We start from the raw sequence: 51,101 nt of genomic DNA, 5'->3' as shown, positions 1-51,101 counted from the left end.
TGCGGTACCCGACACACATTACGAAGCGGCCGCATCCGGTATCCGGATGCGGCCGCTTGCGTTCGGGTTCTCGACGTTCGGGTTCAGCGAGCTCAGCTGTGGTACGGCTCCGCGCTGACCAGCGTCACCTTCATGGTGTTGCCGTTGGGGAGTGTGTACTCGCGGGTCTCGCCCACCTTGGCGTCGATCAGCGCCCCGCCCAGCGGCGAGTTCGGCGAGTAGGCCTCCAGGCCGGTGGCGCCGAGTCCCTCTTCGCGGGTCGCGATCAGGAAGGTCTCGGTATCGCCCTCGTCGCCGTCGTAGTAGACCGTGACGACCGAGCCCGGCAGTGCCACACCGGATTTGGTGGGGGCGACGCCGACCTTGGCGTTGTTCAGCAGTTCCTGCAGCTGGCGGATACGCGCCTCCTGCTGACCCTGCTCTTCACGCGCGGCGTGGTAGCCACCGTTCTCCTTGAGGTCGCCCTCTTCGCGGCGCTCGTTGATCTCGGCGGCAATGACCGGACGATTGGCAATGAGCGAGTCCAACTCGCCCTTGAGCCTGTCGTGCGACTCCTGGGTAAGCCAGGTCACATTCTCGGTCATCTCGATCACTCCCTAGTAGTTGTTCCCGGCGCACCGGGATTCCCTGAAACCAGCGCGAAACCTCCCGAAGGAGGGCATGCACCAGCCCGACGGCTGGAGCGATCCTGGGGGTGAACCCGATACCCGCAAACAGCACCGCTGGCCGCCAATGCAGCAAACACGGCTCCGAACCCCGGAACCGTGTATCAGCCCATTTTAGCATGTCTCACAAAAATGCAGGTCAGCCTAGTCAGGCGGGCTATTCGCCGTGCAGTGTCACTGATCGCTGGTGCGGGCTCACTGATCGCTGGTGCGCAGATACCCGGGAATCTGGTCGCTGCAACCATAAATATCGCCCGCCGAAGCGCGTGCCGACGACTTCACCGTAGTGCTCACCTGCACGCTGGTCGAGTCCGAGCCCGGCACGAGTATTTCGCGCCGGCCCACCTCGGCGCCGTCACGGTCCATCGCCCGTACGAAGCAGACCACGGCCTGCTGCGGGTCGTCGCGGGTGACCTTGATCCGCATGTCCAGGGTGGCGTCGTCGACGACCACGTAACCCAGCTGCTCGGTCTCGATCGCCTTCGGGCCATATTTCTGGAAGCCGAGATAGGCCACCGCGAAGCCGGCCGCCACCACGCCGACACCGAGCAAAACCATCAGCCACAGGCGACGCGCAGGTGGTTTTGTGCCATATCGATCGGCGTGTCGCGCTGCTGCGGCGGCCGAGGTCGCGGCGGAGTCGGGTGCGGGCTCGGTCATCGTTTTCGCGCTCCCGGGGGTGGTCGGAACAAACAGGGGGTCGGATGGAACTATAGGTAACGACATCTGACACCCGCGAGCGAGAGCGACGGTGAACGAGAAGTGAGTGGCCTTCGCCTCATGGCAGTGCACGCCCACCCCGACGACGAATCGAGCAAGGGCGCCGCGACGACCGCCAGGTACGCCGCGGAGGGCGTCGAGGTGCTCGTCGTGACGTTGACCGGCGGCGAGCGCGGCAGCATCCTGAACCCGGCCATGGACACCCCCGGTGTGCTGGACCGGATCAACGAGATCCGGCGCGAGGAGATGGCCGCGGCCGCGCACGCGCTCGGCGTGCGCCAGCACTGGCTGGGATTCGTCGACTCGGGCCTGCCCGAGGGCGACCCGCTGCCGCCGCTGCCGGAGGGCTGCTTCGCGCTGGTGCCGCTGGAGGAATCCACCGAGGCGCTGGTGCGCGTGATCCGCGAGTTCAAGCCGCAGGTGATCACCACCTACGACGAGAACGGTGGCTACCCGCACCCGGACCACATCCGCTGCCACGAGGTCTCGATGGCCGCGTACGAGGCGGCGGGCGATCCCACGAAGTTCCCCGGGGCGGGCGAGCCGTGGACACCGCTCAAGCTCTACTACGACCACGGCTTCAGCATGAAGCGACTGGAAGCCTTCGCCGAGGAGTACGAGCGCATCGGTGAACCGTTCCCGCTGCAGGAGTGGCTGGACCGGATGAAGCAGTACCAGGCGGCCCGCGGCGACATCATGGGCCGGGTCACCACCCAGATCGAATGCTCGAAGTACTTCCCCCAGCGTGACGACGCCCTGCGCGCCCACGCGACCCAGATCGATCCCAACGGCGCGTTCTTCGCGATCCCGTTGGAGATGCAGCAGCGGCTCTGGCCGACCGAGGAGTTCGAATTGGCCAAGACGCGCGTGTCCACCGCCATCCCGGAGACTGACCTGTTCGCCGGCATCGAGGACAACGACCGGTGATGCTGGTCTACCTCGCACAGCAACCGACGGGCCCCGAGTTCGGCAAGGCTTCCCCGCTCGGGCTGCTGGTCATCCTGATCCTGCTGGCAGGCACGGTGCTGCTGGTCCGCTCGATGAACAAGCACCTCAAGGGCCTGCCGGAAACGTTCGAACCCGAGCACCCGGAACCGGATCAGAAGGCCGACGACGGCACCGAGCCCGGTGTGATCGCCGTCGAGGAATCCGAACCGAAACAGAACTCCTAGCGCGCCGCGGCGAGGTCGGCGACGAGTTCGCCGACCAGGTCGCGCGCGGTGGCGGCGTGTTCGGCCACCGACCGCGACGCGCCGCCCGCACTCAACTCGATCATCGTGTTCATCAGGCCGAACAGTGCGACGAGTTGGCGTAGGGCGGCGCGACGTTCGGACACTGTCATCGGCGCGGTGGTTATCGGCAGGTTCACGACTATGGGATCGTCACCGTTGACGGGTTCGTTTCTGCCGATATCCAATCGACGCCGTGCGCGACCTACCAGTCGATCAGGTCGAGTTCGTGCAGGCGCCGGAACACCATCATCGAACCGGGTGCGACGTGCTCCATCGCGGCGTATTCACTCACGGTGAAGTAGCGGAATTCGGCGATTTCGCCGGTGGCGTGGGGTTCTCCGGTGAGCTCGGCACGGAAACAGGTCATGTGCAGGCCGGTGTTGCGGCGGTGCCCGAAAGCCTCGGCCTCGAAGACGCCGAACTCGGCGACCCCGGCCAGCCCGACGCCCAGTTCTTCCTCGATCTCGCGATGTAGCGCCTGTAAAGGGGTCTCGCCGGGGTCGATCTTGCCGCCCGCCATGTAGAAGACATCTTTGCCTTCGGGGCGCGTCTGAATCAGCCTGCGGTCGCGGACATGGGCGAGGGCGGCGGTGCGGATCATGGGGATCACTCTAAGGAGCGATCGGCCCCGTTCCATGCCGAACGTGCTCCGCGTCACGCTGGTGTCTGGGTCAGCTCACGGTGACGGTGCCTACGGCGGCGCGTCGACGGTCAGCGTTTCGGCTGCGGCCAGCGATTCGGTACGCGAGGTGTCTTTGAGGTCTACTCCCGAGCGACCCAGCGCGCGGGCTCCCGCGACCAGACCCGCCACCACGCGGGCGGCGTCGGCGTAGGTGAGGCCGTCGGGTGGGTGGATGTTGGAGACGCAGTTGCGTTCGGCGTCCGCGCGGCCGGGGCGTGGTAGGTGGGTCAGGTAGATGCCGAGGCTGTCGGCGACCGAGAGGCCCGGGCGCTCGCCGATCAGCACCAGAACGGTGCGCACGCCCATGGCTTCGGCGATGTGGTCACCCAGCGCCACTCTGGCCTGGGTGGCGATCACCGGTGGGGCCATGGTGTAGCGATCGCCGAGTTCGGTTGCCAGGGCGGCGAGGAGTTCGGGGGCGTGCTCGGACAGTGCCAAGGGGGACAGCCCGTCGGCGAGAACGACGCCGATGTCCGCGCCGGTAGCGGTGACGGGGGTGAGATCGTCGGGCACTCGGCCGAGATCGGGGCGGCGCAGGTACTCGGCGCGATCGGCCGCCCTGCTGGCTACGGTGACCGGAGTGCCGAGGCCGAGTGCGGCGATGTGTTCGGTGAACGTCGCGACATCGAGAGGAAGGTGCACGGCGTCACGGGCCGCGGCGTGTGCGGCGCGCAAGGTGAGGACGTCGGTCGTCGGCAACGCGTCGCCCGTGCGGCCGAGCCCGATTCTGGCTTGCGTACTGCCCCGAAGATCTCGCCAGAAGTCTTCGGCGACAGGCGATTGCGTCTCGTGCGCAGCGGCGATCGGTGGGGCCGGAACAGGTGGGGTCACAGGCGGTTCCGTTTCTGCGTCGATGGTCGTGAGCGGCTCGTCCGGCTGACGCGGTGCGCTCATCGAGTGGCTGTCAGGGCTCGCAGGGGTGAGGACAGCGGTTCCACCTGTCGCACACGGCCGTTCGCGTCGAGCATGCCGAGACCCGACAGCCAGGCCTCGAATTCCGGTGCGGGCCGCAGGTTCAGGACCTGGCGGGCATACAGGGCATCGTGGAACGACAGGCTCTGGTAGCCGAGCATCACGTCGTCGGCGCCGGGCACCGCGATGACGAAGGCACAACCCGCCGCACCCAACAGGGTGAGCAGGGTGTCCATGTCGTCCTGGTCGGCCTCGGCGTGGTTGGTGTAGCAGACATCCACGCCCATCGGCAGGCCGAGCAGCTTGCCGCAGAAGTGGTCTTCGAGTCCGGCCCGGATGATCTGCTTGCCGTCGTAGAGATATTCGGGTCCGATGAAGCCGACGACCGTATTCACCAGCAGCGGTCGCAGATCCCGGGCTACGGCGTAGGCGCGCGCTTCGAGGGTCTGCTGGTCCACCGGCCGATCACCCACGCCCAGATGGGCATTCGCGCTCAGTGCCGATCCCTGCCCGGTCTCGAGGTACATCACGTTGTCGCCCACGGTGCCGCGCCGCAGGGATCGTCCCGCTTCGTTCCCCTCCCGCAACAGCGAAATGTTCACGCCGAAGCCGGTATTCGCGCCCTCGGTGCCCGCGACGGACTGGAACACCAGATCCACCGGCGCGCCCGCCTCGATCAAACCGATGGTCGTGGTGACGTGGGAGAGCACGCACGACTGGGTCGGGATGTCGAAGCGCAGTCGCACGTCGTCGAGCAGATGCAGGAGATCCGAGGTGGCCTGCGGTGAATCCGTGGCGGGGTTGATGCCGATCACCGCGTCGCCACAGCCCAGCAGCAGCCCGTCCAAGGTGGCGGCGGCGATCCCGCGCGGATCGTCGGTGGGATGATTGGGCTGCAACCGCGTGCTCAACCGGCCGGGCAGGCCGATGGTGGTGCGGAATCCCGCGGTCACCTCGGCCGCCTTGGCCACCGCGATCAGATCCTGATTGCGCATGATCTTGCTGACCGCGGCCACCATCTCCGGCGTCAGCCCGGGCGATACCGCGGCCAGGGTGGCCGCGGAATCGCCGGCGGCGGCGACGGCGAGCAGCCAGTCGCGCAATCCGCCGACGGTCAGATGTGAGATCGGCGCGAACGCCGATCGGTCGTGACTGTCGATGATCAGCCGGGTGACCTCGTCGGTCTCGTACGGCACCAGTACGTCGCTCAGGAACGTGGTGAGTGGAACTTCGGCCAGCGCCCACTGCGCCGCGGCACGTTCGGCATCGGTGGCCGCCGCGCAACCGGCGAGCTCGTCGCCGCTGCGCAGGGGAGTGGCTTTCGCCATCAGGTCGATCAAACCGTCGAAGGTGTAGGTCGTGACGCCGATTGTGCTGCGGTACACGGTCATCGGGTCCCTTTCGAGAGATGTACTCGGCCGCCGGAGCCCGGCAGCGTGCGCGACGCTGCCGGGTGCCCGACGGTCTACTCGAGCTCGGATTCCGCCTTGGCGATGGCCGCGAACTCCTCGTCCGGGGATTTGGCGACCAGGTGTTTGCGACTGTAGAGCCCGAAGTAGGCCATGAAGGCGACGAACACACCGAGCGTCCACAGCGCGGCCTGCTGGTCGACCAGGAACGTGGCCGCCACCGATGCGGCCGCGATGACCAGCGCGAACGCCGTGGTAACGATGCCGCCCGGCGTGCGGTACGGGCGCGGCATGTTCGGTTCACGCACGCGGAGCACGATGTGGGACACCATCATCAGGACGTAGCTCAGCGCCGCGCCGAAGACGGCCATGTTCAGCAGCATCGCGCCCTTGCCGGTGAGCGAGAGGGCGAAGCCGATGATGCCGGGCACGATCAGCGCCAGCACCGGCGCCTTGCGGGAGTTGGTGATCGACAGGACGGTCGGCAGGTAGCCGGCGCGCGAGAGGGCGAAGGTCTGGCGGGAGTACGCGTAGATGATGGAGAAGAAGCTGGCGACCAGACCGGCCAGGCCGATGTAGTTGACCACCTTGGCCATCGAGCTGTCGCCCAGCGCCTCGACGAGCGGGTTGCCCGAGGCGGAGGCGCTCTGGGCGCCGAGCGCGCCGGTGACCAGGAACAGCACCACCGCGCCGGTGACGCACAGCAGCAGCATCGCGACGATGATGCCCTTGGGCACGTTCTTCTCCGGCTCGCTGGCTTCCTCGGCGGCCAGCGGCACGCCTTCGACGGCGAGGAAGAACCAGATCGCGAACGGGATGGCGGCCCAGATACCCAGGTAGCCGAACGGCAGGAACGACGACGACCCGGTCGCCGCGGGATCGGCCGCGATATCGGTCAGGTTCGCCGCGTCGAACTTGCCGACGGCCGCGAACGCGAAGATCACCAGGCCGACGAGCGCGATCCCGGTGATCACGAACATCGCCTTGAGCGCCTCACCCGCACCGGTCAGGTGGATGCCGATGAACAGCGCGTACACCGCCAGATACACCCACCAGCCGTCGGTGATCCCGAACAGGTTCAGCGACTCCACGTAGGCGCCGATGAAGGTGGCGATCGCGGCGGGCGCGATCGCGTATTCGATGAGAACGGCTGTGCCGGTGGCGAATCCGCCCCACGGGCCGAGCGCGCGCCGGGCGAAGGTGTAGCCGCCGCCCGCCGCGGGCAGTGCCGAGGACATCTCGGCCATGCCGAGCACCATCGCCAGATACATCGCGGCGATGACGACGGTGGCGATCAGCAGGCCACCGAATCCGCCCTCGGCGAGACCGAAGTTCCAGCCGGAGAAGTCGCCGGAGATCACGTAGCTCACGCCGAGGCCCGCGAGCAGTACCCAGCCCGCCGAGCCCTTGCGCAGGGTGCGTTTGGCGAGATAGTCGTCGACCGGTGCGCCCTCGCCGGTGGCGGGGCTGATTTCTGTACTCACGTGGAGCTCCTCATCAACAAGCAAAGCGCGTTCGGCGGCAACGGTGATCGTCGAGGGTTGAAGAATGGTTGACGACTGTTACGGCCGTGGATCCGTCAGGTCAGCGGTGCGTATCGAGCACCGCTGACCTGCGGAAACGAACTGATTACGGGTGTTTCAGATCACCCGGTTCGCGGCGGCGCCGATTCGAGCGCGGCCGCTTCCTCGTCGGTGAACAGGCGTGAGCGGATCAGGAACCGCACGCCCTCTGGAGCCTCGAGCGAGAATCCGCCGCCGCGGCCCGGCACCACGTCGACGGTGAGGTGGGTGTGTTTCCAGTACTCGAACTGGTCGGCGCTCATCCAGAACGGGGTGTCGCCCGGCAGGTACCCGAGCAGCACGTCCGAACCGCCCACCCGGAACTCGCCACGCGGGTAACACATCGGCGAGCTGCCATCGCAGCACCCACCGGACTGGTGGAACATGACCGGGCCGTGTTGCGCGGTCAGGTCCCGCAGCAGCGCCGCCGCCTTCTCGGTGAGGTCGACGCGCTGCACCATCAGAAGAAGCCGAGCTTCGTCGCCGAGTAGCTGACCAGGATGTTCTTGGTCTGCTGGTAGTGATCGAGCATCATCTTGTGGTTCTCGCGCCCGATGCCGGACTTCTTGTAGCCGCCGAACGCCGCGTGCGCGGGGTAGGCGTGGTAGCAGTTGGTCCAGACCCGGCCTGCCTTGATGCCGCGGCCGAGGCGGTAGGCGGTGTTCATATCGCGCGTCCACACGCCGGCGCCGAGACCGTAGAGGGTGTCGTTGGCGATCGAGAGCGCTTCCTCGGTGGAGTCGAAGGTGGTGACCGCGACGACGGGGCCGAAGATCTCCTCCTGGAACACGCGCATGTCGTTGCTGCCCTTGAAGATCGTCGGCTCGATGTAGAAGCCCTCGGACAGCCCGTCGACGCTGCGGACCGCGCCGCCGGTGAGCACCTCGGCGCCTTCCTTCTTGCCGATGTCGATGTAGGACAGGATCTTCTCGAACTGATCGTTGCTGGCCTGGGCGCCGATCATGGTCGCCTCGTCGAGCGGGTTGCCGCTGATGATCGCCTTGGTGCGTTCGACGCAGCGGGCCATGAACTCGTCGTAGATCGACGAGGCGATCAGCGCGCGCGACGGACAGGTGCACACCTCGCCCTGGTTGAGGGCGAACATGACGAATCCTTCGATCGCCTTGTCCAGGTAGTCGTCGTCGGCGGCCATCACATCGGGCAGGAAGATGTTGGGGCTCTTGCCGCCCAGCTCGAGGGTGACCGGAATGATGTTCTCGCTGGCGTACTGCATGATCAGCCGGCCGGTGGTGGTCTCTCCGGTGAACGCGACCTTCGCCACGCGCGGGCTCGAGGCCAGCGGCTTACCCGCTTCGACGCCGAAACCGTTGACCACGTTGAGAACTCCCGGCGGCAGCAGATCCGCGACGAGTTCGACGACCTTCATGATCGAGGCCGGGGTCTGCTCGGCGGGCTTGAGCACCACCGCGTTTCCGGCGGCCAGTGCGGGCGCCAGCTTCCAGGTGGCCATCAGGATCGGGAAGTTCCACGGAATGATCTGCGCGACAACGCCGAGCGGCTCGTGGAAGTGATAGGCGATGGTGTCCTTGTCGACCTCGCTGATGCCGCCTTCCTGCGCGCGCAGCACTCCGGCGAAGTAGCGGAAGTGGTCGACCGCCAGGGGAAGGTCGGCGGCCAGGGTTTCGCGGACCGGCTTGCCGTTGTCCCAGGTTTCGGCGACGGCGAGGGCCTCGAGGTTGGCCTCGATCCGGTCGGCGATCTTGTTGAGGATGTTGGCGCGCTCGGCGGCCGAGGTCTCACCCCAGGCCGGGGCCGCACGGTGGGCGGCATCGAGCGCCAATTCCACATCGGCGGCGCTCGAGCGGGCGATCTCGCAGAACGGCTGCCCGTCCACCGGCGAGGTGTTCTCGAAATAGCGGCCTTCGACCGGCGGAATCCACTTGCCGTCGATGAAATTGTCGTATCGCGGCGCGTAGCTGACGACGCTGCCCTCGGTGCCCGGCTTGGCGTAGATCATGTGCGGTGGCTCCTCGCTGATTCCGGTGAATCGTGACGCCCATCACTATCCCCGCTCAGGGTTGATGAAACGTTGAAGCCGGACCGATCAGGCGCGAAGGGCGCTGTGCAGGCGTGCGGTGGCGACGGCGCGGCGTGCGTCGCGGGTGGGAAGCAGGGCGAGGGCGTGTTCGTGGACGGCGATGTCGTCGGGGGCGGAATCGCCGTATGTCAGTGCGTGATTCGCGTCCGGGCTGTTGAGAACCGCGTTACGCATGGCGACTTCGAGGTAGTCGCGCCATTCGCTGATGCCCGGTGTCTCCGAATCGGGCAGCAGCGGGCCGTGATACAGGCGGACGGCCGTGTCCAGGTCGCCTCGCTCGATGGCGCGCAGCACGTCGACAGCGTCGCAGGACAGGGGAGTGGTGAAGCGGTAGACGCGACTGGCGATGTCGCCGCCGGTGGCGCGGCGCAGGTACGACATCTCCGATTTGAGAGTGCTCGCGCCGACCGCGCGATCACCGTAGACGGCGTAGTGCAGGCGTTCGTGGCTGTAGCCGTCGTCGTCGAGGGCGAGCAGGGTCAGGATCTCGAGATGGCGTGGCCGCAACCGGATCTGCTGACCGTCACGCATCAACCGGCCGGTGCCGAGGCAGGTCAGCCGCATTCCGGCGGGCGCGGGCACGGCGGCGTGCAACTTCGATTCGATGGCGCTGGTCATCGTGCGCACGGTGGCCATGGCCAGCGGATGTGAGCGTTTCCAGGTCGTCGACAGGTCGAGCACGCCGAGCAGGGTCCCGTCGGCGGCGCGGATCGGCGCGCAATAACAGACCCAGCCGTGCAGGGCCGCGACAAGATGCTCGGCCGAGAACACCGTGTGCGGTTGGTCGGTGCGCAACGCCAACGACAGGGCGTTGGTCCCCATGTGGGCCTCGTCCCATCGGCCACCCGGCGCGAAGTTCACCTGCTCGGCGCGCCTGCGCATCACGGGTCCGCCATATGTCCACAGAATCGTCCCCGAAGCATCGGTGACCGCCGCGACGTAGCCCGCGTCGTCGGCGACGCTGTGCAACTGCTCTTTCAGCTCGGTCACCGGCCCTCGCAACGGCGACTCCGCCCACCGTGGCCCGATATCGGTCTCACTGACCGGCGCGTGATCGCGCCCAGGATCCACGGTCCGCAACGACCGCGACCAGGACTGCGCCACCTCGGACCGCACCCCTGCCCCCGAAACCCCCACCCCGCCCGGCACCCACATCGCCCACTCCCGCTCCAGCGCAGCCCGCTGCGCGGAGAGCGTGAGCTGCACCATCTCGGTTCTTCCTACTAGACGAACTGGGCGAGGATTCCACATTTCATCATGCCCCAGCGCCACCCGCTGAGCAGCGGTTTCGTCAGGCCGAACTACCCGCTAAACCTGGAGACGCCCGACTCGGCGAGACGGCGACGTACCCTGTCTCCGTGGAGCCACCAGGTCGCCTTGGGCGAAGTGCCGCCGAACTGGTCGCCCGCCATCGAATGTTGCCGCGGGTGGATGGCGCGACGATGTGCCGGGACGCGGATGAGTTCTTCGGTTCGGAGGATCGGATCGGCGAAGACTCACCGGTCGAGCGGTGACCAGGTGAGCACATTCATACTGATCCCCGGAGCGGGGTGCGCGGCGGGTTACTGGGGGCCGGTGGCCGACGAGTTGCGCGGGCTCGGCCATGACGCGGTGCCCGTGTCGTTGCCGAGCGAGGACCACAGCGCCGGGTTGGCGGAATACGCCGACGCGGTGGTCGAGGCGATCGGCGCGCGCCGGGATGTTGTTGTGGTGGCGCACTCGTTCGGCGGGTTCACCGCACCGCTGGTGTGCGATCGAGTGCCTGTGGAGCGAATGGTGTTGGTATCGGCGATGATTCCGGCGCCTGGCGAGGCGCCAGGCGATTGGTGGGCCAACACCGGACACGCGACCTCGGGCGATGACGATGTGTTCTACAACCAGCTCACCCCCGAGCAGCGGGCCGAGGCGGAGAAATACGAGCGCGGCCAGTCCGATACGCCGATGACGTCCCCGTGGCCGCTGGCGTTTTGGCCCGAGGTGCCGACCCGGTTCATCTTGCTGCGCGACGACCGATTCCTCCCAGCCGATTTCATGCGCGAACTCGTAGCCTCCCGGCTGGGGATCGAGCCGGTCGAAATGGACGGCGGGCACATGGTCATGGTGTCCAGTCCCGCGGAACTGGCGCGTCTGCTGCTCTGATAGCGCAGCCGAGCTGCTCATCCGGGCCGGACGGCCCCGGCACCCAGGTCGAAGTGGATGCCGGCCTGCAGCATCGTGGTGGCGGGCAGGCCGATCATGGCGCGGAAGGATTCGCTGAAGTGGGAGGGGGTGGCGAAGCCGGCGTCGATGGCGGAGCGGGTGAGGTCGTGGCCGTTGACGGCGTTGGTGATCGCGGTGACCATGCGGTTCCAGCGTTGATAGCCGCGGAACGTGGTGCCGCAGTGCTGGGTGAACAGGTGCAGGAAATGGCCGGTGGACAGGCCGAGGTTCGCGGCGATCTGGTCGGCGCGCAGCGCGTTGGCGGGCTGGTCGCGGATCGCGGCGGCGAGCCTGGCGATGCGTGCGTCCGTGTCGAGGGTCGGGCCCGCGACGGCGCGGTTGTAGAGCAGATCCGGGTCGACGCCGGGTTGGCCACACAGCTCGACGAGTTCGCGCTCGCGGCGGTGGCTGAGACCGAAAGTACCTGCCGCGGACGTCATCTCGTCGGCGATCATGGTCGCGGGCGCACTCGACGGGTCGATGAACAACACCAGGATCCACCCCTGCGTGGCAACGACGCGGTGGGCGGTGCGGGCAGGCGCGAAGGAACTGCCCGTGCGAATCAGACCGCGGGTGGTGTGCACGATCAGCGGTCCGTCCAGGCCCACGGTGAGCATCGCGACCGGCGGCGAGTGCGTATCGGGCCGCAGATCCGGCCCGATGTACCCGATGTGGCCCGGCCGTGCCCACGCGGTCGGTATCCGCGCGGAACCGCGGATCTTCCAACGGGTATCGACGCTCACCCGTACCAGGGTATCGACGTGTCGCCGGGGACGCCGCGACCCGGGGATTCGGGTCGGCGTCGCTGTGGTGGTCATCGGCGATCGGCGGCCTCGGGGAGCCGGGGGACCGAGGCGACGAGTTGGCGGGTGTATTCGTGCTGGGGTGCGCGCAGGACGGAATCCGCTTCGCCGGATTCGACGACCCTGCCGTCTTTCATGACGAGGACGCGGTCGGCGAGGTGGTGCACGACGCCGAGGTCGTGGGAGATGAGCAGCAGGGCGGTGCCGAACTCGGATTGGAGTTCGGCGAGTAGGTCGAGGATCTGGGCTTGGACAGAGACGTCGAGGGCGGACAGCGGCTCGTCGGCGACCAGGAGGGCGGGGTTGGGGGCGAGGGCGCGGGCGATGGCTACGCGTTGGCGTTGGCCGCCGGAGAGGGTGCGGGGGTGGCGGGGGAGCAGGTCGCGGGCGAGGCCGACCGCGTCGAGGATCTCGCGGACGCGCCGGGTGCGGGCTTTGCCACGCAGATCGACGGTGTCGAGGCTTTCGCCGATGACGCGCTCCACGGTGTAGCGGGGGTCGAACGAGCTCAGTGGGTCCTGGGCGATCAGTTGCGCCGCGCCACGCAGCGGCCGTAATGCCTTGTCGGAGAGATCACTCCACGGTTCGCCGTCGACGACCACCCGTCCGGACGACGGTGTGATGAGCCGCAGCGCGAGGCGGGCCGTGGTGGTCTTGCCCGAACCCGATTCGCCGACGATGCCCAGGGTTTCGCCGCCGAACAGGTCGAAGTCGACATTGTCGACCACGGTGCGGGCGGCCGATCCGGAGCCGTAGGTCTTGCGCAGGTTGCGGACCGAGAGCACGACCCGGGTGTTGTCGACCGAGCGCGGTGGCAATGGCTCGCGCAACCCGGGTTCCTCTGTGTGCCCGCTGGTTCGGCTTGCCGTCGATGCGGCGCGAACCGGCTCCGATTCCGGCGTTGCGGTGGCAGTCGGGTTCTTGGGCCGTGGCGATTCGGTGGCGGCCGCGACCTTCGGCGGTGGCGAGGTGGGGCGGGGCAGCGGTAGCTCGGCGGGCTGGCCGGAAACCGCCAGCTTCGAACCGCGCGAGGCGGCGGAGGGTACGGCCGCCAGCAGCTTCTTCGTGTACGGATGCTCCGGACGGGTCAGCACGTCGTGTGTGCTGCCTTCCTCGACGACCTCCCCCTCCCGCATGACCAGCACCCGGTCGGCCACCTCGGCAACCACTGCCAAATCGTGGCTGATCAGGAGCAGTGCCGTGCCTTCGGCTTTGCGCGCACGGAGCAGCTCGAGGATCTGTTGCTGGACAGTCACATCGAGCGCTGTGGTCGGCTCGTCGGCGATGATGAGTCGTGGATCGCCTGCGAGCGCTGTCGCGATCAGCACGCGCTGGCGAAGTCCGCCGGACAGCTCGTGGGGATATTGGCGCAGCCGCAGTTCGGGTTCGGGGACACCGACGTCGGTGAGCAGTCGCACGGTGCGGGCGGTGAGTGCCTGCCCGCGCAGATCGGTCAGCGCGCGTTGCGCTTCGGCGAGTTGGCTACCGATCGAGTACAGCGGATCGAGGGAGACCAACGCATCCTGGAGTACGAATCCGATGCTGCTGCCACGGATTCGCCGCCACTGCCGATCGCGATGATTGCGCGCGTCCTGCCCGAAGAGTTCGAGACGGTCGGCCCGCACGCCTGCGCCCGGACCGGCCAGGCCGACCAGCGCGCGCGCCGTCACCGATTTGCCCGACCCGGATTCACCGACGAGGGCGACGGCCTCGCCCGGCTCGATCCGCAGATCGATGCCGTGCACCACCTCCTTACCCGCGAACCCGACTCGCAGATTCTCGACCGCGATCAGACTCATACCGATGGCCTTCCGTCGTAGTGCCGCTGCCAGTGCCGCCCGAGCGAGCTCACCGCGATCACCGTGGCGGTCACCGCCACGCCGGGCAGCACGGCGATCCACCAGGCATTGCGCAGATAGTTACGTCCCTCGGCGAGCATCGCGCCCCATTCCGGTTCCGGCGGCTGCGGGCCCATCCCCAGGAAGCTCAGACCGGCCGCGCCGAGGATCGCGGTGCCGAGGCCGATGGTGGCCAGGATCGGGACCTGCGCGACCGCGTGCGGCAGGACGTGCCGCCGCACCAGCGTTGCTCTGGTGAGCCCGAACGTCCGTGCCTGTTCGACATACCCGGACTCCTGCACGACGAGGGTCTGCGCGCGCACCACCCTGGCGAACCGGGGGATCGAGGCGATGCCGAGCGCGAAGATCAGGTTCGTGGTGCCGGGACCGGTGAACGAGATCAGGACCAGTGCGAGCAGGAGATCGGGGAAGGCCGAGACCACGTCGAGGAACCGGGTGATCAGCTCGTCGACCGGCCCGCGCGCCAGCCCGGACAGCAGACCGAGCGCCGTGCCCGCGACGACCGCGATCGCGACAGCGGTGATGCCGATGAGCAGCGAGTAGCGCGCGCCGTGGACGACGCGGGTGAAGACGTCGCGCCCCAGGTGATCGGTGCCGAACCAATGCTGCGCACTCGGTGGCAGTTGGGCGGCCAACGGATCGGCGCCGAGCGGGTCGGCGCCGGTCAGCAGGGCGGGGGCAACCACCGCGATCGCCACCAGCCCCACTGTCAGTGCTGCGACGGCGACACCCGGCGTCACTACGAAACCCCTGGCGCGCACGCTGATTCGATCGGTTGTCCGCCGCACTCCGATGGCAGTCATCGTTGCCCTTCCTTGCGTGAGTCGCGGCGCAGTCGCGGGTCGAGCCACAGGTAGAGCAGATCGACCAGCGTGCTGATCACGACGTAGACGAATGCCGAGAGAATCGCCACGGCCAGCACGACGGGAAGGTCTTGCGCGAGAACGGCTTCGACGGTGACCCGCCCCAGTCCGGGGCGGCCGAAGACCTCTTCGATGATCACCGCCCCGCCGAGCAATCCGCCGACCAGCCAGCCGGTCAAGGTCACCGCGGGCAGGCTCGCGTGCCGCAGACCGTGCCGCAGCCGCAACGCGCTCTCGCTCACCGCCCACGACCGCACCGTCACCGTGAACGGTTCGTCGAGGGCCCGCTCCAGCCCGTCGCGCAAGACCTGGGAGATCACCGCGCCCAGCGACAGGCCGAGCGCGAGTGCGGGCAGAACCAAGGCCGACAAGCCCTTGTTCGCCGCCACCGGAAAGATCTTCAGCTGGAAGCTGAACACCGACAGCAGCACGATGCCCAGCCAGAAGGAGGGCGTCGAAACAAGGGCGAGCTCCACCGCATTCGCGACGGCGCGCGATCGTCGCCGCTGCGCCGTGCTCGTCGCGACGACGACCGCGAACACCAGTGCCACCAGCAACGCGGCACTCGTCAGCGCCAAGGTGGGACCGGCCTGCGAACTGATGATTTCCGACACCGGCCGCTGCAACACATAGGAACGCCCGAAATCCCCGTGCGCCACATTCCACAGGTAGCGGGCGTACTGGACGACGGCCGGACTGTCGAGTCCCCACTCGGCGCGGATGGCCGCCTCGACCTCCGGCGTGCGCTGCTGTTCGCCGAGCAACACGTCGACCGTGTCGCCCGGCGCCAGCCGCACACCGAGGAACGACAGCGTGGTCGCACCCCACAGCACGCCCAGACCCGTGATCAACCGCAGCACAATCCGTTTGGCTGTGCCGACGCGAGCATCGCCGGCACCCGTGGCGGTCACGACGTCCGGTGCGATCGCTTCCGTCGTCATCGTCGCCTATCCACGATCGACCCAGATGTCGTACGCGTTCTCCGCGAGCTGCTTGTACGGACGGTATCCCGCGCCGTACACGTGGGCCGCCGTCGCGATCTGGTTCTCGGGAATGTAGAGCGGCAGCCCGTAGGCCTTGTCGACGATCGCGAAGCGCTGCAACGCCGCGTACTGCTTGGCCCGCTCGGCGGAGTCGGTGGTCGAGGCGGCGGCCCGCAGCCAGGTGGACAGTTCGGGATCGGTGGCGCGGCTGTAGTTCAGCGTGCCCAGCGGCGTCGGCGGGTACCAGTGGTTCTCGATGTCGATGCCGCCGGTGATGGTGTCGGAGTTGGCGATCGACCCGAAGGCGTTCTTCTTGCGGAGCTCGCTGTAGGTGCCGAGGTCGACGTAGGACAGCTTCAGATCGATGCCCGCGTTCTGCTTGGCCTGCGCCTGCACCGCCTGCAACAGCACCTCACGCTGATCGCGCACCGTCGACTGGGCCTGCACCAGTTCGATGGTCAGCCGCTGGCCGTCCTTGGTCCGGAACCCGTCGGAATCCTTTGCCGTCCAGCCTGCTTCGTCGAGCAGCCGGTTCGAGGCGGTCTTGTCGGCGCCGTAGGTGCCCTCGATGCTCTTGTCGTAGAACAGGGTGTCGACGCTGGAGGCGATGCCCCAGCCGCGGGTGCGCTCGCCGCGATAGATCGACTGCAGCACCGCGTTCACGTCGACAGAGTTGTTGAGCGCCTTGCGGACTCGTTGATCGGTGGCCGGGCCGGAGGTCGCGTTCCAGTACAGCGTGTACGGGCTGCCGTTGTTCAGCCCGGTCGAATAGGTGAAGTCGGGATTGTCCCGGAACAGTGCGGCGTCGTTGCCGGAGACGCCTTCGATGAGGTCGACCTGACCGGAGGTGAGCGCGCCGGTGCGCACCGACGACTCGGGCAGGAAACGGTAGGTCACCTCGTCGAGGTAGGCCGGACCCTGATGCTTGGCGCTCTGCGGCGCCCAGTTGTAGTCGGGGTTCTTGCGGAAGTGCAGTTCCTGACCCTTCACGTAGCGGTCGAGGATGAACGGACCGGTCCCCGCGATCTCCGGCCCACCGGCCTTGAGCTGCGGCTTGTCCCACGCGGCCGAGGAGATGATGGGGAAACCGGCGGCGAAGTCGAGGAACGGCGCGTACGGGTCCTTCAGGGTGAACACCACGGTGCGCTCGTCGCGGGCGGTGACCGCGGCCAGATGTGACAGCGGCCCGGCGGACCAGCCGCCGGAATAGGACACGTCCTGCATCGTGGTGAAGTTGCGCGCCACGGCGGTCGCGGTGAGCGGATTGCCGTCGGTGAACTTCACGCCCTCACGCAGGGGGAAGGTGTAGGTGAGCCCGTCGGGCGAGATCTCGTGGCCGGTGGCCAGCCACGAGACGAAACCGCCCTCGGTGGTGCGCGCGAGGAGCGACTCGAAGACGTTGCGCAACATCAGGTGCGTATTGCTCTGCCCGTTGAGGTGCGGGTTCAACGTGGTCGGCTCGGTCTCCACCCCCCACGTCAACGAGCCGCCGCTGACCGGTTGCGCCGATTCGCGTGCCGCGGTGTCCGTTCCACCACACGCGGTCGCCAGCACGGCCACCGCCGATACCAGAGCTGTGGCAAGTAGTCGCCGATGTCGCATCACAGCGCGGCGCCCCTCTCTTCGATGAGAAACAGTGATTGAGCTGTGGTGACCACGGCGCCTTCGGCCGCGGTCACGGTGACGATCCCCGCATGGGTGGCGGTCAGTTCGTGTTCGAGCTTCATGGCCTCGACCACGCCGAGCAGCTGTCCCTTCTCGACCGGGTTGCCCGATTCGACGTGGAGCTGCACGAGGGTGCCCGGCATGGGCGAGCGGATCTCGGGATCCGTCGCCGTTGTGCCGAGCGAGTGGTATTCGGCGTAGCGCACCTGCCGGGAAACCCCGGCTACCTGGCAGCTCCAGCCCTCGCCGTCGCGTCGAACGACGCAGGGGGTGGAGCCGACCGTGATCGTGTCGCCGTCGGTTCGCCGAGCGGTGATGCCCACATCGGTCGTCGGCCGGGTGGTGGCATCAGGGCCGGTGGTGGCTTGCGCGGCGGTGCCGCTCGAGTCGACGGTTCCCTCGCGCACGAGAACCGCGTCGCCCTCGTAGCCGCCGACTCGCACCGTGAAGGCGCGCTCGTCGACCGACAGATCGAGGCTGCCGAGGTCGCGATCGGTGGGATCGAGCCAGGCCCGATCACCTCCAGGCGCCCCGGTCGACCATGGTGTCGCACGGTCGGGCGCGGTCAGCGCGGCGGCCACCGCGAGGGCGCTCAGTTCGTCGGGATCGGCGAACTCGGCGACCGGATCGATCCGGTCCAGATAGGCGGTGTCGTGCTCGGCGGCCGCGACGATCGGTGCGGCGAGCACACGTGCGACGAAACCGAGGTTGGTCGAAATACCCTGCCAGCGAATGTCTTCGCATGCTCGCCGTGCGGCGGCGAGCGCGTCGTCGCGGGTGGTGCCGGTGGCGACGAGTTTGGCGATCATCGGATCGAACCCGCCGCTGACATCGAGCCGGCGGGTGAAGGCGCGTTCGACGCGAACATCCGGCCAGTGGGTGACCTCCAGCCCGCCAGGGCACGGCAGGAACGACCGGAACGGGTCCTCGGCGTACATCCGCACCTGCACCGAAGCGCCCGAGTACGCGATGTCCGCCTGCTCGGCGGGCAGCGGTTCGCCCGCGGCGACCCGCAATTGCCACTCCACCAGATCGAGGCCGGTGATCTCCTCGGTGACGGTGTGCTCCACCTGCAAGCGCGTGTTCATCTCGATGAAGAAGAACTCGTCACCGACCAGCAGGAACTCGAAAGTCCCCGCGCCCACGTACTGGAGAGCCTTCGTCCCCTGCACCGCCGCGGCGAACATCGCCGTGCGCACCGCATCGGGAATCCGTGGGGCCGGGGCCTCCTCGATCACCTTCTGATGCCGCCGTTGCAGCGAGCAGTCGCGATCGAAAAGGTGGACAGCGTGGCCGAATTCGTCGCCGAAGACCTGCACCTCGATGTGACGTGCGCGCTCGACGTACCGCTCCAGATGCAGGCGGCCGTCGGCGAAAGCCGCTGTCGCGGTGCGGGATGCAGACGCCAGTGCCTCGCGCAGTCCGGCGGCCGAGCGCACCACCGACATGCCCTTGCCGCCACCGCCGCCCGCGGGCTTGACGATCAGCGGGTACCCGATGTCGGCTGCCCCGCCCACCAGGGCGTCGAGGTCTTCGCTCGCCCGCACGGTGCCGGGTAGTACCGGCACACCCGCCTCGGCCATGACCTGGCGCGCGGAGGACTTGTCGGCCATCGTCTCGATCACGCGGGAACTCGGGCCGGCGAACACCAATCCGGCAGCCCGGACCGCGCGCGCGAAATCGGCGTTCTCGGACAGGAACCCGTATCCCGGATGCACCGCGTCACAACCGGTTTCGGTCGCGGCGTGCACCAGCGCCTCGATATCGAGATACCCCTCGGGCAGCGCGACGGTCGACACCGCCGCCGCGTGATAGGTGAGCGACCGGTCCGCCGCCACGCTCACGGTCACGTACTCGATGCCGAGGCGATCGCAGGTGCGGGCGATCCGGGCGGCGATCTCGCCCCGGTTCGCGATGAGTAGTCGGGAGATCACAGCCGGAACACCCCGAAGTTCGAACCCGCGGGCTGCGGCCGATCCCAGCGCTCGTGCGCCAGCGACAGGCACCGTGCCAACCACGAGCGGGTGTCCTCCGGTTCGACCACGGCGTCGATCCACATGCGGGCCGCGATGTAGGTCGGCAGCGATTGGCGCTCGAAGCTGTCGATGATCGGCTGCTTGATGGCGGCTTCCTCGGCGGCGCTGAGCTCCTTGCCCTCGCGGCGCAGCCGGTCACGCTTGAGGATCGCCATCACCGCCGCTGCCTGTTCGCCACCGACCCCGGTGGAGCGGGCATTGGGCCACATCGCCATGAACTGGCCGCCCATCGACCGCCCCGACATCGCGAAATTGGCGGCGCCGAAACTGCCGCCGATCACCAGCGAGATCTTCGGCACCGTGGCGCACGAGACCGCGTTCACCATCTTCGCGCCGTGTTTGGCGATTCCGGCCCGCTCGTACTCCTCGCCGACCATGAACCCACTCACGTTGTGCACGAACAACAGTGGGATGCGGCGCTGTTCGCAGATCTGGATGAAGTTGGTGGCCTTGAGCGCGCTGTCGGGGAAGATCACGCCCTGATTGGCGATGATCCCGACTTCGTAACCCGCGATCCGGGCGGTCGCGCACACGATCGTGATGCCGTAGTCCTTGCGGTACTCGACCCACGAGGTGGCATCGACCACGCAGCGCAGAATCGCGCGGACGTCCATCTCCTTCTTGGTGGTCGCCGGAATCAGATCCGGCAGCCGCGCCGGATCGTCGGCGGGCTCGAGCGCCTCGAAGGCCGGCGGATGCACACGGTCACCGGGGGTACGGGACACGATGTCGCGCACCATGGCCAGCGCTTCCAGTTCGTTCGCCGCGAGATGATCGGCCACCGCGGTGTCGCGGACGTGCAGATCGGCGCCGCCGAGAGTCTGCGCGTCGACCACCACGCCCGTGGCGGCCTCCACCAGCTGCGGCCCGCCGAGGAAGACGGTGCTCAGATCCTTGACCATCACGGTCTCATCGCTCATCGCCGGGATGTAGGCGCCACCCGCCGTGCAGATGCCGAGCACGGCCGAGATCTGCGGCAAGCCGAGGGCCGACATCTCCGCGATATTGCGGAACATCTTTCCGAGGTGCTCCTCATCGGGGAAGATCTCCTCCTGCAACGGCAGGTAGATCCCGCCCGAGTCGGCCAGATACACACACGGCAGGCGGTACTCCCTGGCCAGCTTCTGCCCGCGCAGGTGCTTCTTGATCGTGAGCGGATAGAAGGTTCCGCCCTTCACGTGCGGGTCGTTGGCGAACACCATGCACGGTCTGCCGTGGATGGTGCCGATGCCGACGATCAGCGCGGCCGCGGGCAGATCGGTGTCGTAGACCTCGTGCGCGGCGAGGCGACCGATCTCCAGGAACGGTGTCCCCGGGTCCAGGATGCGGTTGACCCGTTCGCGCACCGGCAGTTTCGCGTCACCGTGGCGCCGGCGCGGCGCCACGATCTCGGCGGTGTGGTCACGCAGCAGGGCGCGTTGGGCTTCGAATCCGAGGGTGTTCTCGATGACGGCGGTCATGCTGGTAGTTCCTCCCGGTCCTGATGCGCGGCGAGACTCGAGCTCAGGGTGTCGGCGAAGCGGCGGATCGTGTCGGGGTCGAGGTCGGCCCGCAGCATCAGGCGCAGGCCCGCGCTGCCGCGGCGGATGATCGGGAAGAACACCGGCGAGGTGTAGAAACCGGCGTCGAGCATGTCCCGGGCCACGGCGACGGTGACGTCCTCCTGCCCGATGCTCACGAACCGGATCGGCAGGCCGTCACCGGCGAGGTCGGTGTCGACCAGCGAGTCGAACAGGCGGACCCGTTCCTGGAGCGCGACCTGGAGCCGGTCGACGGTGCCGTCGTCGTGGAGGTCGCAGGCGGCGATGATCGCGCCGAGTCCGGCGGTGTTGACGCGCTGCGACCACATCAGCGGGCCGCTCGTGCGCAACAGGGTGGGCGTGCGGGACGCGTCGCCCGCCGCGCCGAAGAAGATCACGCCGCCGCTGGCGCCGAAGCCTTTGTTGAGCGAGGCGATCACGAGGGTTCGTTCCCGCCAGCCCTCGTAGGCTCCGAGAACGTATCCGCGGCCGTGGCTACCCAGCGTCGAAATGCCGTGCGCCTCATCGAAATACAAGAACAGGCCGTATCGATCCTGGAGCCGGTGCAACTCGGCGAGCGGTGCGCCGCCGCCGGTGCTGTAGACCCCGTCGGCGACATAGGCCACGTGCGAATGCGTGCGGCACAACTCTTCCAGGGCGGCGATGTCGTTGTGCTCGATCGTGACCAACTCGGTCTCGTCCGCGACCAGTGGCTTCATCGCGTTCAAGCAGAAGTGCGCGTTCTTGTCGAAGACCACCAGCGGCGGGTGCCCGTCGGTGAGCTCACCGGAGGCGAGCAGCGGCAAGGTCGCCCACGCGGCGGCCGCACACGACGACACGGTGACCGCCTGCGCGCCGAAGGTCCGGGAGAGCCGCTGTTCGGCCTCCTCCAGCAGACCGAGCCGGATGCGCATCCGGGAAATAGAAGAATTGATCGTCGCGGTTTCGTCGAGCCCGCGATGGGCGCCCTCGATGATTCGTGGATCGCTGTCCAAACCGAGATAGGAATAGGACGAGAAGTTGACGATCGTTCGACCGTCGCGGGAATGGACAATTCCCTCCCGCATATCATCGGCGATGATGTCGACCAGTCCGTGCGTGGTGCTGTCGTCCCAGAATGTGTTGCTCAGTTGCAACTGCCTGCGGATATTTGCGAATTGGTTTCTGGCCATTCCGTTCATTCCTTTGTTGGCGAGGGTGCGTCAGTTTTCTCGGGCGCCGCGACGACGAGTACGTTCACCGCGGCGAGCAGGGTGATGGCGATGGACCAGGCGAGGAGCCCGGACAGGGTGGGGCCTGCCAGCGAGGCGATGCCCGCGAGGCCCTGCTGCACCAGCGCGCACCACGAGACGGCGATGGCGGCGCCGGTGGCGAGGTGGCTGACAGCGTGCGCGGCGCTGTTGGGGAACAGCGTCGCCTGGCCGAAGGTCGTGGTGACGTACCCGGCGAGGAAGACCGGCAGCGCGATCGCCCGGGGCAGATCGGCGGCCCACACGACGGTGACGAGCACGCAGCCCGCGAGCATGATCGCCGCGCCCTGGCGCATCATGGCGTGCGCTCCCACCTGTCGCACACGCCGGCGGACGTAGGTCGCGCCGCCGAGGTAGGCGGCACCGTAGAAAACGCCGAACAGGCCGAACGCCCACGGTGCGAGCGCGAAACGGTCGGTGAAGATGAACGCGGACTTCTGCTGGATCATCACGATGACGGCGAATCCGATGCCGCCCGCCACCGCGCTGACGACGAAGATCCGGTCGGTGAAAAGGCGTCTGGCTGTGCCTTTGTCTTTCGGCCCGGTTTCGCGTCGGGGCAGTGAGATGCGCAGGGCGAAGGCGACCGGCACAGCGGCGAGCACGGCCAGCACGGCGAATCCGTACCGCCACCCGACCGTCGAGGTGACGATGCCGCCGATCACCTGCCCGCCGCCGAGCGCCACGACGAACGCCATCGACAGCAGCGCGAGTTGGCGCGCGAGCTCCGCGCCGGTGAACAGATCCTTGATCATCATCCGGCCGACGACCGCGATCCCGCCCGCCCCGATCGCCTGGACCACGCGCAGCCCGAGCAACTCCGGGGCGTTGGTGATCAGCGCGAGGCCCGCGCTGGCGAGGACGAAGCACAGCCCGGCCGCGACGAAGGCGGGAACCCGGCCGAACCGTTCCGCCGCCCTTCCCCACGCGACGACCGGGAGCGCGGCGAACACCACGAACACGGCCACCGACAGCTGCAGGACGCTGTCGCCGGCGCCGATGTCGGCGCCCAGCGCAGGCATGCTCGGCAGGTAGATGGTGGTCGCCATTTGGGCGACCGCGACCGCGACACATGCCGTTGTGACAACTGCTCGGCGTGTTGCCGCGGAAGCCGGAATTTCGCCGGTTTCCGCTTGCACAGACAATGCACTCCCCTATGGCCGAGCGAATCACGCAGGATGCTGGATCCGAGTTATAGGTATACGGCCAGGCGAAGCGGTCGAACACCGTTGCGATCGCGTTGATTTCAGTAGGAAAGGTAAATAATCGATGGCGGATTCGTGACCGCGCGGTGGGCCGCACGGGGGATGCGAAGAAATTGCCTGAGCACCGCCGGCCGGGCGAAGTCGGTGTCCACCACATGGGGCGCAGCCGGCGTTCGTCGCGTATGGCAGGGTGGAACTCGTGAACCGATTGGCCGGTGCGACCTCGCCCTATCTGCGTCAACACGCCGACAACCCCGTCCACTGGCGGGAGTGGGATGCCGACGCGCTAGCCGAGGCCGCCGTGCGCAATGTGCCGATCCTGCTGTCGATCGGATACGCGAGCTGCCACTGGTGCCATGTGATGGCCCACGAGTCCTTCGCCGACCTCGCCACGGCCGAGCAGATGAACGCCGACTTCGTCTGTGTGAAGGTGGATCGGGAGGAGCGTCCCGATCTGGACGCGGTGTACATGAACGCCACCGTGGCCATGACCGGGCAGGGCGGCTGGCCCATGACGTGCTTCCTCACGCCCGACGGCGCGCCGTTCTACTGCGGTACCTACTACCCGAAGCAGCCGCGCGGCGGCATGCCGTCGTTCACGCAGTTGCTCAGCGCGGTGACCGAGACCTGGCGCAACCGGCGCGACGATGTGGACAAGGCCGCGCGGCAGGTGACCGATGCGCTCCAGGCGCAGGCATCGGGTCTGCCCGACGCCGAATTCGCGATTGCCCCTGATCTTCTCGACAAGGCCGTGCCCGCGATCGTCGCCGACGAGGACTCGACGCACGGCGGATTCGGTGGGGCGCCGAAGTTTCCACCGTCGGCGTTGCTGGAAGGGCTGCTGCGGCACTGGGAGCGGACCGGCGACCAGTCGGTGTTCGACGTGGTCGAGCGCACGGCCGAGGCGATGGCGCGTGGCGGAATCTACGACCAGTTGCGCGGCGGGTTCGCGCGCTACTCCGTCGACGCCGGGTGGCTCGTGCCGCACTTCGAGAAGATGCTCTACGACAACGCCCTGCTGCTGCGCGCCTACGCCCATCTCGCGCGTCGCGCGCCCGTGACCCCGCTGGAGTCGTTGCCGCACAGGGTGACCCGGGAGACGGTCGAATTCCTGCTCGGTGATCTCGGGACGGCGCAGGGCGGGTTCGCCTCCGCTCTCGACGCCGATACCCACCTCGAACCGGAGGGGCCCGGCGTCGAAGGCGCGACCTATGTGTGGACGCCGGCCGAGCTGATCGGCGAACTCGGCCCGCTCGACGGCATGTGGGCCGCCGACGCTTTCGGCGTCGGCACCGCCGGCAATTTCGAACAGGGCACCTCGGTGCTCACCCGCCACAGCGATCCCGTCGACGCCGAGCAGTCGTCCCGTTTCGATCGACTGCGCGCTCAGTTGTTCGAGGCCCGCACCCGGCGCCCCCAGCCCGCCCGCGACGACAAAGTGGTCACCGCCTGGAACGGCATGACCATCACCGCGCTCGCGGAAGCCGGTGCGGCACTGGAAGAACCGTCGTGGATCGCCGCCGCCGTGCGCTGCGCCCGCTACCTGCTCGACGTCCACCTCGTCGACGGCCGACTGCGCCGCGCCTCCCTCGACGGCGTCGCGGGCACCCCGCCCGGCGTCCTCGAGGACTACGCCTGGTTCGTCACCGGCCTGCTCGCCCTCTACCAGGCCACCGGCGAATCCGACTGGCTCGCCGCCGCACAGCTGTTGCTGGACAACACGATCGACCACTTCGCCGATCCCGAACGCCCCGGCAGCTGGTTCGACACCGCCGACGACGCCGAAACCCTGGTCGCCCGTCCTCGCGACCCCGTCGACGGCGCCACCCCGTCCGGCGCCTCCGCCTTGGCCGAGGCCCTCCTCACCGCCTCGGCGGTCGCCGATACCGACCGAGCCATTCGCTATCGCGAACTCGCCGACCAGACCCTCGCCCTCGGCGCGATCCTGCTGGCTCGCGCACCCCGCACCGCGGGCAACTGGCTCTCCGTCGCCGAAGCGGCGGTCCGCGGCCCGTACCAGGTAGCCATCGCGGCCACCGAGAAGTCCGCCACGGCAATGGAACTCCTGGCCGCCGCCCGTGCCTGCGCCCCTGGCGGATCGATCATCCTCGCGGCCCCGCCGAACACCGCCCCGCTCCTCACCGACCGCCCCCTCGTCAACGGCGCCCCCGCCGCCTATGTCTGCCGTGGCTCGGTCTGTGACCTCCCGGTCACCGATCCCGCCGCCCTGACGGCTTCGCTTCGGCGGTAACGGACCTGGTTCTCACTTTCTCGGTGAGATGTCTGTCCAGGTCCGGGTTCGGCCGGGGATTCCGCGCAGCCGTAAGTCCTTGTAGCGCTTCCACTTGGCTCGTTCGGCCGGGGTCGCGGCCTGCCAGATCGCATCGCTGACCAACACCCGCCGCGGTGCTTCCTTCGCCACCGTCGTGAGGCGGGCCGCTTCGTTGACCGCGTCGCCGATGACGGTGAATTCGAGGCGGGTGTCGGCGCCCACGTCGCCGGCGAAGACCTGGCCGCGGGCGACGCCGATGCCGACGTCGAGCTCGCCGGTGTCGACTACTTCGTCGCGGATGCGGCGGGCGGCGCGCAGGGCGGGGGTGGCGTTGTCCTGGAGTGCGGAAGGCGCGCCGAAGATGCACAGCGCGGCGTCGCCGGCGAACTTGTTCACCAGGCCGCCGTTGTCCTCGGTGGCCGCTACGACGGTGGCGAGCAGCCGGTTGAGTTTGTGGACGAAATCCTCGGGGGCCATTTCGGCGGAGAGCTGCACCGAGCCGGTGACGTCGACGAACAACGCCGAGACGATGCGCACATCGCCGGTGAGGTCGGAGCTGCCCGACAGGGCGCGTTCGGCCACCGTGGAGCCGACGTGCCTACCGAAGACGTCCTCGGTGTGCATCTGGTCGCGCAGGGTGGCGGCGAGTTCGTTGACGGAATGTTCGAGGCGGCCGATCTCGCTCGCGCTGCCGACGGGCACCCGCACATCGAGTTCGCCGCGGGTGATCCGGTCCAGCGCCCGGTACATCGTGCGCATCGGCGTGGCCACCGAGCGCGCGAGCAGTGCGGTGGCGAGGGCGCCCACGCCGAGCGCGACGATCGAGAACAGCCACGCCGCGCGCACCCGGTCCGATGCCGGGGTGGTCGTGTCGCTGAGGACGACGATGATGATCAGCGCCGGCAGCGCGCTGGACACCGCCCAGGTGACGAGCACCCGCACCAGTACGGTCGAGCTGGGATGGACGGTCGGCCCGAGCACCGCGGCGATGATCGGCACGGCCGGGCGGATCAGGCGGTCGAGGATCAGGTAGATCGCGCCCGCGGCCTCCAGCCCGCCGAGGGCGAATCCGGCCAGCAGCACGGTGATGTTGTGATAGTCGGTGTACCGGTCGACGAGCCACACGGTCAACGCGACGCCCGGTGTCCACAGGATGATCGCGCGCAGGGTGATCGCGGCGGGCAGCCGGATCAGGACCCGCGCTTCCTCGGGCGTCGGTTTGCGGTTGTCGTCGAGCCAGCGCATATATCGGCGCCGGTCGTAGAGCGCGATGCCGATCCCGAGGGTGAAGGCGAGCACCGGGTAGATCAGGATCAGGACGGCCGCGTCACTCCAGTCGTCGCCGATCCGGGTGAACACGCCACCCGCCCAGCTGACCAGGAAGATGGCCGCCACCCCGACCATATTGGCGGTGATGACCACCAGCGCGAGTCCCCAGTAGGACCGCAGCGCCCACCGGACCAGCCGGTTCACCGCGCACGCCCGAGCCCGGCGCCCGAGGACGCCCGGGCATCACGAGCTGCGCTGACGGGTGACACAACTACCGAGCATAGAAGGCGCGCAGGCCGCGGCCGCGCGCACGCGCCGTTCAGCCGAGCACGACCAGCCAGATCGCGATGTAGTGACACAGCGCCGCGACCACCGTCGCGGCGTGGAAGAACTCGTGGTGCCCGAAGTCGGGCCAGGGGTTGGGCCACTTGGTCGCGTAGAGAACAGCCCCCACGCTGTAGATCACGCCACCGACCGCGAGCAGCACCAGCGGCGCTACTCCGACGTTGTGCAGCAGCTCGGGGGCCACCGGCACGATCGCCCACCCGAGCAACAGGTACAGCGGCACCCCCACCCACGCGGGCGCGGTAGGCCACAGCAACTTCAACGCGATCCCGGCGACGGCCCCCGCCCACACCACGGCCAGCAGGATCTGCCCGGTCCGCCCGGGCAACCCGAGCAGCGCGAACGGTGTGTAACTGCCCGCGATGAACAGGAAGATCATCGAATGGTCGGCCCGCTTCATCCGCACCCGTGTCCGCACGCTCGCCCAGGTGACCCGGTGATACACCGCGCTCACCCCGAACAGCGCGCACACCGAGATCCCGTAGAGCAGCGTCGAAAAACCCGCGGTCAACGACGTGAGGAACCCGAACACCACGAGCACCGTCACCGCGACAGCGGCGACGCCGACCGCCCACGTATGGATCCAGCCACGAAAACGGGGCTTGATCACCGTGGCGATCTCAGTCAGGACATCGTCCACGTAACCTCCCGAGCCGGAACCTACGGTACCGTAGGTTGTGCCCCAACCGTACGTCAACCGCCCATCTCGACACCACAAACGTGCCCCTGGCCACACAAAACCCGACCGGCTGATCTCGGGAGGACATGGGTAACTTCCCGACCACCCCGAAACCCGGCCTTGCCCGTGCCGCCGGCCCGGCACGGATCTCACCCCCTACTCGCGACCGGCAAAATACTCGGGGAGGCGGGCAAGCGTAGGGTGCGGGCGTGGAGTTTCTTGGTCGGGTGCGTGGATTGCCGTACCGCATCTACGAAGCCAGGCTGTCGCAGCAGCTGGCAGACAAGCAGCACCCTCGCCACGTCGCCGTCATGTGCGACGGCAATCGACGCTGGGCGCGTGAGAACGGGTTCACCGATGTGAGCCACGGCCATCGCGTCGGCGCGCTGAAGATCGCCGAGCTCGTCGGCTGGTGTTCCGACCAGGGCATCGAGATGGTCACCGTCTACCTGCTCTCCACCGAGAATCTGCGCCGCGACCCCGAAGAGCTCGAGACCCTGTTCGAGGTCATCACCGATGTCGTCGAGGAACTGTCCGCCCCGGAGCAGAACTGGAGCGTGCGGATCGTCGGGTCGCTCGAGGGTTTCCCCGAGTTGATCGCCAAGCGGCTGCGGGTGGCCGCCGAGCGAACGAGCGGGCGCGACGGCGTGCACGTGAATGTCGCGGTGGGTTACGGCGGCCGCCAGGAGATCACCGACGCGGTGCGCTCACTGGTGCGCCAGGAGATCGCCTCGGGCGAGTCGGGCGAGGATCTGGTGCAGTCGATTACGGTCGACGCGATCGGCCAGCATCTCTACACCTCCGGTCAGCCCGACCCGGACCTGGTGATCAGAACCTCTGGTGAGCAGCGGCTTTCGGGGTTCCTGTTGTGGCAGAGCGCCTATTCGGAGATCTGGTTCACCGAGGCGTATTGGCCGGAATTCCGGCGCGTCGACTTCCTGCGCGCACTAAGGGATTACGCCGCGCGCCACCGCCGTTTCGGCGTGTGAGGCCGTAGCCGTCGCGTACTCTGCGGTCAGTGGAACCCGGACAGCCTTCTTACATCAGCTATGAGGAATTCGGCAGGCGTTTCCTGGAATACGCCGTCTCCGAGCAGCGCATCGCCGACGCGTTCGGCCAACTCACCGGTGCCGCTTTCGATTTCGGGCCGATCGGGGTGGGGCCGGGCCGCTTGGCGAAGGTCACCGCGCAGGTGGAGCTCGGGCAACCACGAATCCTGCGTTTCGTCGACGCGTTCATCTCCTTCGAACTGACCATTCCCTTGCGCGTGGACCTGGTTCTCGATCTGGCGGTCGACAGGTCACGTTTCCGGGTCGACGGCACCGTGCATCTGCATCTCACCGCGCGCACCGCCGACCCACTGCGGGTGGTCATCGACATCGCCGAGCCGCGTCCCGGCGATGTGCGGGTCAATGTCGCCAGCAGCTCCAAGCGCGGCGAATTGCTGCGGGTGCTGGCCAGCGTCGACCACGAGATCCGCCGGTTCGTCGCCCGGTACGTCGCACAGGAGATCCGCAAACCCGAGATCGCGGCGGTCCGCAATATCGACGTGGCGACCAGGCTCGACGCGGCCTGGAAGTTGTAGCGGACTAGGCCCGATCCGGCGCCACCCCCCGCTAGGCTGCTGCGCGAGACCGGGCCCGACGACACATTGCAGGGGTGTGAGCTGTGGGAATTGCGACGAAGGCGAGCGGGTGGCGGGCGCGGATCGTGGTGCTCGGCGTCGTGTGCGGTGCCGTGGCGGTCGTCGCGGGCTGCGGTGGGGTCGACCAGCCCGCGCCGCCGCGACTGACGCCCGCCGAGGAGCAGGCCGCGAAGGGCGCGGTGTTCGCCTATCGCACCGACGCCGAGCTGGCGGTGGTGCGCGGCGGCGAAACCGTGCGGGCGCCGGGCAGTTTCGGCTATTCGTCGGCCGCGGTGGCGTTCACCAGGGACGGGCACTACGCCTTCGCGGTGGAGAGCGGTAGCAAGACGCTGGTCGCGGTGGGTGTGCGCGACCGGTCGGTGACCCGCATACCGTGTGACTGCGCCAACGCCGTGGCGTTGCGCGGTTCGGTGGTCGGCTGGTGGCGGGAGCCGGGCGAGATCATGAGCATGGACCTGGCCGGTTCCGAGCCCGCCGCGCCCGAACGCGAGATCGTCCTGCCGGATTCGCCGAGTCCGCTCACCGGTGGTGGGTGGGGCGGGGCCGAACTTGTGGCGGCCACCGACGAGTTCGTGCTGCTGGCCCGGGTGGAATCGCGCGGCTTGTGGTGGGAGAAGAGTCACCTCTACGCCATCGGCTCCGATGTCATCCTGCCGCTGGGTCGTGTGCCCGGCATCGATGCCGGACTGTCGGCCGCCGCCGGTCCCGATGGGCACACCTTCGTGCTGGCCGGGGCCACCGCGCGCAGCGCGACCTGCGGCAGCGGCAACGTGGCGACCATCGACGCCGCCAACAACGGTGTCCTGGCCATGCCCACCCTGCCGGGTGAGTGCTCGGCGGCCTACAACCCGCGCTGGAGCGCCGATGGTTCGATCACGATCGCCACCCGCAAGTGGTCCGACCTCGCGGGCGCGCCGAGCACGGTCGACCGGATGCAGTTGGCGGCGCAGGGGTGGGCGCCGGTCGGGGAGTACCCGGTGGTCGACATGCTCCCGCGGAAACAGGCGCAGGAGCCGATGCTCGAGGTGGTCGCCGGTGAGCCCACCGACGCGCGCGGCACGCCGCATGGAGTCCTGGTCGTCCACCAGGGCGAGGACAGCGCGGAAGTGGCGACGCAGGTCGTCTCGTTGGGCTCGCCGACAGCCACCGGCTGAGCGGTGTCGGCGCGCGAGCCGATCAGAGTTTGCGCAGCCGCAACCTGTTGATCGTGTGGTCGGAGTCCTTGCGCAGCACCAGGGTTGCGCGGGGGCGCGTCGGCAGGATGTTCTCCACCAGGTTGGGCCGGTTGGTCGAGTGCCAGATATCGCGCGCGGCCGCGGTGGCCTGTTCGTCGTCGAAGGCCGCGTAGTGGTGGAAGTGCGCGTCGGGGTCGGCGAAGCCAGTCTTGCGCAACGCGAGAAAGCGCTGCACATACCAGTTCTCGATGTCCTCGATGCGGGCGTCGACGTAGATGGAGAAGTCGAACAGGTCCGACACCATCAGTCGCGGACCGGTCTGCAGCACGTTCAGGCCCTCGACGATGAGAATGTCGGGCTGGCGGACACAGTGCTTCTCGTCGGGCACGATGTCGTAGGACTTGTGCGAATACACCGGCGCGCACACCTCTTCGGCGCCCGACTTCACCTCGGTGACGAATCGCAGCAGCTTGCGCCGGTCGTAACTTTCCGGGAAACCCTTGCGGTGCATGATGCCGCGACGAATGAGTTCGGCTGTGGGATAAAGGAATCCATCGGTGGTCACCAGGTCGACCCGGGGGTGGTGATCCCAGCGCGCCAGCAGCGCCTGCAGCACGCGCGCGGTGGTCGACTTACCGACCGCGACACTGCCCGCGACACCGATCACGAACGGCACCTGCTTGTCGGGATGTTTCTCGCCGAGGAAGGTGGCGGTGGCGGCGAACAGCCGCTGCCGGGCCGCGACCTGGAGATGGATCAACCGCGCCAGCGGCAGGTACACCTCGGCGACTTCGTCGAGGTCGATCTGCTCGCCGAGACCGCGCAGGCCGGTCAGCTCGTCCTCGGTCAGTACCAGGGGAGTCGACTTGCGCAGTGTGCGCCACTGGCTTCGATCGAACTCCACATAGGGGCTCGGTTCGCTCATCCGTGCCACCTACCCGACCCTCCGTCCGGGCGCATCCGCACAGCTTGGCTGCCCGTCTGGTGAGATCCGGGATAACTCTGACCGCATAGCGAGATTGTGCTCCGTGCTCGCTGCCCGCGCGCAACAGGGGGTTTGGCTACCGGTCGGTAACCAGCGACAACGCCGAGGTAAGACGCCATTTTCCGATCGACCACGTAATGTCGGGCGGATGGGGTCACATCCACTTGTCACCGAATACCTGCGCCTGGGTTTGGCTTTCGATCGCCTCGAAGAGGGGTTCGTCGACGCCTACACCGGCGATCCGCAATTGCGCCGCGATATCGAGAACGCGGCCGTCCCGGTGCCCTCGGAGCTGGCCCGGCGCGCCGTCGATCTGCGCGCCGCCCTGCCCGATGCCGGGCTCTCGGCGCAGCGCACCGAATTCCTCGATGCCCACCTGGTGGCGATGGAATGCTCGGCCCGCAAGTTCGCCGGCGAGCAGATCGGCTTCGTCGACGAGGTCCGCGCCTACTTCGACGTCGACATCGCACCGGGCGACCCCGACGACTATCGCGAAGCGCACCGGCAGATGGACGAGGTGCTCGGCGGCGACGGACCGCTGGCCGAACGCGCCGCCGCCTACCGCCGCGGTGACGAGATCCCCCCGGAAAAGCTCGCCACCTGTGTCGAAGCGTTCTCGAGCGCGCTGCGGGAGCGGGTACGCGAGCGCTACCCGCTGCCCGACAACGAGCACGTCACCTACGAGGTGGTCGGCGACAAGCCGTGGTCCGGCTTCAACTACTACCTGGGCAATTTCGCCTCGACGGTCGCGATCAACTCCGACCTCAAACAGCACATGGGCAACCTCCCCGCGCTCATCGCGCACGAGGCCTACCCCGGTCATCACACCGAGCACTGCCGCAAGGAGGCCGGACTGGTCGCGGCGGGCGAGGACGAGCAGACGCTGTTCCTGGTCAACACCCCGCAGTGCCTGATGGCCGAGGGCCTCGCCGACCTGGCCCTTCGGTCGATCGTCGGGCCCGGCTGGGGAGTCTGGGCGCAGGAGATCTACGCCGACCTCGGCCTTCGTTTCGACGGTGAACGGGCCGAACGCTTCTCGACCGCGTCGGCGAAACTGCTGAACGTGCGTCAGGACGCCGCGCTGCTGCTGCACGATCAGCATCGCAGCGAGGACGAGGTGGCGCTGTTCCTGCAGCGGTGGATTCTGGCGACGCCGGAACGGGCGCGGCAGTCGCTGCGGTTCCTGTCCTCGCCGCTGTGGCGGGCCTACATCAGCACCTATGTCGAGGGTTACCGCCTGCTCGGTGGGTGGCTCGACGGTGCGGTCGGCGCCCAGGATCGGGTCGAGCGGTTCGGGCGTCTGCTCGACGAGCCGCTGACGCCGGGGGCGATCCGGCGGATGAGTGTCGCTACTGGATGACGGCGCAGCCGCCGGGGTTCACCAGCGAGCAGACCAGGTAGTTGATCTGCAGCAGGAGTGCCTCGATCGGGTCGGACGGTGCGATGGCCGGGGTCACGGGCAGTGCGGTCATATCTGTGTCATCGGTCACCGTCGGACGGGTCGTTACGCCGAGTCTGTTGTGTTCGACGGCTATCGAACCTGGTCAGCCGGGCTGTGACCCTGGTCTCTCCGGTGGCGGCTCGGACGGTGTTGCGGTATCCCCGTGCTCGGCTCGCACACGGTCGGCAATAGACTCGACGGCGTGACGCAGACGACCGCTTCGGTGAATACCCAGTCTCTCGGTGAGCTCGATCCCGAGTTGGCCGCCGCGATGGCGGGCGAGCTCGCCCGCGAACGCGACACCCTCGAGATGATCGCTTCGGAGAACTTCGTGCCGCGCGCGGTCCTGCAGGCGCAGGGCTCCGTCCTCACGAACAAGTACGCCGAGGGGTACCCGGGCCGCCGCTACTACGGCGGCTGCGAGGCCGTCGACGTGGTGGAGACCCTGGCTCGCGACCGTGCCAAGGAGCTCTTCGGCGCCGAATTCGCCAACGTGCAGCCCCACTCGGGCGCGCAGGCCAACGCCGCGGTGCTGATGGCGCTGATGAACCCGGGCGAGACCCTGCTGGGTCTGGACCTCGCGCACGGCGGTCACCTCACCCACGGCATGCGCCTGAACTTCTCGGGCAAGCTCTACGACGTCCACTCCTACGGTGTGTCGAAGGAAGACCACCGGATCGACATGGACGAGGTGCGTGACATCGCACGCAAGGCCAAGCCGAAGGTGATCGTCGCCGGCTGGTCGGCTTACCCGCGCCACCAGGACTTCGCCCGCTTCCGTGAGATCGCCGACGAGGTCGGCGCCTACCTGTGGGTCGACATGGCGCACTTCGCCGGCCTGGTCGCCGCCGGTCTGCACCCCTCGCCCGTGCCGTACGCCGACGTGGTGTCCTCCACCGTGCACAAGACCCTCGGCGGTCCCCGCTCCGGTCTGATCCTGGCCAAGCAGGAATTCGCCAAGAAGCTCAACTCCGCGGTGTTCCCCGGTCAGCAGGGCGGCCCGCTCATGCACGTGATCGCCGCCAAGGCCGCCGCGTTCAAGATCGCCGCCACCGAAGAGTTCGCCGACCGTCAGGTCCGCACCCTGTCCGGCGCGCGTATCCTCGCCGAGCGTCTGACCGGCGCCGACGTGAAGGACAAGGGTGTTTCGGTCCTGACCGGCGGCACCGACGTGCACCTGGTCCTGGTCGATCTGCGTAACTCCGAGCTCGACGGTCAGCAGGCCGAGGATGTCCTCCACGAGGTCGGCATCACCGTCAACCGCAACGCCGTCCCGTTCGACCCTCGCCCCCCGATGGTCACCTCGGGCCTGCGCATCGGCACGGCGGCCCTGGCCACCCGTGGTTTCGGCGACACCGAGTTCACCGAGGTAGCCGACATCATCGCCGCCGCCCTGGCGGGCACCTCCGACGTCGACACCCTGCGCGGCCGGGTGTCGCGCCTGGCCCAGAGCGTCCCGCTCTACCAGGGTCTCGAGGACTGGCGCCTGCTCGGCTGAGCCGGAGAACCTCTGCCCGATGGCCCCTGTCAGCTCCATGCAGACAGGGGCCATCGTGTTGTCGGAACACACAAAGTTCTGGTGAATCGCATACGGGCCTAATGGAATAGGGCATGGTCAGTCCGTATGGAATATCGACGCGCGTTGGCGCGTGAGGTCGGCGGGGAGGTGCACGCGTTCGAGTTGCTCTCCGAGGCCGAGGCCAGGGAGCTGATCGAACTGTTCCGCGCCGCGCGGGCCAACGAGGTGCGGGCGCTGCGCCGGGCCATCGATGCCGCGCTCACCGCGATGCCCGCTCCGCTGCGTAAGGTCTCGCGCAAGATCCTCTTCGGCAGCTGATGATCGAAACCGAACTCGAAGCTCAGACACAGCTCGTGGTGCTCGCGCGCACGCTGAAAGTGCCGCCGCAGCGCCTCGCACCGCTGGCCCGTCTCGGCGCGGTGCACCTGTCGGCGATACAGCAGCAGATCCTGCGCGCACTGCATGCCGAGCACGCGGACACCTTCCGCCGGGTCAGCCCGCTCGTGCCGATCTTTCCGGTGGGTGTGGGCGTCGCGCTCTTCGAGCGGGTGGTGCCGCCGGTGCTCGCCGCCCGATTCCTCGGCGCGGTCGGCGTCAAACATCCGCGCAAGTGCGCGCAGGCGCTGTGCGCGGTCGATGCCGTCTACGCGGCCGACGGAGCGCCGTACCTGGACCCGAATGTCTTCGAACAGCTGATGCGATACGGCAGGCCGGAGCCGATCACCCTCATCATCAACGAGCTGTTGCGGCGCCGCGACTACGTGACGGCCGCGCGGTTCCTCTCGGTGGTGAACGAGCCGCTGATCGCGGCATTGGAGCAGACCGTCCTCGATGACGCGGGCTTGATCTTCACCGCCGCCTACGCCTACCCGGCGCACACGTTGAGCCGGATCGTGCGGCAGTTGCTGGCGGGCCCACGCCAGCGGGTGCCGGCCATGCTCCACACCGTCCTGGCTGGCCCACCCACCCTGCATCACGCGATGCTCGCCCTGTTCTGCAAGGTCGACCCCGAAATCACCGGCATTCTCGGCGACATCTTCTTCGGCCGCGGCACCACACACGAGGTCGGCCGATTCCTGCTCACCGCGGTCAACCGGAACGCCTCGCCGGCGCTGCTCACCGTGATCGGCAGACTCGAACCCGTTGCCCTGTGGGCCTTGTCGACGAACCCGCAATTCGCGAACACCGACGTGCTCGGCGCGCTGGTCCGCTCGCTGGACGGCAAGGACGAAGCCGACCCGTGGCGCGGGCTGTTCGCCCTGTCCGCCCGCCTGAGCGAACCGGCCCGCCGCCACATCGCCGCCACCCTCGCCGAACTCGACGAAACCTCGGTAGCCGCCCTGCCCGCGCACGCCACCGACGCCACCTACTGGCCCGCTCTCCTGCAACTACTCGCCGAATCCGAACCCGCCGCCCAGTCCCGAGTGGCCGCGATCTGGTCGCGCCTTTCCCCTGAATGGCAAGCGGGCATCGAACGCCACATCCACGAAAACCGCTACGACACCCGCCTGAGCCGCATCACCAACGCCCTCACCACCGTCACCCCGGAAGAGGTCTTCTTCCGTCGCCGCCAGCAGAACCGCCAGCGAGGAGAAGACCACTTCGCGTCGTGGTGAGCTCGCTCAGTGCACCAGCGGGCTCAGGGTGCGGCCGACCCGGTCGATGACACCGGGCTCGTGGCCGTTGGCGATCAGGTTGATGATGACGCCGTCGATGCCGTGGTCGAGGACGCGGGCCTGGATCTGTTCGGCGACTTCGTCCGGGGTGCCGGCGAATTGGCGGTCGGCGACGGTGGCCCGGCGTTCGGCTTCGGTCAGGGTGGACAGGTCGACGCCGAGTCGCGACAGCATGTCGGCCTGGGTCTTTCGGGCGCGGTCACCGTCTTCGTCGACGATGGTCAGCGCGAGGAAGCTGGTTTCCAGGGTGGCGGGGTCGCGGCCCGCCTCCTCGCACCGCTGGTGCAGAGCGTCGAGTTTGCGGGGCAGTTCGGAGGCGTTGCAGATGATGTTGAGGTGATCGGCGAAGCGGGCGGCCATGCCGAAGGTCTTCTTCTCGCCGCCACCGCCGAGCAGAATCGGCAGGTCGTCGCGGATGCGTGGCTCGTTCATCGCGTTCTCGGTGTGGTACCACTTTCCGTCGAAGGTGGATCGCTGCCCGCGCAGCATCGGCGTGATGATCCGCAATGCCTCGTCGAGCCGCTCGAACCGCTCGGTGAAGGTGCCGAATTCGAACCCGTACTGCTGATGCTCCAGCTCGAACCACCCCGCCCCGATGCCGAGCACCGCCCGGCCACCGCTCACCACGTCGAGCGTGGTGACGGTCTTGGCCAGCAGGGCGGGATTGCGATAGGTATTGCCGGTGACCAAGGCCGACAACTGGATTCGCTCGGTCGCGGTAGCCAGACCCGACAGCGCCGAGTAGGCCTCCAGCATCGGCTCCTCGGGCTCGCCGATCAACGGCAGCTGATAGAAGTGATCCATCACGAAGGCGGCGTCGAACCCCGCCCCCTCCGCCTCCCTCGCCTGCGCGATCACCGCGGGAAACAGCTCACGCACCGAGGACGTGTTGCTGAAGTTGGGCATCTGATAGCCGAGTCGAATGCTCATGTCGCCGACCCTATGACTTGGAGTGCACTCCAAGTCAAGCGCTACACCCGACCAGCTGCGGATAGTCGATCAGGTCGATGTCGTTGGCGGCCTTGTCGCCGTATTTCAGCATGAGGGTGAAGAAGCGGGAGCCGAGGAACCAGTTGCGCGCCTTGATGCCCAGGGCGGTCTTGGGCGCGAGGAAGGGGCCCGCGTTGCTGTTGCCCGCGATTTTGGCGTAGCGCTTCATGATCCGGTCGTAGTTGGCGAAGGCGGTGATGTGATCACCCGCGGCGGCGGCCAGTTCGCCTGCGAGGACGTAGGCGCCGACAACGGCGAGGCCGGTGCCGAAGCCCGCCAGGGTGTTTCCGTACGCGGCGTCGCCGATGAGGGCGACACGGCCGCGGGTGTAGGCGCCGTTCATCCGGACCTGGCTGATCGAGTCGAGGTAGATGTCGTCGAATTCGGCCAGGTCGGTGAGCATGCGGGGGGCATGCCATGCCATGTCGGCGAAGGTTTCGGTGATGATGCGGCGCTGGGCGTCGACGTCGTTGCGGGGGTAGTCGAGTTCGGGGGCGGCGAACATGTACATCTGCTGGGCCTTCGGGCCGCCGTCGATGGCGAGTTTGCCCGGGGTGTTGTGGGCGGCGCCTGCCGCTTTGTCGCGGGGCGTGGCCGCGTCGCTCCAGCGGCTCGCGCCGGCGACGCAGTAGTAGTAGCCGAGGTGCGCCACGTAGTCGGCCTCGGGGCCGAACGCCAATTTCCGGACTCGCGAATGGATGCCGTCGGCGCCCAGGACGAGGTCGAAGGTGCGGGGCGGGTTGTGCTCGAACCGCACGGCCACGCCGTCGCCGGTGTCGCGCAGGTCGGTGATGGTGTCGCCGAAGAGGTACTCGACGGTGTCGGCGGTCTTGTCGTACATGACCTCGGCCAGGTCGCCGCGCAGGATCTCCAGGTCGCCGCCGGTGAACTCGCCCGACATCACGCCGAGCTCACGCCCGTTGTCGTCGACGAAGACCAGGTCGGTGGTACCGGTACGCCGGGCCCGGACCTCGTCGAGGATGCCCATCCGCTCGAGCACGGTCAGGTGGGTCTTGCCCTTGAAGTCCACCGCCTGACCGCCTGCCCGCAGCGCGGGGGCACGTTCGACGACGGTGACGGCGAAGCCGTAGCGGTGCAGCCAGTAGGCGAGGGCGGGGCCGGCGACGCTGGCGCCGGAGATGAGAACAGTACGCATGATGCAACTCCCGAAGATCTGTGTCCGATGGAATCTGTATCCGGTGGATGCAGATAAGAGTATGGTAGACACAGTTTCACGTCAAGACGATTTTCGAGAGGATGGGCAGATGCCACCGCCGACCACGGTCGAGCTGTTGTGGGGGACCGCGCAGCGCCCCAAGCGCGGGCCCAAACCCGCGCTCACTCTCGACGGGATCGTCGCCGAGGCCATCGCGCTCGTCGACGCCGAAGGGCTGTCCGCGCTGTCGATGCAGCGGCTGGCCGAACGCCTCGGCTTCACCAAGATGTCGCTGTACCGATATGTGCCGGGCAAGGAGCAGTTGACCGCGCTGATGCTCGACGCGGCGATGGGCGAACCGCCGAAGGCCGCGGGCGCGCAGCAGAACTGGCGAACCGGCTTGCGCACCTGGGTCGAAGCGCTCTTCGCTCGCTACCGTGCGCACCCGTGGTCGATCGAGCTCACCGTCGGCATGCGGCCTCTCGGCCCGAACGAGATGGGCTGGACCGAGGCCGCCCTCACCGCACTGGCAGGCACCGGACTCTCCGGCTCGGAGAGGCTGGACACGATCGTCCTGCTCAACGGTCACGCCCGCAGCCTGGCTCAGCAGGTCGCGTCGATGAGCGGGGACGGGGAAGTGCAGTTCACCGAGCAGTTCGCCGCGATGATGACCGCGGCCGCAGGCCGCTACCCCGAGGTGCAGGCCGCCTTCGCCGAGGAAGCCGCCGCACCGGCGGGCAAGGGCGGACCCAACGACGCCCTGCGTTTCGGTGTCGAACGCATCCTCGACGGTCTCGCCGTCCTGATCGATCAGCGAAACTGAGCTGACCCCTGGCCCGGCCGCGATCGGCACCCTAGGCTCATCTCATGACCGACCAGCCGGAACTGCCGGAGCCCGCTGTCACCATCGTTCGCGAGTTCTTCAACGCACTCGAACTCAGCGCGGTCGACGAGGCGCTGGATCTGCTCGATCCCGCGATCGTCTGGAAGAACGCCTCGCTGCCGACCGTGCGCGGCAAGAATCGGGTCGCGGCGTTGTTGCGCGGCCTGGATCGACCGAAGCTCGGGTTCTCCGCGGAGATCCACCACATCGCCGCCGACGGCGACATCGTGCTCACCGACCGCACCGACTACCTGCACGTGGGCCCGGTGCGCATCGGCTTCTGGGTGAGCGGCACCTTCGAACTGCGCGACGGCCGAATCGTGCTGTGGGACGACCACTTCAGTAAGGGCAACGTCCTGCGCGGCGCCGTTGTCGGCGTGGTGAAGGCGATCACCGGCCGCTGAACTATCCGTGCTTGCGCAGATACTCGAGGTAGGTCGGGCGCAGCACATCGGCTAGTTTGCCGTCGCCCGCGTGGAAGTAGTCGTCGAGCATCGGCAGCACGTACTTGATGTCGGCCGAGCTCTCGCCGAGGTCGCCCGCCTCGGCCTGGGCCGCCGGAATCGACTTCAGCAGTTCCCACAGGAACTTCACGTCGCCGTGGCGCACGGCCGTCTTCACCGCGCGATCGTGCAGTTCCTTCGACGACAGCTTCTCCAGATCCTGGTCTTCGGCCATGTCATCGACTCTAGCCCTCGGTGGCGCACACGTGCCGGATCCGTCGCGACAGTGCCGGTTAACGACAAATTCACGGACACGTGTGCCGGTCCAGCAGCGCGGCTACGAATTCGGCGGTAGCGTCGGTGATGCGAGTCGCGTCGGTGTGATTCGTACGGGAGGTCCTGACCGTGACTGAGCTATTCAGTGCGAGAGGGCCGGCACCTGGCCCTCGTGGCGGTTGACTCAGCGTCAAACGCCCACAAGGACGGACCGGTCCAGCGAGATCGTTCGCACGGGTGCCGTGCGAACACATAAGGAGCCCACCGTGACTGCTGCACGCTCCGTTTCCGCTTCCGCGAAGCACACGGCCTCGGCCTCGGCCTCGAGCAATTCGGCCTCGAAGAAAGGGGCTCGCCCCTCACGTTCCGGTCGCAAGACTTTCGTCGTAGACACCTCTGTACTCCTGTCGGATCCCTGGGCCGTCACCCGGTTCGGGGAACACAGTGTGGTCCTGCCCCTGGTCGTGATCAGTGAGTTGGAGGCGAAACGGCACCACCACGAGCTCGGCTGGTTCGCCCGCGAAGCTCTGCGCATGCTCGACGACCTGCGTGTGCAGCACGGCAGGCTCGACCAGGCGCTGCCCATCGGCACCGACGGCGGCACCCTGCAGGTAGAGCTCAACCACACCGATTCGTCGGTGCTACCCGCCGGATTCCGTTCCGACACCAACGATTCCCGCATCCTGGCCTGCGCGCTGAACTTCTCGGCCGAGGGCGAGGACGTGGTGCTGGTGTCGAAGGACATCCCGCTGCGCGTCAAGGCGAGCGCGGTCGGCTTGTCCGCCGACGAGTACCACGCGCAGGACGTGGTGACCTCCGGCTGGAGCGGGATGGTGGAACTCGACGTCGCGGGCGCGCAGATCGACCAGCTCTACACCGATTCGGTGATCGACCTCGACGATGCGCGAGAGTTGCCGTGCCACACCGGTGTTCGGTTGCTGGGCTCCAGCTCGAGCGCGCTGGGCCGGGTTACCGCGGACAAGCGGATCCAGCTGGTCAGGGAGCGGGAGGCCTTCGGGCTGCACGGGCGTTCGGCCGAACAGCGCATCGCCCTCGATCTGCTGCTCGACGAGAGCATCGGGATCGTGTCGATGGGTGGGCGCGCCGGTACCGGCAAGTCGGCTTTGGCGTTGACCGCCGGACTCGAGGCGGTGCTCGAGCGGCGCACCCAGCGCAAGGTGGTCGTGTTCCGGCCGCTGTACGCGGTGGGCGGGCAGGAACTGGGCTATCTGCCGGGTTCGGAGAGCGAGAAGATGGGCCCGTGGGCGCAGGCCGTCTTCGACACGCTCGACGGGCTGGCCAGCCGCGAGGTGCTCGAGGAGGTGCTCAGTCGCGACATGCTCGAAGTGCTGCCGCTGACCCACATTCGAGGGCGGTCGCTGCACGATTCGTTCGTGATCGTCGACGAGGCGCAGTCGCTCGAGCGCAATGTGCTGCTGACGGTGCTGAGCCGCCTCGGCACGGGTTCTCGGGTGGTGCTCACCCATGATGTCGCCCAGCGCGACAATCTGCGGGTCGGCAGGCACGACGGTGTGGCCGCGGTGATCGAAAAGCTCAAGGGACACCCGCTTTTCGCGCACATCACCCTCACCCGCAGTGAGCGCTCGCCGATCGCGGCGCTGGTCACCGAGATGCTCGAGGAGTACGGACCGAACGCGTAATCGTCGGCAATCGGGCCGCGTCGCGGCCGGAATCCGTTTGATTACCGCAAACAGTGGGTAATATCCGCTCCGACACCAATCCAGCAACGGCTCGGCGAACACTGTTCCGCCGGGCCGTTGCGGATGTCGGCCAGGCTCCATTCCGGGGGCACCCCCGGGGGCCACTCGCGAGAGGATGGATATGAACCACTTCGCTCGACGTACTGCTGCCGGGAGCGCCGCGGTCCTGGCCGCGGCGGGTCTGCTGCTCGCTGCCGGCTGCAGCGATGACGACAAGGACAAGGCAAACGACGCCGTCGCCTCGGTGACCTCCGCGATCGGCGCCCCGGGTGGCAGCGCCACCACCGAGCCCGGGATGGGCGGGATGACCACCACCCCCGGTTCGGAAACCACCTCCGGTTCCGAGACAACGTCCGGCGCGGCCACCACCAGTGGGGCGGCGGGCGAATCGACCACCGTCTCCACCCCGAACGGTGACATCGTGATCGCCGGCGAGGTGTACAAGAAGTACGTGGCGGCCGGCGGCGCCAGCAGCCCGCTCGGCGCACCGGAGGAGGCCCAGGAATCCGGCCCCGACGGCGGCGAGTACCAGGACTTCACCGGCGGCACCATCTACTGGAGCAAGGATACCGGCGCCCACATCGTGTGGGGTGACATCCGCGAGGCCTGGGAGGAGAACGGCGGCGCCAACGGCACGCTGGGCTACCCGACGAGCGACGAGAAGACCATCGCCGGAGGCAAGCAGAGCGACTTCACCGGTGGCACCATCACCTGGGTCAACGGCGAGACCACGGTGACCCCGAAGTAGTCGGGCCTTACGTCAGCGTCGCGCTCCGCCCAGCGCGGGGACCCGGTTCACCCCGTAGGTCCCCGCGCTTGCGCACGAGGTACTAAGTTGTCGGGGTGCAGAAAACTTTGACCGACCGCGAGCTGCTGGATTCGCTCGCGGACGAGGTGGAAATCAACCTGCGTCGCCATATCGAGGTGGCCGACGGCTGGCAGCCGCACGAGCAGGTGCCGTGGTCGGACGGGCGAAACTTCGCCTTCCTCGGCGGCGAGGACTGGACCCCGGAACAGTCCGAGCTCAGTGATACCGCCCGGCTCGCGCTGACCGTGAGTGTCCTGGTCGCCGACAATCTGCCCTCCTACCACCGTGAGCTCGGCAAGCACCTGCGCACCGGCCCCTGGTGGCGCTGGGTCGGCCGGTGGACGGCGGAGGAGAACCGCCACGAGATCATGATCCGCAACTACCTCATGCTCACGCGTGCGGTGGACCCGGTCGCGCTCGAGCGGGCTCGCATGCAGCACATGACCGACGGTTTCAACCGCCCCCCGATGCACCTGATCGACGTGCTGGCCACCTGTGCGTTCGAAGAGGCCGCTGCCGCGATCCGTCATCGCAACACCGCCGCGATCGGCGAGAACCCGATCGTCACCGCGATGGCCGAGAAGCTGGCCGCCGACGACGAACTGCAGGCCGAGTTCTTCGCCGTGCTCGTCGCCGCCGCCCTCGACCTGGTTCCCGATCAGGCAGTGCGCGCGATCGCCGATCGGGTCGCCGACTTCCGGGTACCGCACGTGGATCTGCCCGGTGGCGGATCCAGCGACGAGGCGCTGGCCGAGGCGGGCATCTACGACCCCGCGAAGGAGGGTGAGCTGGTGTTCAAGCCGCTGCTGCAGCGCTGGAACATCTTCTCCCGCACCGACTTCAGCGAAGAGGGCGAAAAGACTCGCGCCGAACTCGCGCACCTGGCCTGATCTTGCACAGCGAACGGCCGTCACCTCCTGCGAGGTGACGGCCGTTCGGCGTTTCAGCGGTCGACGTCGGCCATCGCCAGCACGTCGAGTTTGCGATCGAGCTCTTCGAGCGAGAGCTTGTCCGGGACGAGCCCGCGGTCGATGACGGTCTGCCGGATCGTCTTCTTCTCGCGCAGCGCCTGTTTGGCGACCGCGGCCGCTTCCTCGTAGCCGATGGCCGAGTTGAGCGGGGTGACGATCGACGGTGACGATTCGGCCAGGGTCCGCAGGTGCTCCTCGTCGGCGACGAGCCCGCTCACACACTTGTCGGCGAACAAGCGAGAAACGTTGGCCAGCAGGCGAATCGACTCGAGCAGGTTGCGCGCCATCACGGGAATGTAGACATTGAGCTCGAACGCCCCGCTCGCCCCGCCGAATGCGATCGCCGCGTCGTTGCCGACCACCTGCACCGCCACCTGCGTCACCGCCTCGGGCAGTACGGGATTCACCTTGCCGGGCATGATCGAGCTACCCGGCTGCAGGTCCGGCAGCTGCAATTCGCCGAGCCCGGTCAGCGGGCCCGAACCCATCCAGCGGATGTCGTTGGCGATCTTGGTCAGGCTGACCGCGATGGTGCGCAGCGCGCCGGAGGCCTCGACGAGTCCGTCACGCGCGGCCTGGGCCTCGAAATGATCCTGCGCTTCGCGCAGCGCGTCGATTCCCGTGGTGCGTACCAGTTGCGCGACGACCTTCGCACCGAATCCGGCGGGCGCGTTGAGACCGGTGCCCACCGCGGTGCCGCCGATCGGCAACTCGCCGAGGCGGGGAAGCACGGACATCGCGCGTTCGATACCCGCGGCGATCTGGCGGGTGTAGCCGCCGAATTCCTGGCCGAGCGTCACCGGCACCGCGTCCATCAGGTGGGTGCGGCCCGACTTCACCACGGTGCGCCACTGCTGCGACTTGTCGAGCAGCGCCAGGCGCAGATGGTCCAGCGCGGGAACGAGTTCGGTGATCACGGCCTCGGTGGCGGCCAGGTGTGTCGCGGTGGGGAAGGTGTCGTTGGAGGACTGCGACATGTTCACGTCGTCGTTGGGGTGCACGCTCACCCCGTTACGGGCGGCGATCGAGGCGATCACCTCGTTGGCGTTCATGTTCGAGCTGGTGCCCGAACCGGTCTGGAACACGTCGATCGGGAACTGGTCGTCGTGCTCCCCGTTCGCGATCTCGCCCGACGCGGCGATGATCGCATCGGCCTTCACCGGATCGAGCAGGCCCAGATCCTTGTTGACCTGAGCGCACGCGGCTTTCAGCAGGCCCAGCGCCCGGATCTGGGCGCGCTCGAGTCCCCGCCCGCTGATCGGGAAGTTCTCGACGGCCCGCTGCGTCTGCGCCCGCCACAGGGCGTCGACGGGGACGCGAACCTCTCCCATGGTGTCGTGCTCGATCCGGTACTGCGCGTCGTCGTCAGCCATAGTTCGACCCTAGGACGAGAACACCGCGAATGGTGGCCACACACCAGCGCGAAATCCCACATCCGCGGCAGGAATACTCGCCGGACTCAGTCGGTGGGCCAGACCGCGCACACCTCGTCGGCGAAGTCCCTGGCTTGGGTGTGGCCGGCCAGCGCGGCGCCGTGTACGCGCTGCGGGTCGAGCTCGTTGGGGCCGATGGCCTTGCGCGCGGCTTGGTCCGGATGGATCACCGTGACCCTGGCCGAACCGAGGTGGGCGAGCTGGGCGGAGATCTTCCCGCTGCGGCGCGGGGTGAGAATGTTGGACGCGAGGCCGACGATCCGGTCGTAGCCCTTGGCCAGATCCAGATTCAGGGGGGAGCGGACACCGCCGTCGAGGTAGTGGTGCCCGTGACACGACGCCTCCGGCCAGGCGAACGGGATCGCGCAACTGGCGTTGACCGCCTCGGCGAGTGAGACGTCGCTGTCGCGGTCGAAGACCTTCAACACGCCAGTGTCGGCGTCGACCGCGGTGATCCACAACGGCTGTGCCGGCCACGACTTCTCGGGCAGGCGTGAGGACACCGCCGCCAGCCGCAACACGGGGTCGATCGTCGACCTGCCGCGCGAAGCGTTCGCGACCCGGCGTGCCGCGCTGGTCTCGCTGGGCGCGGTGCCCGCGATGAACGCCCACGTGGCCAGCTGCTTGACCGAGAGCCGGTTCGGGATCTCGGCGTTGAGCCGCCCCAGCTGCCGCTTGTAGAGCTCGTCGGTCGACAGCGTGCTGCGAATTTGCGCCCCGACGACCGCGCCCGCGGACGTGCCGATCACCAGATCGGCCGACCGCAGGTCCACCCCGGCCTCGGCCAGTCCGGCGATCATGCCGATCAGCCAGCCGATACCGGCGATTCCGCCGTTGCCGAGGACCAGGGCGGTGCTGGGCGCTGCCATAGTTCGACTATAGGGACGCCCAGCCCCGGATCACGGTAGCGGCGGGTTCGCGCTGTCGTCGCCGTCGAAGTCGACCGAGGAGTACTCGCGCAGCTTCGTCAGGCGGTGGTAGGCGTCGATCATGCGGACGGTGCCCGACTTGGACCGCATCACGATCGACTGGGTCGACGCGCCGCCGCCGTAGTAGCGCACGCCGCGCAGCAGGTCGCCGTCGGTGACGCCGGTGGCGCAGAAGAACACGTTGTCGCCGGAGACCAGGTCGGTGGTCGAGAGCACCCGATCCAGATCGTGGCCCGCGTCGATCGCCTTCTGCCGCTCTTCGTCGTCCTTCGGCGCGAGCATGCCCTGCAGCTCGCCGCCCAGACAGCGCAGCGCGGCGGCGGCGATGATGCCCTCGGGGGTGCCCCCGATACCGACCAGGATGTCGACGCCGGACTCGGGACGCGCGGCGGCGATGGCGCCGGCGACGTCACCGTCGGAGATGAGGCGGATGCGGGCGCCCGCGTCGCGTGCCTGCTGGATGGTGTCCTCGTGGCGGGGACGGTCCAGGATGCAGACGGTCAGATCGGACACCGACAGCCGCTTTGCCTTGGCCACGCGGCGGATGTTCTCACCGATCGGGGCGGTGATGTCGATCGAGCCTGCGGCATCGGGGCCGACGGCGATCTTGTGCATGTAGAACACCGCGGACGGGTCGAACATGGCGCCGCGCTCGGCGACCGCGAGCACCGAGATGGCGCCGGGGGAACCCTTCGACATCAGGGTGGTGCCGTCGACCGGGTCGACGGCGAAGTCGACCTCGGGGCCGGTGCCGTCGCCGACGAGCTCACCGTTGTAGAGCATCGGCGCTTCGTCCTTCTCGCCCTCGCCGATGACGACGATGCCCTTCATGGACACCGAGCTGACGAGCTGACGCATGGCGTCGACGGCCGCGCCGTCGCCACCTTCCTTGTCGCCACGGCCGACCCAACGGCCACTCGCCATCGCGCCTGCCTCGGTGACGCGGACCAGCTCCAGCGCGAGGTTGCGATCGGGTGCCTCGCGGCGGCTGGGGGCGGGCGATGATGCCGTCATTGCGGAGTGCCTCCTTGGCGTTGGTGTTACGGGGGCATTGTCGCATTTCGAAACGGCACGCTCGTGCACGACCTCCTGCGATGACCCCTTGGCGGCCTGGTCAGGACTCGAGTGGATACTGGTAGCCGTGGCACAGACCAAGCACCGCATCTTCAACGACTACCGCGATCTGTTCTGGTCGTTGATCCCGTTGGTGCTGGCCGCGGTGGTATTGGCCGGGGTCGCGAGCCAGTGCACGGTGGCGACGAACGGCCCGACACAGGGTCAGATCCCGCATTTCGATGCCGATGCCGCGCTGACCTCCGACGCGAAGACCCTGTCGTTCCCGATCCGCAAGCCGGCGTTGCCGCAGGGCTGGGTGTCGAACTCGGGCAGCCGCGACACCATCGCCACCGCGGATGGCGGTGCCGTGAGCACGGTCGGCTACATCACCCCGCAGGGCACCTACATGCGGTATTCGCAGACCGATGCCTCCGAAGAGGCGCTGTCGCGGCAGCAACTCGGTTCTCGCTATCCCACCGGGACGCAGGACGTGGCCGGGCAGAAATGGGTCGTCTACACCGAACCGACCGAGGAAACCGGCTGGATCGCCGACCTCGGCGGCGTACGGATCCTGATCACCGGCGCGGGCAACGAGGCCGCCTTCACCACCCTCGCGACGGCGATCACGACAGCTCAACCGCTGGCGAAGAAGTAGCCTCAGCTGAGCCGGTAGGACCACCCGCTGTTGGGTAGCGCGGTCGAGGTGGCGATGGTGTCTTCTGCGTCGTCGGACTTGCCCTGGGCCAGGAGGCCGTAGGGATCGAATTCGCGTTTGGCGGCATCCTCTTTCGGGCCCCACGGCTTCATGCCGCCCGCGCCGAGGACGGGCGTGTGCGAGTTCGCGATGAACAACCCCGCCCGCTGCAACCGCTCGGTGGTCGCCGCCAAGTGCTGCTGGCTCTCGAAGGCGAAGACCGGTGAGCCCTGACACGACAGACCGCCGTCGATTCGCTTCATCTCCACGTGCAGCGGCCCCAACTCCGCGAATTCACGGTGGATGCCGACGATCGACTCGTACAGATCCCGCTGCGGGAACAGGGCCATCAGCCCGGTGAGCTCGTCGTTGTGCCGCTGGTAGCGCAACATCGAATGGCCCCAGGTGAACTCGTAGAGGGGCGAACCGTAGCTGCCCTTGCCCTCGAGGCACCGGTACCGGATCCGGCCGCCGTTGTCCTGCACCAGATCCTCCACATTCGGCACCGACTGGACGGCGGCCATCAGCAGCACCATCGACTCGCCGTCGGGAATCAATCCGGCGAGTTCGGGAAAGTACTGCGGGAGCGGATGCGCATGGGGCGAAACCACTTTCGTGAGCACACCGTCGCTGCGGCAGATGTCGACCGAGAAGCGGGCCGCCTGCGCGAAATCGGGGAACGAGACGACCAGTTCGTGCCACTCCCAGGCTGGGGCGAGCGGCAGTTCGACCTCGGTGATGATGCCGTTGGCGCCGTACGCGTGGTGCACGGTGTTCACATCGCGCCCGCGCAACTCGATCAGCCGGGGGTGTTCCTCCACCGTCATCACTTCCAGCGCGGTGATGTTGCCGGTGTCGCGCAGGATGCCCCAGCGACAGCTGCCGATACCCGCGTGTCCGCCCGCTATGTAGCCGCCGATGGTGGCCTGGTGCGCCGTCGACGGATGCATCCGCAGCTCCCAACCGGACGGGCGGATCGCGGCGTCGATATCGGCCACGACAGTGCCCGCGAGCGCGCGCACCGTGGTCGGCGGGCGTCTGCCGGGTTCGCCGTGCCAGCCGATGACGCCGGCGAGCGCGGTGACATCGATCACCGCGCCACCGCGCAGCGGCACACCCTGACCGAACTGGCCGGAACCGGCCCCGCGCACGGTGATCGGGATGCGATGACGCGCGCAGGCGGCCACCGCGGTGCGCAACTCGTCCTTGCCGCGCGGCGCGATGAAGATCTCGGCATTGCGCCCGCGCAGCAGGTCTCGCAGGACCGGACTCTGCGCGAACCGGTCGCGGCTCTTGGTGCGCAGCTTGCGTGTGTCGGTGGAGAAGGTGATGGGACCCAGGTCGGCGCGCAGGCTCGTCAGCGAATCGGTGGGTGACATCGGCCGTACTCCGTCGTTCGAACTCTCCGCGCGTCGCCCGGAGGGCGATCCCTCGGCGGACCGACCCGGCATCAGCGTGCCCGGCCGGTGTTTCGCGGCGGTAAAGGTGCGATGTCGGTGCGCGTGCTCAGTCGGCGGTGTCGAGGTCGGCGCGGGACAGGGCGTCTTCCACGCGGCGGCGCGCACCGGCGAGATGCTGTTCGCAGCGGGTGGCCAGGGCTTCGCCGCGCTCCCACAGCACCAGCGAGTCGTCCAGGTCGAGGCCGCCCTGTTCGAGCATCTTCACCACGTTGATGAGCTCGTCGCGGGCGCGTTCGTAGCCGAAGGCCGCGATCTCGGCCAGGGTGTCGGCAGCGGTGTTCTCGGAACCGGCGTCGGCCACGGTCACGTCCTCTTCTCGTCGGTGGTCTCTGGCGTCAGTCGCTGGGTGCCCAGTGCCGCGGCGGTGACGGCTCCGTCGGCGACCCTGATGCGGAGCTGGCTGCCCGCGGGGGAGTCATCGATCGAACGCACGACATGCCGTTCGGGACCGGCGACGCGCTGCACGACAGCGTAACCACGGGCCAGGGTGGCGGCCGGACCCACCGCGGTCAGCTTCTCGCGCAGGTGCAGGGTGGTCGTCGACTCGCTGCGCAGCAGCTGGTCGACTGTGCGTCTCGCGGCGGTGCGCAAGCGTTCCAGCTCGTCGTGACGGTGGTTCAGCTCGCGCAGGGGATCGGCGAGGACCGGGCGCGATCGCAACTGCGTGATGGTGTGTTCCTCGCGCTGGACCCAGCCGCGCAACGCGGCCGCCGAGCGCGCCCGCATGTCACGGACCCCGGCCAGTTCGGCGGCGGCATCGGGGACGATGCGTTTGGCGGCGTCGGTGGGGGTGGCCGCGCGCAGGTCGGCGACCAGGTCGAGCAGGGGATTGTCGGGCTCGTGGCCGATGGCGCTGACGATCGGGGTGCGCGCGGCGGCGACCGCCCGGCACAGTGCTTCGTCGGAGAAGGCCAGCAGATCTTCGACGCTGCCACCGCCGCGCGCCAGCACGATCACCTCGACCTCGGGGTCGCGATCGAGTTCGGTCAGCGCTTCGAGCATCTGCGGTACCGCGGCCGGACCCTGCACCGCGGTATTGCGGATGACGAATCGGACTGCGGGCCAACGGTTCTGGGCCACGGACAGGACATCACGTTCGGCCGCGCTCGCCCGTCCGGTGATCAGCCCGATCGTCGCGGGCAGGAAAGGTAGCGGCCGCTTGAGCCTGGCATCGAACAGGCCCTCGGCCGTCAAGAGGGCTTTCAACCGCTCGATCCGAGCCAGTAGCTCACCGATGCCGACCGCGCGAATCTCGGTGACCCGCAACGACACCGTGCCCCGGCCGGTGAAGAAGTGCAGCTTGCCGTAGACGACCACGCGGCTGCCCTCGGTGAGCGGCACCGGCAGCCTGCGCAACAGGTCGGGGTCGCAGGTCAGCGACAGCGACATGTCCACCGAGGCATCGCGCAGCACCAGGAACGCGGTGCGGGTGCCGGGGCGCAGATTGATCTGGGTGACCTGCCCCTCCACCCAGATGCTGCCGAGCCGTTCGATCCACTGGGCGACCTTCACCGCGACCGAGCGCACCGGATACGGCTGCTCCGCCGAATTCGCCGGAGCGCCGGCCTGCGCGACGCCGTCCTGAGTCATAGGTCAGTTCTACGCGCGGCCACCGACACAACCAAAAAGCGGCCGCCATCCGAGGTGTCGG

The 51,101-nt window shown here is 68.1% G+C and carries 49 protein-coding genes; 17 read left to right on the top strand and 32 right to left on the bottom strand.

The features are described from left to right. Positions 1–92: 92 nt before the first annotated feature. Positions 93–584 carry a transcription elongation factor GreA gene (gene greA, locus ACWGCN_RS31225; RefSeq protein WP_056813695.1) on the bottom strand — a complete coding sequence of 164 codons (492 nt, stop codon included), beginning with the start codon at positions 582–584 and terminating at the stop codon, positions 93–95. Positions 585–860: 276 nt separating this feature from the next. After that, complete coding sequence (locus tag ACWGCN_RS31220; protein ID WP_452453403.1) at positions 861–1,223, bottom strand: DUF4307 domain-containing protein; 363 nt, start codon at positions 1,221–1,223, stop codon at positions 861–863. A gap of 222 nt (positions 1,224–1,445) precedes the next feature. Here ACWGCN_RS31220 and mca point away from each other — a divergent pair, with 222 nt between their 5' ends. Both mca and ACWGCN_RS31210 read left to right on the top strand, forming a co-directional pair. Continuing rightward, on the top strand, positions 1,446–2,312 hold the full coding sequence (gene mca / locus ACWGCN_RS31215) for a mycothiol conjugate amidase Mca (RefSeq protein ID WP_452458906.1): 867 nt from the start codon (positions 1,446–1,448) through the stop codon (positions 2,310–2,312). Next, complete coding sequence (locus ACWGCN_RS31210; protein WP_378636354.1) at positions 2,312–2,557, top strand: hypothetical protein; 246 nt, start codon at positions 2,312–2,314, stop codon at positions 2,555–2,557. Before mca ends, ACWGCN_RS31210 begins: the two co-directional genes overlap by 1 nt. Here the strand turns inward: ACWGCN_RS31210 and ACWGCN_RS31205 are convergent. The 8 genes from ACWGCN_RS31205 to ACWGCN_RS31170 form a co-directional block, all read right to left on the bottom strand. Next, on the bottom strand, positions 2,554–2,727 hold the full coding sequence (locus ACWGCN_RS31205; RefSeq protein WP_378993080.1) for a hypothetical protein: 174 nt from the start codon (positions 2,725–2,727) through the stop codon (positions 2,554–2,556). The two genes, ACWGCN_RS31210 and ACWGCN_RS31205, sit on opposite strands and share 4 nt — an antisense overlap. 92 nt (positions 2,728–2,819) lie before the next feature. Continuing rightward, entirely contained in the window at positions 2,820–3,218 is a 399-nt protein-coding gene (locus tag ACWGCN_RS31200) for an NUDIX hydrolase (RefSeq protein ID WP_378636247.1), read from the bottom strand. A 90-nt stretch (positions 3,219–3,308) separates the two neighbouring features. Further along, positions 3,309–4,130, bottom strand: a complete 822-nt coding sequence (eutC, locus tag ACWGCN_RS31195; protein WP_452458905.1) for an ethanolamine ammonia-lyase subunit EutC — start codon at positions 4,128–4,130, stop codon at positions 3,309–3,311. Positions 4,131–4,189: 59 nt separating this feature from the next. Then, positions 4,190–5,602, bottom strand: coding sequence for an ethanolamine ammonia-lyase subunit EutB (locus ACWGCN_RS31190; protein ID WP_452458904.1), 1,413 nt, complete (start codon positions 5,600–5,602; stop codon positions 4,190–4,192). Positions 5,603–5,676: 74 nt separating this feature from the next. Then, entirely contained in the window at positions 5,677–7,104 is a 1,428-nt protein-coding gene (gene eat / locus ACWGCN_RS31185) for an ethanolamine permease (protein ID WP_387445859.1), read from the bottom strand. Between the two features lie 161 nt (positions 7,105–7,265). Then, entirely contained in the window at positions 7,266–7,643 is a 378-nt protein-coding gene (locus tag ACWGCN_RS31180) for a DUF779 domain-containing protein (RefSeq protein ID WP_452458903.1), read from the bottom strand. Beyond that, entirely contained in the window at positions 7,643–9,160 is a 1,518-nt protein-coding gene (gene adh / locus ACWGCN_RS31175; protein WP_378993073.1) for an aldehyde dehydrogenase, read from the bottom strand. The genes ACWGCN_RS31180 and adh overlap by 1 nt, the downstream gene beginning before the upstream one ends. 87 nt (positions 9,161–9,247) lie before the next feature. Further along, positions 9,248–10,450, bottom strand: coding sequence for a transcriptional regulator (locus ACWGCN_RS31170; protein WP_452458902.1), 1,203 nt, complete (start codon positions 10,448–10,450; stop codon positions 9,248–9,250). Positions 10,451–10,759: 309 nt separating this feature from the next. Here ACWGCN_RS31170 and ACWGCN_RS31165 point away from each other — a divergent pair, with 309 nt between their 5' ends. Further along, the gene (locus ACWGCN_RS31165; RefSeq protein ID WP_452458901.1) at positions 10,760–11,380 is read left to right on the top strand and encodes an alpha/beta fold hydrolase; all 621 of its coding nucleotides are present in this window, start codon (positions 10,760–10,762) and stop codon (positions 11,378–11,380) included. 17 nt (positions 11,381–11,397) lie between these two features. Here the strand turns inward: ACWGCN_RS31165 and ACWGCN_RS31160 are convergent, their stop codons facing one another. From ACWGCN_RS31160 to ACWGCN_RS31120, 9 genes are all read right to left on the bottom strand, one after another. Beyond that, positions 11,398–12,183, bottom strand: a complete 786-nt coding sequence (locus tag ACWGCN_RS31160; RefSeq protein ID WP_452458900.1) for a helix-turn-helix domain-containing protein — start codon at positions 12,181–12,183, stop codon at positions 11,398–11,400. A 71-nt stretch (positions 12,184–12,254) separates the two neighbouring features. Further along, a complete protein-coding gene (locus ACWGCN_RS31155) occupies positions 12,255–14,042 on the bottom strand; it encodes a dipeptide ABC transporter ATP-binding protein (protein ID WP_452458899.1) in 1,788 nt (595 codons plus the stop codon). After that, a complete protein-coding gene (locus ACWGCN_RS31150; protein WP_452458898.1) occupies positions 14,039–14,905 on the bottom strand; it encodes an ABC transporter permease in 867 nt (288 codons plus the stop codon). The genes ACWGCN_RS31155 and ACWGCN_RS31150 overlap by 4 nt, the downstream gene beginning before the upstream one ends. Beyond that, positions 14,902–15,906: an ABC transporter permease gene (locus tag ACWGCN_RS31145; RefSeq protein WP_452458897.1), complete on the bottom strand. Its 1,005-nt coding sequence runs from the start codon at positions 15,904–15,906 to the stop codon at positions 14,902–14,904. Before ACWGCN_RS31145 ends, ACWGCN_RS31150 begins: the two co-directional genes overlap by 4 nt. Positions 15,907–15,912: 6 nt before the next feature. Next, positions 15,913–17,508 carry an ABC transporter substrate-binding protein gene (locus ACWGCN_RS31140; protein ID WP_452458896.1) on the bottom strand — a complete coding sequence of 532 codons (1,596 nt, stop codon included), beginning with the start codon at positions 17,506–17,508 and terminating at the stop codon, positions 15,913–15,915. 41 nt (positions 17,509–17,549) lie between these two features. Continuing rightward, positions 17,550–19,547 (bottom strand): acetyl/propionyl/methylcrotonyl-CoA carboxylase subunit alpha, encoded by a 1,998-nt coding sequence (locus tag ACWGCN_RS31135; RefSeq protein WP_452458895.1) that lies wholly within the window; start codon positions 19,545–19,547, stop codon positions 17,550–17,552. Continuing rightward, entirely contained in the window at positions 19,544–21,109 is a 1,566-nt protein-coding gene (locus ACWGCN_RS31130) for an acyl-CoA carboxylase subunit beta (protein ID WP_378993055.1), read from the bottom strand. Before ACWGCN_RS31130 ends, ACWGCN_RS31135 begins: the two co-directional genes overlap by 4 nt. After that, positions 21,106–22,341 (bottom strand): aminotransferase class I/II-fold pyridoxal phosphate-dependent enzyme, encoded by a 1,236-nt coding sequence (locus ACWGCN_RS31125; protein ID WP_387445866.1) that lies wholly within the window; start codon positions 22,339–22,341, stop codon positions 21,106–21,108. Before ACWGCN_RS31125 ends, ACWGCN_RS31130 begins: the two co-directional genes overlap by 4 nt. A 5-nt stretch (positions 22,342–22,346) precedes the next feature. Next, positions 22,347–23,558, bottom strand: coding sequence for an MFS transporter (locus ACWGCN_RS31120; protein WP_452458894.1), 1,212 nt, complete (start codon positions 23,556–23,558; stop codon positions 22,347–22,349). Positions 23,559–23,823: 265 nt separating this feature from the next. Here ACWGCN_RS31120 and ACWGCN_RS31115 point away from each other — a divergent pair, with 265 nt between their 5' ends. After that, on the top strand, positions 23,824–25,875 hold the full coding sequence (locus tag ACWGCN_RS31115; protein ID WP_452458893.1) for a thioredoxin domain-containing protein: 2,052 nt from the start codon (positions 23,824–23,826) through the stop codon (positions 25,873–25,875). Between the two features lie 12 nt (positions 25,876–25,887). On the opposite strand, the gene ACWGCN_RS31110 is transcribed toward ACWGCN_RS31115, so the two are convergent. Both ACWGCN_RS31110 and trhA read right to left on the bottom strand, forming a co-directional pair. Beyond that, positions 25,888–27,369, bottom strand: a complete 1,482-nt coding sequence (locus ACWGCN_RS31110) for an adenylate/guanylate cyclase domain-containing protein (RefSeq protein ID WP_379314435.1) — start codon at positions 27,367–27,369, stop codon at positions 25,888–25,890. Between the two features lie 115 nt (positions 27,370–27,484). Beyond that, positions 27,485–28,150, bottom strand: a complete 666-nt coding sequence (trhA, locus tag ACWGCN_RS31105; RefSeq protein WP_452458892.1) for a PAQR family membrane homeostasis protein TrhA — start codon at positions 28,148–28,150, stop codon at positions 27,485–27,487. Between the two features lie 248 nt (positions 28,151–28,398). Between trhA and ACWGCN_RS31100 the strand changes: the two genes are divergently transcribed. From ACWGCN_RS31100 to ACWGCN_RS31090, 3 genes are all read left to right on the top strand, one after another. Beyond that, positions 28,399–29,178, top strand: a complete 780-nt coding sequence (locus ACWGCN_RS31100) for an isoprenyl transferase (RefSeq protein WP_266293063.1) — start codon at positions 28,399–28,401, stop codon at positions 29,176–29,178. 29 nt (positions 29,179–29,207) lie between these two features. Beyond that, positions 29,208–29,774, top strand: coding sequence for a hypothetical protein (locus ACWGCN_RS31095; RefSeq protein WP_378993045.1), 567 nt, complete (start codon positions 29,208–29,210; stop codon positions 29,772–29,774). A gap of 83 nt (positions 29,775–29,857) precedes the next feature. After that, a complete protein-coding gene (locus ACWGCN_RS31090) occupies positions 29,858–30,988 on the top strand; it encodes a hypothetical protein (RefSeq protein WP_378993044.1) in 1,131 nt (376 codons plus the stop codon). A 22-nt stretch (positions 30,989–31,010) separates the two neighbouring features. Here ACWGCN_RS31090 and coaA read toward each other — a convergent pair whose 3' ends face one another. Next, a complete protein-coding gene (coaA, locus tag ACWGCN_RS31085; protein ID WP_101465876.1) occupies positions 31,011–31,943 on the bottom strand; it encodes a type I pantothenate kinase in 933 nt (310 codons plus the stop codon). Between the two features lie 199 nt (positions 31,944–32,142). On the opposite strand from coaA, the gene ACWGCN_RS31080 reads away from it, so the two are divergent. Continuing rightward, on the top strand, positions 32,143–33,354 hold the full coding sequence (locus tag ACWGCN_RS31080) for a DUF885 domain-containing protein (RefSeq protein WP_378993042.1): 1,212 nt from the start codon (positions 32,143–32,145) through the stop codon (positions 33,352–33,354). Here the strand turns inward: ACWGCN_RS31080 and ACWGCN_RS31075 are convergent. Beyond that, positions 33,344–33,466, bottom strand: coding sequence for a hypothetical protein (locus ACWGCN_RS31075; protein ID WP_452458891.1), 123 nt, complete (start codon positions 33,464–33,466; stop codon positions 33,344–33,346). The genes ACWGCN_RS31080 and ACWGCN_RS31075 overlap by 11 nt on opposite strands. Positions 33,467–33,637: 171 nt before the next feature. Between ACWGCN_RS31075 and glyA the strand changes: the two genes are divergently transcribed. From glyA to ACWGCN_RS31060, 3 genes are all read left to right on the top strand, one after another. Then, positions 33,638–34,933, top strand: coding sequence for a serine hydroxymethyltransferase (glyA, locus tag ACWGCN_RS31070; protein WP_378993039.1), 1,296 nt, complete (start codon positions 33,638–33,640; stop codon positions 34,931–34,933). 126 nt (positions 34,934–35,059) lie between these two features. Beyond that, positions 35,060–35,272, top strand: coding sequence for a hypothetical protein (locus tag ACWGCN_RS31065; RefSeq protein ID WP_378636305.1), 213 nt, complete (start codon positions 35,060–35,062; stop codon positions 35,270–35,272). Beyond that, complete coding sequence (locus ACWGCN_RS31060; RefSeq protein ID WP_387445870.1) at positions 35,272–36,570, top strand: hypothetical protein; 1,299 nt, start codon at positions 35,272–35,274, stop codon at positions 36,568–36,570. Before ACWGCN_RS31065 ends, ACWGCN_RS31060 begins: the two co-directional genes overlap by 1 nt. A 6-nt stretch (positions 36,571–36,576) precedes the next feature. Here the strand turns inward: ACWGCN_RS31060 and ACWGCN_RS31055 are convergent, their stop codons facing one another. Together ACWGCN_RS31055 and ACWGCN_RS31050 are read right to left on the bottom strand one after the other, a co-directional pair. Then, a complete protein-coding gene (locus ACWGCN_RS31055) occupies positions 36,577–37,560 on the bottom strand; it encodes an LLM class F420-dependent oxidoreductase (protein ID WP_379313529.1) in 984 nt (327 codons plus the stop codon). Between the two features lie 34 nt (positions 37,561–37,594). Continuing rightward, on the bottom strand, positions 37,595–38,776 hold the full coding sequence (locus ACWGCN_RS31050) for an FAD-dependent monooxygenase (RefSeq protein WP_452458890.1): 1,182 nt from the start codon (positions 38,774–38,776) through the stop codon (positions 37,595–37,597). Between the two features lie 109 nt (positions 38,777–38,885). On the opposite strand from ACWGCN_RS31050, the gene ACWGCN_RS31045 reads away from it, so the two are divergent. After that, positions 38,886–39,599 (top strand): TetR/AcrR family transcriptional regulator, encoded by a 714-nt coding sequence (locus ACWGCN_RS31045; RefSeq protein WP_452458889.1) that lies wholly within the window; start codon positions 38,886–38,888, stop codon positions 39,597–39,599. 44 nt (positions 39,600–39,643) lie between these two features. Then, on the top strand, positions 39,644–40,063 hold the full coding sequence (locus ACWGCN_RS31040; RefSeq protein WP_378636316.1) for a limonene-1,2-epoxide hydrolase family protein: 420 nt from the start codon (positions 39,644–39,646) through the stop codon (positions 40,061–40,063). A gap of 1 nt (position 40,064) precedes the next feature. Here ACWGCN_RS31040 and ACWGCN_RS31035 read toward each other — a convergent pair whose 3' ends face one another. After that, positions 40,065–40,337, bottom strand: coding sequence for a hypothetical protein (locus ACWGCN_RS31035; RefSeq protein ID WP_378636318.1), 273 nt, complete (start codon positions 40,335–40,337; stop codon positions 40,065–40,067). Between the two features lie 307 nt (positions 40,338–40,644). Here ACWGCN_RS31035 and ACWGCN_RS31030 point away from each other — a divergent pair, with 307 nt between their 5' ends. The 3 genes from ACWGCN_RS31030 to ACWGCN_RS31020 all read left to right on the top strand — a co-directional run bounded on the left by ACWGCN_RS31030 (position 40,645) and on the right by ACWGCN_RS31020 (position 43,797). Then, entirely contained in the window at positions 40,645–42,039 is a 1,395-nt protein-coding gene (locus ACWGCN_RS31030; RefSeq protein WP_378926338.1) for a PhoH family protein, read from the top strand. 181 nt (positions 42,040–42,220) lie between these two features. Further along, the gene (locus ACWGCN_RS31025; RefSeq protein WP_378993030.1) at positions 42,221–42,847 is read left to right on the top strand and encodes an LGFP repeat-containing protein; all 627 of its coding nucleotides are present in this window, start codon (positions 42,221–42,223) and stop codon (positions 42,845–42,847) included. Between the two features lie 95 nt (positions 42,848–42,942). Then, positions 42,943–43,797, top strand: coding sequence for an acyl-ACP desaturase (locus ACWGCN_RS31020; RefSeq protein ID WP_387445872.1), 855 nt, complete (start codon positions 42,943–42,945; stop codon positions 43,795–43,797). A 53-nt stretch (positions 43,798–43,850) separates the two neighbouring features. On the opposite strand, the gene ACWGCN_RS31015 is transcribed toward ACWGCN_RS31020, so the two are convergent. From ACWGCN_RS31015 to glpX, 3 genes are all read right to left on the bottom strand, one after another. After that, positions 43,851–45,251 carry a class II fumarate hydratase gene (locus tag ACWGCN_RS31015; protein WP_452529153.1) on the bottom strand — a complete coding sequence of 467 codons (1,401 nt, stop codon included), beginning with the start codon at positions 45,249–45,251 and terminating at the stop codon, positions 43,851–43,853. A gap of 86 nt (positions 45,252–45,337) precedes the next feature. After that, a complete protein-coding gene (locus tag ACWGCN_RS31010) occupies positions 45,338–46,180 on the bottom strand; it encodes a patatin-like phospholipase family protein (RefSeq protein ID WP_452460397.1) in 843 nt (280 codons plus the stop codon). 30 nt (positions 46,181–46,210) lie between these two features. Further along, positions 46,211–47,254 carry a class II fructose-bisphosphatase gene (glpX, locus tag ACWGCN_RS31005; RefSeq protein WP_378993025.1) on the bottom strand — a complete coding sequence of 348 codons (1,044 nt, stop codon included), beginning with the start codon at positions 47,252–47,254 and terminating at the stop codon, positions 46,211–46,213. Positions 47,255–47,381: 127 nt separating this feature from the next. On the opposite strand from glpX, the gene ACWGCN_RS31000 reads away from it, so the two are divergent. Further along, positions 47,382–47,951 (top strand): DUF4245 domain-containing protein, encoded by a 570-nt coding sequence (locus tag ACWGCN_RS31000; RefSeq protein WP_378993023.1) that lies wholly within the window; start codon positions 47,382–47,384, stop codon positions 47,949–47,951. 2 nt (positions 47,952–47,953) lie between these two features. On the opposite strand, the gene ACWGCN_RS30995 is transcribed toward ACWGCN_RS31000, so the two are convergent. The 3 genes from ACWGCN_RS30995 to xseA form a co-directional block, all read right to left on the bottom strand. Beyond that, entirely contained in the window at positions 47,954–49,369 is a 1,416-nt protein-coding gene (locus ACWGCN_RS30995; RefSeq protein WP_452460396.1) for an FAD-binding oxidoreductase, read from the bottom strand. A 127-nt stretch (positions 49,370–49,496) separates the two neighbouring features. Beyond that, entirely contained in the window at positions 49,497–49,757 is a 261-nt protein-coding gene (locus ACWGCN_RS30990; protein WP_378638114.1) for an exodeoxyribonuclease VII small subunit, read from the bottom strand. After that, the gene (gene xseA, locus ACWGCN_RS30985) at positions 49,754–51,040 is read right to left on the bottom strand and encodes an exodeoxyribonuclease VII large subunit (RefSeq protein WP_452460395.1); all 1,287 of its coding nucleotides are present in this window, start codon (positions 51,038–51,040) and stop codon (positions 49,754–49,756) included. The genes ACWGCN_RS30990 and xseA overlap by 4 nt, the downstream gene beginning before the upstream one ends. Positions 51,041–51,101 lie beyond the last annotated feature (61 nt).

It is taken from the genome of Nocardia sp. NPDC055050 (genome assembly GCF_053608345.1).
The sequence above is the reverse complement of the archived record's forward strand: the minus strand, read 5'-3'. Positions and strand labels throughout refer to the sequence as shown.

Bases quoted from the DNA above. Each gene is read 5' to 3' on its own strand.
- ACWGCN_RS31060 (WP_387445870.1), top strand. From the start codon at position 35,272: ATGATCGAAACCGAACTCGAAGCTCAGACACAGCTCGTGGTGCTCGCG.
- ACWGCN_RS31040 (WP_378636316.1), top strand. From the start codon at position 39,644: ATGACCGACCAGCCGGAACTGCCGGAGCCCGCTGTCACCATCGTTCGC.
- ACWGCN_RS31025 (WP_378993030.1), top strand. From the start codon at position 42,221: ATGAACCACTTCGCTCGACGTACTGCTGCCGGGAGCGCCGCGGTCCTG.
- ACWGCN_RS31065 (WP_378636305.1), top strand. From the start codon at position 35,060: ATGGAATATCGACGCGCGTTGGCGCGTGAGGTCGGCGGGGAGGTGCAC.
- ACWGCN_RS31055 (WP_379313529.1), bottom strand. From the start codon at position 37,560: ATGAGCATTCGACTCGGCTATCAGATGCCCAACTTCAGCAACACGTCC.
- xseA (WP_452460395.1), bottom strand. From the start codon at position 51,040: ATGACTCAGGACGGCGTCGCGCAGGCCGGCGCTCCGGCGAATTCGGCG.
- ACWGCN_RS31200 (WP_378636247.1), bottom strand. From the start codon at position 3,218: ATGATCCGCACCGCCGCCCTCGCCCATGTCCGCGACCGCAGGCTGATT.
- ACWGCN_RS31035 (WP_378636318.1), bottom strand. From the start codon at position 40,337: ATGGCCGAAGACCAGGATCTGGAGAAGCTGTCGTCGAAGGAACTGCAC.
- ACWGCN_RS31205 (WP_378993080.1), bottom strand. From the start codon at position 2,727: ATGACAGTGTCCGAACGTCGCGCCGCCCTACGCCAACTCGTCGCACTG.
- mca (WP_452458906.1), top strand. From the start codon at position 1,446: ATGGCAGTGCACGCCCACCCCGACGACGAATCGAGCAAGGGCGCCGCG.
- ACWGCN_RS31050 (WP_452458890.1), bottom strand. From the start codon at position 38,776: ATGCGTACTGTTCTCATCTCCGGCGCCAGCGTCGCCGGCCCCGCCCTC.
- ACWGCN_RS31080 (WP_378993042.1), top strand. From the start codon at position 32,143: ATGGGGTCACATCCACTTGTCACCGAATACCTGCGCCTGGGTTTGGCT.
- greA (WP_056813695.1), bottom strand. From the start codon at position 584: ATGACCGAGAATGTGACCTGGCTTACCCAGGAGTCGCACGACAGGCTC.
- ACWGCN_RS31145 (WP_452458897.1), bottom strand. From the start codon at position 15,906: ATGACGACGGAAGCGATCGCACCGGACGTCGTGACCGCCACGGGTGCC.
- ACWGCN_RS31125 (WP_387445866.1), bottom strand. From the start codon at position 22,341: ATGGCCAGAAACCAATTCGCAAATATCCGCAGGCAGTTGCAACTGAGC.
- ACWGCN_RS31150 (WP_452458898.1), bottom strand. From the start codon at position 14,905: ATGACTGCCATCGGAGTGCGGCGGACAACCGATCGAATCAGCGTGCGC.
- ACWGCN_RS31045 (WP_452458889.1), top strand. From the start codon at position 38,886: ATGCCACCGCCGACCACGGTCGAGCTGTTGTGGGGGACCGCGCAGCGC.
- ACWGCN_RS31130 (WP_378993055.1), bottom strand. From the start codon at position 21,109: ATGACCGCCGTCATCGAGAACACCCTCGGATTCGAAGCCCAACGCGCC.
- ACWGCN_RS30995 (WP_452460396.1), bottom strand. From the start codon at position 49,369: ATGTCACCCACCGATTCGCTGACGAGCCTGCGCGCCGACCTGGGTCCC.
- ACWGCN_RS31190 (WP_452458904.1), bottom strand. From the start codon at position 5,602: ATGACCGTGTACCGCAGCACAATCGGCGTCACGACCTACACCTTCGAC.
- ACWGCN_RS31220 (WP_452453403.1), bottom strand. From the start codon at position 1,223: ATGGTTTTGCTCGGTGTCGGCGTGGTGGCGGCCGGCTTCGCGGTGGCC.
- ACWGCN_RS31170 (WP_452458902.1), bottom strand. From the start codon at position 10,450: ATGGTGCAGCTCACGCTCTCCGCGCAGCGGGCTGCGCTGGAGCGGGAG.
- ACWGCN_RS31010 (WP_452460397.1), bottom strand. From the start codon at position 46,180: ATGGCAGCGCCCAGCACCGCCCTGGTCCTCGGCAACGGCGGAATCGCC.
- ACWGCN_RS31210 (WP_378636354.1), top strand. From the start codon at position 2,312: ATGCTGGTCTACCTCGCACAGCAACCGACGGGCCCCGAGTTCGGCAAG.
- glpX (WP_378993025.1), bottom strand. From the start codon at position 47,254: ATGACGGCATCATCGCCCGCCCCCAGCCGCCGCGAGGCACCCGATCGC.
- adh (WP_378993073.1), bottom strand. From the start codon at position 9,160: ATGATCTACGCCAAGCCGGGCACCGAGGGCAGCGTCGTCAGCTACGCG.
- ACWGCN_RS31015 (WP_452529153.1), bottom strand. From the start codon at position 45,251: ATGGCTGACGACGACGCGCAGTACCGGATCGAGCACGACACCATGGGA.
- ACWGCN_RS31180 (WP_452458903.1), bottom strand. From the start codon at position 7,643: ATGGTGCAGCGCGTCGACCTCACCGAGAAGGCGGCGGCGCTGCTGCGG.
- ACWGCN_RS31075 (WP_452458891.1), bottom strand. From the start codon at position 33,466: ATGACCGCACTGCCCGTGACCCCGGCCATCGCACCGTCCGACCCGATC.
- ACWGCN_RS31155 (WP_452458899.1), bottom strand. From the start codon at position 14,042: ATGAGTCTGATCGCGGTCGAGAATCTGCGAGTCGGGTTCGCGGGTAAG.